This window comes from Sinomonas atrocyanea (assembly GCF_030812675.1).
Taxonomy (GTDB): Bacteria; Actinomycetota; Actinomycetes; order Actinomycetales; family Micrococcaceae; genus Sinomonas; species Sinomonas atrocyanea_B.
Genome location: NZ_JAUSTE010000001.1, coordinates 455,255 through 511,195, shown reverse-complemented (window position 1 = coordinate 511,195; position 55,941 = coordinate 455,255). Strand labels below are relative to the sequence as shown.

The 55,941-nt window shown below is 73.2% G+C and carries 55 protein-coding genes and 1 tRNA gene (2 of these 56 only partly in view); 37 read left to right on the top strand and 19 right to left on the bottom strand.

The window, feature by feature from the left end; genetic code table 11:
- Positions 1–112: the 3' end of an inositol-3-phosphate synthase gene (locus tag J2W20_RS02330; protein ID WP_307004203.1), read on the top strand. The gene continues 974 nt to the left of window position 1, outside the view; 112 of the gene's 1,086 nt are visible here — the last part of the coding sequence; its start codon lies beyond the left edge, outside the window; its stop codon occupies positions 110–112.
- 51 nt (positions 113–163) lie between these two features.
- On the opposite strand, the gene J2W20_RS02325 is transcribed toward J2W20_RS02330, so the two are convergent.
- Positions 164–820: a hypothetical protein gene (locus J2W20_RS02325; protein ID WP_307004201.1), complete on the bottom strand. Its 657-nt coding sequence runs from the start codon at positions 818–820 to the stop codon at positions 164–166.
- 411 nt (positions 821–1,231) lie between these two features.
- Complete coding sequence (locus J2W20_RS02320) at positions 1,232–1,936, bottom strand: MerR family transcriptional regulator (protein WP_307004200.1); 705 nt, start codon at positions 1,934–1,936, stop codon at positions 1,232–1,234.
- Positions 1,937–2,171: 235 nt separating this feature from the next.
- Between J2W20_RS02320 and J2W20_RS02315 the strand changes: the two genes are divergently transcribed.
- Positions 2,172–2,465, top strand: coding sequence for a helicase associated domain-containing protein (locus J2W20_RS02315; protein WP_307004198.1), 294 nt, complete (start codon positions 2,172–2,174; stop codon positions 2,463–2,465).
- A 77-nt stretch (positions 2,466–2,542) separates the two neighbouring features.
- On the opposite strand, the gene J2W20_RS02310 is transcribed toward J2W20_RS02315, so the two are convergent.
- Positions 2,543–4,258, bottom strand: a complete 1,716-nt coding sequence (locus J2W20_RS02310; protein WP_307004196.1) for a formate--tetrahydrofolate ligase — start codon at positions 4,256–4,258, stop codon at positions 2,543–2,545.
- Between the two features lie 110 nt (positions 4,259–4,368).
- A complete protein-coding gene (mshA, locus tag J2W20_RS02305) occupies positions 4,369–5,601 on the bottom strand; it encodes a D-inositol-3-phosphate glycosyltransferase (RefSeq protein WP_307004716.1) in 1,233 nt (410 codons plus the stop codon).
- 134 nt (positions 5,602–5,735) lie between these two features.
- Between mshA and alr the strand changes: the two genes are divergently transcribed.
- The 7 genes from alr to J2W20_RS02270 all read left to right on the top strand — a co-directional run bounded on the left by alr (position 5,736) and on the right by J2W20_RS02270 (position 10,917).
- The gene (alr, locus tag J2W20_RS02300; RefSeq protein ID WP_307004714.1) at positions 5,736–6,881 is read left to right on the top strand and encodes an alanine racemase; all 1,146 of its coding nucleotides are present in this window, start codon (positions 5,736–5,738) and stop codon (positions 6,879–6,881) included.
- Positions 6,878–7,540, top strand: coding sequence for a tRNA (adenosine(37)-N6)-threonylcarbamoyltransferase complex ATPase subunit type 1 TsaE (tsaE, locus tag J2W20_RS02295; protein ID WP_307004194.1), 663 nt, complete (start codon positions 6,878–6,880; stop codon positions 7,538–7,540). The genes alr and tsaE overlap by 4 nt, the downstream gene beginning before the upstream one ends.
- Positions 7,537–8,232, top strand: a complete 696-nt coding sequence (tsaB, locus tag J2W20_RS02290; protein ID WP_307004193.1) for a tRNA (adenosine(37)-N6)-threonylcarbamoyltransferase complex dimerization subunit type 1 TsaB — start codon at positions 7,537–7,539, stop codon at positions 8,230–8,232. The genes tsaE and tsaB overlap by 4 nt, the downstream gene beginning before the upstream one ends.
- 47 nt (positions 8,233–8,279) lie before the next feature.
- A complete protein-coding gene (gene rimI, locus J2W20_RS02285) occupies positions 8,280–8,756 on the top strand; it encodes a ribosomal protein S18-alanine N-acetyltransferase (protein WP_307004712.1) in 477 nt (158 codons plus the stop codon).
- Entirely contained in the window at positions 8,753–9,835 is a 1,083-nt protein-coding gene (tsaD, locus tag J2W20_RS02280; protein WP_307004191.1) for a tRNA (adenosine(37)-N6)-threonylcarbamoyltransferase complex transferase subunit TsaD, read from the top strand. The genes rimI and tsaD overlap by 4 nt, the downstream gene beginning before the upstream one ends.
- 175 nt (positions 9,836–10,010) lie before the next feature.
- Complete coding sequence (locus J2W20_RS02275; RefSeq protein ID WP_307004189.1) at positions 10,011–10,346, top strand: hypothetical protein; 336 nt, start codon at positions 10,011–10,013, stop codon at positions 10,344–10,346.
- Positions 10,347–10,365: 19 nt separating this feature from the next.
- Complete coding sequence (locus J2W20_RS02270) at positions 10,366–10,917, top strand: hypothetical protein (protein WP_307004188.1); 552 nt, start codon at positions 10,366–10,368, stop codon at positions 10,915–10,917.
- Between the two features lie 27 nt (positions 10,918–10,944).
- Here J2W20_RS02270 and J2W20_RS02265 read toward each other — a convergent pair whose 3' ends face one another.
- From J2W20_RS02265 to J2W20_RS02255, 3 genes are all read right to left on the bottom strand, one after another.
- Positions 10,945–11,115 carry a hypothetical protein gene (locus J2W20_RS02265; RefSeq protein WP_307004187.1) on the bottom strand — a complete coding sequence of 57 codons (171 nt, stop codon included), beginning with the start codon at positions 11,113–11,115 and terminating at the stop codon, positions 10,945–10,947.
- A complete protein-coding gene (locus J2W20_RS02260; RefSeq protein WP_307004710.1) occupies positions 11,112–12,254 on the bottom strand; it encodes a glutamate--cysteine ligase in 1,143 nt (380 codons plus the stop codon). Before J2W20_RS02260 ends, J2W20_RS02265 begins: the two co-directional genes overlap by 4 nt.
- 70 nt (positions 12,255–12,324) lie before the next feature.
- The gene (locus J2W20_RS02255) at positions 12,325–14,034 is read right to left on the bottom strand and encodes an acyl-CoA dehydrogenase family protein (RefSeq protein ID WP_307004186.1); all 1,710 of its coding nucleotides are present in this window, start codon (positions 14,032–14,034) and stop codon (positions 12,325–12,327) included.
- Between the two features lie 83 nt (positions 14,035–14,117).
- Between J2W20_RS02255 and ykgO the strand changes: the two genes are divergently transcribed.
- Positions 14,118–14,240 (top strand): type B 50S ribosomal protein L36, encoded by a 123-nt coding sequence (gene ykgO / locus J2W20_RS02250; protein ID WP_307004708.1) that lies wholly within the window; start codon positions 14,118–14,120, stop codon positions 14,238–14,240.
- A 51-nt stretch (positions 14,241–14,291) separates the two neighbouring features.
- A complete protein-coding gene (locus J2W20_RS02245; protein ID WP_307004184.1) occupies positions 14,292–15,110 on the top strand; it encodes a shikimate 5-dehydrogenase in 819 nt (272 codons plus the stop codon).
- A gap of 165 nt (positions 15,111–15,275) precedes the next feature.
- On the opposite strand, the gene J2W20_RS02240 is transcribed toward J2W20_RS02245, so the two are convergent.
- On the bottom strand, positions 15,276–16,499 hold the full coding sequence (locus tag J2W20_RS02240) for a class I SAM-dependent methyltransferase (RefSeq protein ID WP_307004182.1): 1,224 nt from the start codon (positions 16,497–16,499) through the stop codon (positions 15,276–15,278).
- Positions 16,500–16,553: 54 nt separating this feature from the next.
- Between J2W20_RS02240 and J2W20_RS02235 the strand changes: the two genes are divergently transcribed.
- The 16 genes from J2W20_RS02235 (at position 16,554) to J2W20_RS02160 (ending at position 38,928) form a co-directional block, all read left to right on the top strand.
- Positions 16,554–16,937 carry a hypothetical protein gene (locus J2W20_RS02235; RefSeq protein ID WP_307004180.1) on the top strand — a complete coding sequence of 128 codons (384 nt, stop codon included), beginning with the start codon at positions 16,554–16,556 and terminating at the stop codon, positions 16,935–16,937.
- A 218-nt stretch (positions 16,938–17,155) separates the two neighbouring features.
- The gene (gene groES / locus J2W20_RS02230; protein ID WP_043120020.1) at positions 17,156–17,452 is read left to right on the top strand and encodes a co-chaperone GroES; all 297 of its coding nucleotides are present in this window, start codon (positions 17,156–17,158) and stop codon (positions 17,450–17,452) included.
- A 74-nt stretch (positions 17,453–17,526) separates the two neighbouring features.
- Complete coding sequence (gene groL / locus J2W20_RS02225) at positions 17,527–19,140, top strand: chaperonin GroEL (protein WP_307004178.1); 1,614 nt, start codon at positions 17,527–17,529, stop codon at positions 19,138–19,140.
- 160 nt (positions 19,141–19,300) lie between these two features.
- Positions 19,301–21,373, top strand: coding sequence for an acyltransferase family protein (locus J2W20_RS02220; RefSeq protein WP_307004176.1), 2,073 nt, complete (start codon positions 19,301–19,303; stop codon positions 21,371–21,373).
- A gap of 25 nt (positions 21,374–21,398) precedes the next feature.
- A complete protein-coding gene (locus tag J2W20_RS02215) occupies positions 21,399–23,498 on the top strand; it encodes an acyltransferase family protein (RefSeq protein ID WP_307004174.1) in 2,100 nt (699 codons plus the stop codon).
- Positions 23,499–23,672: 174 nt separating this feature from the next.
- Entirely contained in the window at positions 23,673–25,187 is a 1,515-nt protein-coding gene (gene guaB, locus J2W20_RS02210) for an IMP dehydrogenase (RefSeq protein WP_307004173.1), read from the top strand.
- A 183-nt stretch (positions 25,188–25,370) separates the two neighbouring features.
- Positions 25,371–26,315, top strand: a complete 945-nt coding sequence (locus tag J2W20_RS02205) for a WXG100 family type VII secretion target (RefSeq protein ID WP_307004171.1) — start codon at positions 25,371–25,373, stop codon at positions 26,313–26,315.
- A 61-nt stretch (positions 26,316–26,376) separates the two neighbouring features.
- Complete coding sequence (locus J2W20_RS02200) at positions 26,377–27,042, top strand: hypothetical protein (RefSeq protein ID WP_307004169.1); 666 nt, start codon at positions 26,377–26,379, stop codon at positions 27,040–27,042.
- A complete protein-coding gene (locus J2W20_RS02195; RefSeq protein WP_307004167.1) occupies positions 27,039–27,665 on the top strand; it encodes a hypothetical protein in 627 nt (208 codons plus the stop codon). The genes J2W20_RS02200 and J2W20_RS02195 overlap by 4 nt, the downstream gene beginning before the upstream one ends.
- Positions 27,666–27,708: 43 nt before the next feature.
- The gene (locus J2W20_RS02190) at positions 27,709–28,839 is read left to right on the top strand and encodes a GuaB3 family IMP dehydrogenase-related protein (RefSeq protein WP_307004166.1); all 1,131 of its coding nucleotides are present in this window, start codon (positions 27,709–27,711) and stop codon (positions 28,837–28,839) included.
- A 137-nt stretch (positions 28,840–28,976) separates the two neighbouring features.
- Positions 28,977–30,695, top strand: a complete 1,719-nt coding sequence (locus tag J2W20_RS02185; RefSeq protein ID WP_307004165.1) for a glycerol-3-phosphate dehydrogenase/oxidase — start codon at positions 28,977–28,979, stop codon at positions 30,693–30,695.
- Between the two features lie 5 nt (positions 30,696–30,700).
- On the top strand, positions 30,701–31,195 hold the full coding sequence (locus J2W20_RS02180) for a PTS sugar transporter subunit IIA (protein WP_307004164.1): 495 nt from the start codon (positions 30,701–30,703) through the stop codon (positions 31,193–31,195).
- 72 nt (positions 31,196–31,267) lie between these two features.
- Positions 31,268–32,137, top strand: coding sequence for an SURF1 family cytochrome oxidase biogenesis protein (locus J2W20_RS02175; RefSeq protein ID WP_307004163.1), 870 nt, complete (start codon positions 31,268–31,270; stop codon positions 32,135–32,137).
- Positions 32,130–32,615 carry a DUF3817 domain-containing protein gene (locus J2W20_RS02170; RefSeq protein ID WP_307004162.1) on the top strand — a complete coding sequence of 162 codons (486 nt, stop codon included), beginning with the start codon at positions 32,130–32,132 and terminating at the stop codon, positions 32,613–32,615. The genes J2W20_RS02175 and J2W20_RS02170 overlap by 8 nt, the downstream gene beginning before the upstream one ends.
- 158 nt (positions 32,616–32,773) lie before the next feature.
- Positions 32,774–34,324, top strand: coding sequence for a glutamine-hydrolyzing GMP synthase (guaA, locus tag J2W20_RS02165; RefSeq protein WP_307004706.1), 1,551 nt, complete (start codon positions 32,774–32,776; stop codon positions 34,322–34,324).
- A gap of 122 nt (positions 34,325–34,446) precedes the next feature.
- Complete coding sequence (locus tag J2W20_RS02160; RefSeq protein WP_307004160.1) at positions 34,447–38,928, top strand: DUF4011 domain-containing protein; 4,482 nt, start codon at positions 34,447–34,449, stop codon at positions 38,926–38,928.
- 23 nt (positions 38,929–38,951) lie between these two features.
- On the opposite strand, the gene cpaB is transcribed toward J2W20_RS02160, so the two are convergent.
- From cpaB to J2W20_RS02145, 3 genes are all read right to left on the bottom strand, one after another.
- The gene (gene cpaB, locus J2W20_RS02155) at positions 38,952–39,662 is read right to left on the bottom strand and encodes a Flp pilus assembly protein CpaB (RefSeq protein ID WP_307004158.1); all 711 of its coding nucleotides are present in this window, start codon (positions 39,660–39,662) and stop codon (positions 38,952–38,954) included.
- A 95-nt stretch (positions 39,663–39,757) separates the two neighbouring features.
- Positions 39,758–40,024, bottom strand: a complete 267-nt coding sequence (locus J2W20_RS02150; protein WP_307004156.1) for an FmdB family zinc ribbon protein — start codon at positions 40,022–40,024, stop codon at positions 39,758–39,760.
- 126 nt (positions 40,025–40,150) lie between these two features.
- Complete coding sequence (locus tag J2W20_RS02145; RefSeq protein ID WP_307004154.1) at positions 40,151–40,795, bottom strand: 5-formyltetrahydrofolate cyclo-ligase; 645 nt, start codon at positions 40,793–40,795, stop codon at positions 40,151–40,153.
- Between the two features lie 48 nt (positions 40,796–40,843).
- On the opposite strand from J2W20_RS02145, the gene galU reads away from it, so the two are divergent.
- The 4 genes from galU (at position 40,844) to J2W20_RS02125 (ending at position 43,547) form a co-directional block, all read left to right on the top strand.
- The gene (gene galU, locus J2W20_RS02140; RefSeq protein WP_307004153.1) at positions 40,844–41,764 is read left to right on the top strand and encodes a UTP--glucose-1-phosphate uridylyltransferase GalU; all 921 of its coding nucleotides are present in this window, start codon (positions 40,844–40,846) and stop codon (positions 41,762–41,764) included.
- Positions 41,765–41,772: 8 nt separating this feature from the next.
- On the top strand, positions 41,773–42,393 hold the full coding sequence (locus J2W20_RS02135; protein WP_307004151.1) for a GNAT family N-acetyltransferase: 621 nt from the start codon (positions 41,773–41,775) through the stop codon (positions 42,391–42,393).
- A 117-nt stretch (positions 42,394–42,510) separates the two neighbouring features.
- Complete coding sequence (locus J2W20_RS02130; protein WP_307004149.1) at positions 42,511–43,386, top strand: hypothetical protein; 876 nt, start codon at positions 42,511–42,513, stop codon at positions 43,384–43,386.
- An 88-nt stretch (positions 43,387–43,474) separates the two neighbouring features.
- Positions 43,475–43,547 (top strand) — tRNA-Ala (locus J2W20_RS02125).
- 121 nt (positions 43,548–43,668) lie between these two features.
- Here the strand turns inward: J2W20_RS02125 and J2W20_RS02120 are convergent.
- The 4 genes from J2W20_RS02120 to J2W20_RS02105 all read right to left on the bottom strand — a co-directional run bounded on the left by J2W20_RS02120 (position 43,669) and on the right by J2W20_RS02105 (position 47,004).
- Positions 43,669–44,355: a DUF805 domain-containing protein gene (locus J2W20_RS02120; protein ID WP_307004148.1), complete on the bottom strand. Its 687-nt coding sequence runs from the start codon at positions 44,353–44,355 to the stop codon at positions 43,669–43,671.
- A gap of 89 nt (positions 44,356–44,444) precedes the next feature.
- Positions 44,445–45,434: a malate dehydrogenase gene (locus J2W20_RS02115; protein WP_307004147.1), complete on the bottom strand. Its 990-nt coding sequence runs from the start codon at positions 45,432–45,434 to the stop codon at positions 44,445–44,447.
- Between the two features lie 38 nt (positions 45,435–45,472).
- The gene (locus tag J2W20_RS02110) at positions 45,473–46,471 is read right to left on the bottom strand and encodes a magnesium and cobalt transport protein CorA (RefSeq protein ID WP_307004145.1); all 999 of its coding nucleotides are present in this window, start codon (positions 46,469–46,471) and stop codon (positions 45,473–45,475) included.
- Positions 46,468–47,004 (bottom strand): Lrp/AsnC family transcriptional regulator, encoded by a 537-nt coding sequence (locus J2W20_RS02105; RefSeq protein ID WP_307004143.1) that lies wholly within the window; start codon positions 47,002–47,004, stop codon positions 46,468–46,470. Before J2W20_RS02105 ends, J2W20_RS02110 begins: the two co-directional genes overlap by 4 nt.
- Positions 47,005–47,104: 100 nt before the next feature.
- Between J2W20_RS02105 and J2W20_RS02100 the strand changes: the two genes are divergently transcribed.
- From J2W20_RS02100 to J2W20_RS02090, 3 genes are all read left to right on the top strand, one after another.
- Positions 47,105–48,361, top strand: a complete 1,257-nt coding sequence (locus J2W20_RS02100; protein ID WP_307004141.1) for an MFS transporter — start codon at positions 47,105–47,107, stop codon at positions 48,359–48,361.
- Positions 48,362–48,457: 96 nt separating this feature from the next.
- Positions 48,458–49,099 (top strand): ArsR/SmtB family transcription factor, encoded by a 642-nt coding sequence (locus J2W20_RS02095; RefSeq protein ID WP_307004140.1) that lies wholly within the window; start codon positions 48,458–48,460, stop codon positions 49,097–49,099.
- Positions 49,096–49,308 (top strand): hypothetical protein, encoded by a 213-nt coding sequence (locus J2W20_RS02090; protein ID WP_307004138.1) that lies wholly within the window; start codon positions 49,096–49,098, stop codon positions 49,306–49,308. The genes J2W20_RS02095 and J2W20_RS02090 overlap by 4 nt, the downstream gene beginning before the upstream one ends.
- Positions 49,309–49,326: 18 nt before the next feature.
- Here J2W20_RS02090 and J2W20_RS02085 read toward each other — a convergent pair whose 3' ends face one another.
- Together J2W20_RS02085 and J2W20_RS02080 are read right to left on the bottom strand one after the other, a co-directional pair.
- Positions 49,327–49,845, bottom strand: coding sequence for an Lrp/AsnC family transcriptional regulator (locus tag J2W20_RS02085; protein WP_307004137.1), 519 nt, complete (start codon positions 49,843–49,845; stop codon positions 49,327–49,329).
- A 46-nt stretch (positions 49,846–49,891) separates the two neighbouring features.
- A complete protein-coding gene (locus J2W20_RS02080; RefSeq protein ID WP_307004135.1) occupies positions 49,892–51,133 on the bottom strand; it encodes an MFS transporter in 1,242 nt (413 codons plus the stop codon).
- A gap of 85 nt (positions 51,134–51,218) precedes the next feature.
- Here J2W20_RS02080 and J2W20_RS02075 point away from each other — a divergent pair, with 85 nt between their 5' ends.
- Positions 51,219–52,202, top strand: coding sequence for a LysR substrate-binding domain-containing protein (locus J2W20_RS02075; protein WP_307004134.1), 984 nt, complete (start codon positions 51,219–51,221; stop codon positions 52,200–52,202).
- A 44-nt stretch (positions 52,203–52,246) separates the two neighbouring features.
- Here J2W20_RS02075 and J2W20_RS02070 read toward each other — a convergent pair whose 3' ends face one another.
- Positions 52,247–53,077, bottom strand: a complete 831-nt coding sequence (locus J2W20_RS02070; protein ID WP_307004133.1) for an aldo/keto reductase — start codon at positions 53,075–53,077, stop codon at positions 52,247–52,249.
- Positions 53,078–53,141: 64 nt separating this feature from the next.
- Positions 53,142–54,170: a nitronate monooxygenase gene (locus J2W20_RS02065; protein WP_307004131.1), complete on the bottom strand. Its 1,029-nt coding sequence runs from the start codon at positions 54,168–54,170 to the stop codon at positions 53,142–53,144.
- Positions 54,171–54,233: 63 nt separating this feature from the next.
- Between J2W20_RS02065 and J2W20_RS02060 the strand changes: the two genes are divergently transcribed.
- On the top strand, positions 54,234–55,130 hold the full coding sequence (locus tag J2W20_RS02060) for an N-acetylglucosamine kinase (RefSeq protein WP_307004705.1): 897 nt from the start codon (positions 54,234–54,236) through the stop codon (positions 55,128–55,130).
- A gap of 112 nt (positions 55,131–55,242) precedes the next feature.
- Positions 55,243–55,941, top strand: partial view of an ABC transporter ATP-binding protein gene (locus tag J2W20_RS02055; RefSeq protein WP_307004129.1) — the 5' portion only. 411 nt of this gene lie beyond the right edge of the window; the window shows 699 of its 1,110 coding nt (coding positions 1–699); it begins with the start codon at positions 55,243–55,245; its stop codon lies beyond the right edge, outside the window.

The window sequence follows — 55,941 nt, the reverse complement described above, 5'->3', positions numbered from 1 at the left end:
CCCGCTCACCTCCCCGAGCGCCTACTTCATGAAGTCCCCGCCCGTGCAGAAGGCCGACGACCTGGCCCGCGCCGACGTCGAGGCGTTCATCCGCGGCGAGCTCGAGCGCTAGGCGCTGCCCCCCTCAAACGCCGCATCAGAACATGCCGCTATTCGGCGTTCTTTACGGCATGTCCTGATGCGGCGTTTCGTTTGCGGGACGCACGACGCCGATTCCCGGCATTGCGCCCCGCCTCACCAAGGCGTTGCGAACCCGCGAGACGGTGCGGGCGAATCTGTTCCTGAGATCGTGCCGGTTGGCCTTGATGAGGATCCAGCCGGCCTCGGAGTACTGGGCGTCCCGCTCCATGTCCGTGGACTGCTGCCACGGCGTGAGGTGATGCTCGCCCTCGTAGAGCACACCCACGCGGGATGCTGGATAGGCGGCGTCCGCGCTCGGCGAATACCGGTCCCAGGGGCGCAGCGGGATCTGCAGCTGCGGTTCCGGCAGCCCCGCGGCGACCAGCGCGAGCCGCAGCTTCGTCTCCGGCACTGAGTCGGCCCCCACGCGCATGAGGTCGAGGGACAGCCTGGCCTTCCGGATCCCCTGGAGATTGCTGTGGCGCGCCAGCAGCGCCCGGAGCGCTGGGAGGGTCGTCAGGGGAGCAGAACGACCCTCGAGCTCGGGCCGAGGCAGCCGGATGAGGTGGTCGCCCAGCGCCACGAGGTCTTCGAGGGAGAGTTTCCGAGCAAGGTCCAAGAACGTCCGCTGCGCCGTCGCGACCGGCACACCGTGCACCAGGGTGATCTCCTCGGGGAAGGACGTCACGTTGTGTGCCACGACGCCCTTGCGCCGGGCCTGCGGAAGTGAACGGGGCTTGCTGATATGCAGTGGGAGTCCGGTCCCCAGATGCGGTGGGACCGGAAGGCCCAGAAGTGCGGCCGCTGACTCGTGCGAAACCCAGGCGCCAGGGCTCGCCGCACAGACGGCACGTGCCAGCGCGAGGAGACGGCCGCCGTCGTCCGTTCCGCCCTCCTGCACCGCGTACAGCCCTCGGCCCACGCGGTCCAGGTCCGCTGCGCGCAGACGCCTGTAGGCCAGTCCGGCATTGCGGCCCTCATCGACCGTGAAGGGTCCGCTGGGCAGGCCCTCGGGGAGCGGGCGTGGCGTGCGCATGGGGCCATCGTGCCCGAGATCCAGGGAAGGCGTCCGAAGTTATCCACAGCCTCGGAGTCCCTGCCGAACGCCGCATCAGGACATGCCGTGATGCGGGCGTCTTTGCGGCATGTCCTGATGCGGGGTTGAGGCGTGGCCGGGCTCGGGCGGGGATAGGCGGCTGGGGCCGGACATAGTCGGCCCGTAGTACAGGATCGAGCGGCTCGCCTGCGCAAGCGCGACGAGGCGCAGCATGAGCTGGCGGTTCATGTGCATCCCGACTGCGGCGCGGGACACGAGGTCCTCGAGGTCTCCGGCCCCGTCCACGTCGGCGACGTCTGCCGCGGCGATGAGGTCCGCGGCCTCGGCGTAGGCGCTGAGCACGTTCTCCGCCACGGGCACGCCGAGCCGCTCCATGGCCTCCAGATGGTCGTCCAGGGCTGCGCGCGCCCCTGTCGGCAGGTCCGGCCAGCCGCGCTCGCGGACGATGCGGGTGCCTGCTTCGGTGCGCCCCGGCTGCGGCGACCCGTGCCCCAGGACCACGGACCGGAGGGCCTTCATCACCTCGATGCGGTCCTCGCCGCCATCGATGAGGTCCACGATCGCGCGCACGGTCGCGACGCTGAGCCCCAGGCCCTTCCGGAGCACCCGGATCGTGCCGAGCCTGCGCACATGCGGGTCCCCGTAGTCGGCCAGGGTGGCGTTGACGGCCCTGCCAGCGGGCAGCAGCCCTTCGCGGAGGTAGAACTTGATCGTCGCGGCCGGCGTCCCGGTCCGCGCGGCGAGTTCGGCCAGCTTCATCGGGCCTCCTTCCTGGGCGCCCAGGGAGAGTGGATTGGATAGCTGCGTGCCCTGCCACTCTCTTGGTGGCGCGTGCGAACATTACCCCACTAGTTTGAGTAATTGAGCCCGCGGGTCCGAGGGAGCGTTTATGGAACATGGGGGGCGCTCCCTCGGACCCGGGTGCTCAGCAACAATTCATGGCCAACTCTCGTATTTTACATGTAAAATGAGTCTATACGGGAAGCACAGCGTCATGGGGGGCGAAGTGGACAACGCGATGTGGCGGAGCCTTTCGAGGCAGATCGCAGGGATTGACGAGCCGAAGCAGCCGGATGACGGCGAATTCGCCGCTCTGCTCGGGCGGCTCGAGGCCTTCGTGGGGGAGCGCGGCCGGGTCCCGGAACGCACGGCAAAGGAACCCGACGAGGCGCGCCTCGGCTCGTGGATCGAGGCGCAGCGCCGCGCCGACCACGGCGGCCGGCTCTGCGACGAGCGCCGCACCCGGCTTGTCGACCTCCTCGGCCCGCGCTGGTTCTCGCGGAGCTGACCCGCCGCCCGACGGGGCCCGGCGGCGCTGGTCTCGGATTGGCCCGGGGCGGCCGCGCTGGGTTGCGCCGGGCCGCGTCAGAACAGCCCGGTGACCTGGCCCTCGTCGTCGAGGTCCATGCGCAGCGCAGCAGGCTGCTTCGGAAGCCCCGGCATGGTCATGAGGGAGCCCGTCACCGCGACGATGAACCCGGCACCAGTGCGCGGCCACAGCTCGCGCACGTGCACCGTGAAGCCCTCGGGCGCGCCCAGCAGCGACGGGTCGTCGGAGAACGAGTACTGCGTCTTCGCCATGCACACGGGCAGGCTCTCCCAGCCGTTCTCGCGGATCTGCTGCAGCGTCCGCCTGGCCTGGTCCGAGAACTCGACCCCGACGCCGCGGTAGACCTCGCGCACCACCGTGGCGATCTTCTCCTCGACGCCCATCTCGAGCGGGTAGAGGTGCTTGAGCGTCCCCGGCGCCTCGAGCGCGGCGAGCACCTCGCGCGCGAGGTCGTCGCCGCCGTCGCCCCCGCCGCCGCGGCCCCACACGTCCGCCACCGCGACGCGGACGCCGGCCCCGCGGCACAGGCGCACGACGGCGTCGAGCTCCTCGGGCGCGTCCGTCCCGAACCGATTCACCGCCACCACCGGCTCGAGGCCGAACTTCCGCACGTTCTCCACGTGCCGGGCGAGGTTGACGAAGCCGCGCTCGAGGGCCTCCACGTCCGGCGCGGTGAGCGCGTCCTTGGGCACGCCGCCGTGCATCTTGAGCGCCCGCACCGTCGCGACCACCACGACCGCGGAGGGCGCCACGTCCGCGTACCGGGCCTTGATGTCCATGAACTTCTCGGCCCCCAGGTCCGCCCCGAACCCGGCCTCGGTGACCACCACGTCGGCGAGGCGGCGCGCCGTCGTGGTCGCGAGGGCCGAGTTGCAGCCGTGGGCGATGTTCGCGAACGGGCCGCCGTGGACCAGCGCGGGGGTGCCCGCGATCGTCTGGACGAGGTTGGGCTTGATCGCGTCCTTCAGGAGCATGGCCATGACCCCGGCCGCGCCGAGGTCCGCGACCGTGAGCGGCGTCCGGCCGTAGGTGTAGCCGAAGGTGATGCGGCCCAGCCGCTCCTTGAGGTCCGCCGCCGAGGACGCGAGGCAGAACACGGCCATGACCTCGGACGCGACGGTGATGTCGAAGCCGGCCTCGCGCGGCACGCCCTGCGCCGGGCCGCCGAGGCCGATCACGATGCCGCGCAGTGCCCGGTCATTCATGTCCATGACGCGCTTGAATGTGACCCGGCGCGGATCGATGTCGAGGGCGTTGCCCTGGAAGATGTGGTTGTCGATCAGCGCGCACAGGGCGTTGTTCGCGGCGGTGATGGCGTGGAAGTCGCCGGTGAAGTGGAGGTTGATGTCCTCCATGGGCAGCACCTGCGAGAGGCCGCCGCCCGTCGCGCCGCCCTTCATGCCGAGGATCGGGCCCAGGCTGGGCTCGCGGATGGCGATCATGGTCCGCTTCCCTGCGCGGGCGAGGGCGTCCGCGAGGCCCACCGTGAGCGTGGACTTGCCCTCGCCGGCCGGGGTGGGGGAAATCGCCGTGACCAGGACGACCCGCCCGTGCCGGTCGCCGGCGCCCAGTCGGGAGAGGTCGACCTTGGCCTTGTGGCGCCCGTAGAGCTCGAGGGCGTCCTCGGGGATGCCCGCCTGAGCGGCGACCTCGACGATGGGCCTGAGCGTCGCGGCCCGCGCGATCTCGAGGTCGGAACGGACGTGGGGGCCCTGGGCGCTGGCGCTGGGCGACGGTGCCGTGGCGGTCATGGCGACACCCTACCCCGCAGGCGCGGCGGCCGAGCGGAGCTGGCCTTGGCACCGACGAGTGTGCGGCTCCTGCGGGGTGACCTCCCGCTTCCGCGGGGTGACCTGGGCGGTCAGGGGAGGCGGAGCCCGGCCAGCTCGTGGAGCGCGGTGCGGTAGGCGGCGCGGGTGCCCTCGGCGGTCTGCTCCCAGCCGAAGCGCTCGGCGTAGATCGAGGCGGCGCGTCCGAGGTCGCCGCGGGTCTCCGGGTCGTCGTGCAGCTGCTCGAGGACCGCGGCCCACGCCGACGGCTCGTGGCCGTCCACGAGGAAGCCCGTCCGGCCGTCGCACACGGCCCGCGTGAGGCCGCCGACCCGCGCGGCGACCACCGGGGTGCCGCACGCCTGCGCCTCGAGCGCCACGAGCCCGAACGACTCCGAGAAGCTCGGCATCGCCACCGCGTCGGCGGAGCGGTACCACTCCGCGAGCTCGTCCGCGGGCACCGGGGGGAGGCGGTGGACCGCGGCCCCGACCCCCTCGCTGCGCGCGAGCAGGTCCAGGTCGAGCCCGGCCGAGCCGCTCGGCGCCCCGATGATCGTGACGCGCAGGGGGATGTCCGGCCGCCGACGCCGGAGCTCCGCCGCCGCCGCGACCAGGACCTGCGGGCCCTTGAGCCGCTGGATCCTGCCCGCGAAGAGCACGTGGAACTCCTCGGCGCCGATCCCGCGGCCGCGCCGGGACCGGCCCCGGAACGCCGGGCGGAACACGGCCAGGTCGACGCCGGGGGACACCACGTCGATGCGGTCGTCGTCCACGTCGTAGTGCCTCACCAGCTCGTCCCGCTCGGCGGGCGTGTTGGCGGTGAAGCGGGCCGCCTCCTCGGCCAGGCGCTGCTCCCCGCGCTCGCGGTTGCTCGGCTCGGGGACGTCGCCGGCGGCCAGATGCTGGTTCTTGACCCGCGCCATCGTGTGCATGGTGTGCACGAGCGGCACGCCGAGCGCGCCGGCCACCTCCAGCCCCGCGAGGCCCGAGACCCAGTAGTGGCTGTGCACGATCCGGGGCAGCTGCTCCCCGGCGGCGGCCGCGTCCATGATCCTCGCGAGCATTGCCGCGGCGAACTCCTCCACGAGCGGGGGCATCTGCTCCTTGGCCAGGCGCCGTACGGGCCCGGCGGCCAGGTGGTGCACCCGCACGCCCGGCACGAGGTCCACCGCGGCGGGCTGCCCCGGTGCGGTGGCCCGGGTGTAGATGTCCACGCCCACGCCGCCGGCCGCGAGGGCACGCGCGAGCTGGGCGACATAGACGTTCATCCCGCCCGCGTCCCCGGCACCCGGCTGCTCCAGGGGGGACGTGTGGAGGGAGATCATCGCCACGCGGTCACGGTGCTGCACGTCCCCTAGGCTACGTGGCCGGGCCGGAGCGCCCGAGCCGGCCCGGCGCCGTCGTGCGCCCCGAGTAGACTCGGGTGGTGACCTCCGAGCCCGACACCGTCCCTTCCGCCATGCCCAGCACCCGCCTCCCGGAGCGCGCCGCCGTGATCGACCTCGACGCGATCCGACACAACGTGGGGGTCATCCGCAAGGTCGCGGAGCCGGCCCGGGTCATGGCCGTGGTGAAGGCGGACGGCTACGGGCACGGGGCCGTCCCCGTGGCCCGCGCGGCGCTCGAAGCCGGGGCCTCGTGGCTCGGCGTCGCGCACATCAGCGAGGCCCTCGCGCTGCGGGCGGCGGGCATCGACGCACCGATCCTCGCCTGGCTGCACACCCCGGACTCGAACTTCTCCGCCGCCGTCGCCGCCGGGATCGACCTCGGCTGCTCGGGCTGGGAGCTCGAGGCCATCGTGGCCGCCGCCCGCGAGCAGGAGCGCCCCGCCCGCGTGCACCTCAAGATCGACACGGGCCTGGGCCGCAACGGCGTCACCGCGGACCGGTGGGAGGCCGTGGTCGGCGAGGCCGTGGAGTACCAGGACGAGGGCCTGCTGCGCGTGGCCGGGGTCTTCAGCCACCTCGCCGTCGCGGACGAGCCCGAGCGCCCCGAGACCGACGCGCAGCTCGACGCGTTCCGCGAGGCCGTGGCCCTGGCCGAGGACGCCGGCTGCGACCTCGACGTCCGCCACATCGCCAACTCGCCCGCGATCTTCTCCCGCCCGGACGCCCACTTCGATCTCGTCCGCGCCGGCATCTCGATCTACGGGCTCTCCCCGTTCGCCGAGCAGACCTCCGCGGACCTGCGCCTCCGCCCGGCCATGACCCTGCGCGCCACCCTCTCCCAGGCCAAGCGCGTCCCCGCCGAGCAGGGCGTGAGCTACGGGCTGACGTACCGCACCGCGTCCGCCGGCGCGCTCGGCCTCGTCCCCCTCGGCTATGCCGACGGCGTCCCGCGCACCTCCGACCGCGGGCCGGTCCGGATCGCCGGGCGCACCTACCCCGTGGCCGGCCGCGTGGCGATGGACCAGATCGTCGTGGACCTGGGCCCCTCCGCCGACCCGGCCGAGCTCGCCGGCGCGGAGGCAGTCCTGTTCGGCTCCGGCGCCGACGGCGGCCCCACCGCCGACGACTGGGCCCGCGCCGCCGGAACCATCAACTACGAGATCGTCACGCGCATCAGCCAGCGCGTCCCGCGGGTCTACGTGGGGGAGGGCGCATGAGCGGCGCTCCGGAGTGGGAGGCCGCGTTCGCGCCGGCCTCCGCGGAGGAGACCCAGGCCCTCGGGGCGGCCCTCGGCGGCGTGCTCGGCGCGGGCGACCTCGTGGTGCTCACCGGCGAGCTGGGCGCCGGCAAGACGACCTTCACCCAGGGGCTCGGCGAGGGCCTCGGCGTCCGGCCGGGCATCATCTCCCCGACGTTCGTTCTGGTCCGGATCCACCCGAACCTGATCCACGGCCCCCGCCCGGGAGGCCCCGACCTCGTGCACGTCGACGCCTACCGGCTCAGCGGCCATGGCGAGGTCACCGACCTGGACCTCGAGAACTGGGCCGACTCCGCCGTGACCGTCGTCGAGTGGGGCCGCGGGCTCGTCGAGGACCTCTCCGACAGCCGCCTCGACATCGAGCTGCGCCGGCCGCACGCCGCGCCCGGTGCGGCCGCCGCGGGTGCCGCGCGCACCCTCGACTTCGACGCCGAGGACGACGACGAGCCCCGCCTCGTCGTGATCCGAGCCTACGGCCCCCGGTGGTCACAGCCCCCCGGCGTGCACTGGCCCGCCGTCGAGCGCGTGGACCCCGCCGCCTTCGACGCCGCCGAGTTCGGCGCCGGCTTCGGTGCCGCCGGCCAGGCAGGGACCGACACGACGGAGGGGGACCGGTGATCATCCTCGCCATCGACACCTCGGCGGTCGCCTCCGCCGCGCTCATCCGCTGCCACGAGCCCCTCGCCCCCGAGGCCGCCGGCGCCGCGGTGCTGGCCTCCTTCGCCACCGAGGACACCCGCTCCCACGCCGAGGTCCTCGCCCCCGGCGTCCGCGCGCTGCTGGCCGAGCAGGAGCTCGCCGGGGCGGACATCGCCCGGATCGTGGTGGGGGTCGGGCCCGGACCGTTCACCGGGCTCCGCTCGGGCATCGCGACGGCCCGCGCGCTCGCGTTCGCCTGGGACGTGCCGCTGGACGGGGTCATGAGCCTGGACGCCCTCGCTTGGGACGCCGTCCAGGCGGGCGCCCCGGCGGACGGGTTCACGGTAGCGATCGACGCCCGGCGCCGCGAGCTCTACTGGGCCCGGTACGCCTCCGACGGCACCCTCGTGGACGGCCCGCACGTCACCGCGCCCCAGCAGCTTCCCAGCCTCCCCGCGTACGGCGCCGGAGCCGGCCTCTACCGGTGGCAGCTCGAGGATGCCGGGGCATCCGTCGACGAGGCCTTCGACCAGGCCCAGCCCACTGCGGCCTCGCTCGGGCTCGTCGCGGCCGCCCGCCTCGCCGCCGGCGCGCCCCTGCTGGACACCACGCCGCTGTACCTGCGCGAGTCCGACGCCCAGGTCCCCGGCCCCCGGAAGCGAGCCCTGTGAACGGCGAGGTGCCCGCCCGGCTGCCTGCCGGCGTCGTGCTCCGCGACATGACGGACGCCGACGTGCCCGCCGTCCACGCCCTCGAGCGGGCCCTGTTCCCGGTCGACGCGTGGCCCGAGCAGATGTTCCGCGACGAGCTCAGCCAGCCCGAGACCCGCCGCTACTACGTCGCCGAGGAAGCCGGGCCCGAGGGGAACCGGATCGTCGCCTACGCCGGGCTCCTGTGCGTCCAGCCGATCGCGGACGTCCAGACCATCGCCGTGGTGCCCGAGCGGGAGGGCCGCGGGATCGGGTCCGCCGTCCTCGCCGAGCTCATCGCCGAGGCCCGGCGGCGAGGCGCGGAGGACGTGCTGCTCGAGGTCCGCGCGGACAACCCCCGCGCGCAGGCCCTCTACCGCCGCTTCGGCTTCGCCCAGATCCACCTGCGCCGACGCTACTACCGCGACGGCGCCGACGCGCTCATCATGCAGCTGCCGCTGCGGGCCGGCGAACCGGCCGCACCGGCGGGAGGGGAGACGGAATGAACCGCCAGGAGCCACTCGTCCTGGGCATCGAGTCCTCGTGCGACGAGACCGGGGTGGGGATCGTGCGCGGCACCACGCTGCTCGCCAACACCGTCTCCTCCTCGATGGACGAGCACGTCCGCTTCGGCGGGGTGATCCCCGAGATCGCCTCCCGCGCCCACCTCGATGCCCTGGTCCCCACCCTCCGCGAGGCCCTCGACACTGCCGGCGTGACCCTCCAGGACGTCGACGCGCTCGCCGTCACCACCGGCCCCGGCCTCGCCGGCGCGCTGATGGTGGGGGTCTGCGGCGCGAAGGCCCTCGCCGTCGCGACCGGCAAGCCCCTCTATGCCGTGAACCACCTCGTGGCGCACGTGGGCGTGGGGCTGCTCGACGACGGCGTCTACGAGGGTGAGCTGCCCCCGCACCTCGGCGCCCTGCTCGTCTCGGGCGGCCACACCGAGGTGCTGCGGGTGCGCAACATCGCGGGTGACGTGGAGCTGCTCGGCTCGACGATCGACGATGCCGCCGGCGAGGCCTACGACAAGGTCGCACGGCTGCTGGGCCTCGGCTACCCGGGCGGCCCCGTGATCGACAGGCTCGCGCGCGAGGGGAACCGCAAGGCCATCCGCTTCCCGCGCGGGCTCACGCAGCCCAAGTACATGGGCACCGCCGAGGAGCCGGGCCCCCACCGCTACGACTGGTCGTTCTCCGGGCTCAAGACCGCGGTGGCTCGGTGCGTCGAGCAGTTCGAGGCGGCCGGGGAGCCGGTGCCGGTCGCGGACATCGCGGCGTCGTTCCAGGAGGCCGTGGTGGACGTCATCACCTCCAAGGCGATCCTGGCCTGCCGCGAGCAGGGCATCCAGAACCTGCTGCTCGGCGGGGGCGTGGCCGCCAACTCGCGGCTGCGCGAGCTCACTCGGCAGCGGTGCGAGGCGGCCGGGATCTCCCTGGCCGTGCCCCGGTTCTCCCTGTGCACGGACAACGGCGCCATGGTCGCGGCCCTCGCGGCGCGGGTGATCATGGACGGCGGGGAGCCCAGCGGGCTCGAGGTCGCCCCCGAGTCCTCGCTGCCGGTCACCACGGTCGTCGCGCGCTAGGCCGCGGGCCGGCGTCCGAAACTGCATCAGTCCGGAGTGGAAGAGCCGCTCTGGGGCCCTGCTGGCGTCCCGGTGATGGAGTTTCGGTCGCTCCGGGCCCGGCGCGAGGGCTCAGGTTTTCCACGAACAGCCGGCACCGCGTCCCCGGCGCGCCCTCCGTCGGGAGGATGCCTGCATGGATCGACTTGCAGAGTTCTTGGCAGCCATGGGAGGCAGCGCACGCGCGGCCCAACTCCAGGAGCACTTCTCGACCCGCCAGCTGCGCTCAGCGGTCCAGGCCGGGAGCGTCGTGCGGCCGTCTCAGGGGCTCTATGCCCTCGGCCTGCTCGGGGCATCCGAGAAGAAGGCCCTCGAGGCGAGAGGGGCCCTGTTCGGGCGGACGGCCGCACTGGCCCATGGCCTGGGAGTGCTCCACCGGCCAGCTCGGGTCGAGCTCGCGGTGGCGCGCGGGGCCCGGGGCGCGTCCTGCGACGGGCACTGCGGTGGTGACGCGCCACCTGCCAGCGGGTGACCTCGTGGGGAGGGGGGCGGTGCGGGCCACGTCGCTCGTCCGCACGGTGCTCGACTGCGCGGCCGCCCTGCCCTTCGCCGAGGCCCTTGCCATCGCCGACTCTGCGCTCCGCAGCGGGGGCGTCACGGAGCACGAGCTGCGCGATGCTTCCCGGCGGTGGGTGGGGCGAAACCGCGCGTCGCAGCAGCGGGTCCTCGACCACATGGACGCCCGGGCCGCGAACCCCTTCGAATCCGGGCTCCGGGCGGCCTGCCTCGAGGCCGGCGTCACGATGGAGCCCCAGGTCTGGATCAGGACCGCCGCGGGCATGTGCAGAGTGGACCTGGCCAAGAAGCTCAAACTCGTAGCGGAGGCGGACAGCTTCGAGTGGCACGGCGGCCGCGAGAGCCTGCACCGTGACTGCACGCGCTACAACGAACTGGTCCGGGCCGGCTGCACGGTGCTCAGATTCAGCTGGGAGCACGTCATGTACGCCCGGCCGTGGATCGGAGAGGTCGTCTCGGCGGTCGATGCGCGTCTCGAAGTGCACAACTCAGCTGCGAAAGGGCGCCGGCCAGCCCGCGCGGCCTGAGTGATGCAGTTTCGTCCCGGCTGCCCGCTACCGGCGCGCGCTCCAGGCCACCAGTCCCTCCACGAGCGCGTACACGGCAGCCGCCGCCGCGACCCACAGGGCCGCCTGCCCGTGCGAGGTCGCGGCCAGCACGCCGACGACGATCACGAGCAGGACGAGGATCCGCGCAGGGGAGCGGCGCTGCGGGCGGTCGCTCACGCGTAGCCCTCGCGCATGAGCCGGGCCTCCTCGAGCACCACGGCGCGCAGGTCCCCGCCGTGGGCCTCCGCCACCCGGCGCTGGCGCTGGTACCCGGCGCCCCGGGTGATGATGCCCTCGATCCCGCGCAGCTCCTTGGCGCAGCCGAGGTCCTCGGCGATGGGGCCGAGCCTGTCGAGGGTCTCGGCCAGATGCTCCGTCACGAGCCGCTCGTTGCCCTCGGCGTCGAGGATGATGATCGCGTCGAGCCCGTACCGCGCCGCGCGCCACTTGTTCTCCTGCACGTGCCACGGCGGCATCGTGGGGATCGGCTCGCCGGCGTCCAGCGCCCGGGAGGCCTCCTCGACCAGACACTGGGTGAGCGCCCCGATGGCGCCGATCTCCTCGAGGGTGGAGAGCCCGTCGCAGACCCGCATCTCGATCGTGCCGAGCCGCGGCACGGGGCGGATGTCCCAGCGGATCTCGCTGATCAGGTCGATCACGCCGGTCTTGAGCATGTCGTCGACGTAGTGCTCGAACCCCGCCCAGTCCGGGAACTGGAACGGCAGCCCCGCGGTGGGCAGCTGCTGGAACATGAGGGCGCGCTGCGACGCGTACCCGGTGTCCTCGCCGCTCCAGAAGGGGCTCGAGGCCGAGAGCGCCTGGAAGTGCGGGAAGTAGTTCACGAGCGCGTCGAGGACGGGCATGGCCTTGTCCCGCCGGTCCAGGCCCACGTGCACGTGGACCCCGTAGATCACCATCTGCCGCCCCCACCACTGCGTGCGGTCGATCAGCTTGGCGTAGCGCTCCTTGTCCGTGACCGGCTGGAGCCGCGGCTGGCTGAACGGGTGGCTCCCGGCGGAGAACAGCTCGACCCCGACCCGGTCCGTGATGCTCCGCACCGCCGCGAGCGACTCGCCCAGGTCCGCCACGGCGTCCCCGACCGTGCTGTGCACGCCGGTCACGAGCTCAACGGTGTTGAGCAGGAGCTCCTGGTGGATGCGCGGCGTGTCGCCGAACAGCTCGGGCCGCTCGGCCGTCAGCCGCTCGAGGACCTGGGGCGCGAGGGAGACCAGCTCGCCGCCGTGCTTGTCCACGAGGGCCATCTCCCATTCGAGTCCGATGGTGGACTGCTCGGACGGCGCGAAGTCGATCTCCAGTGTGGGACCCCCGGGGGTGAGGCCGGCGGCGCCGGCTGGCTGTGCACAAGTGGTCCAAGTCTACGGGGCGTCAGGCCCGGGCGAGGATGGCGTCCGTCCTTGCCGCATCGGGCAGGCAGCCGTATCCGAGTCCGCGTCCGGACCCCAGCCGCGCGGCGATGAAGGCCTCGGCCACGGCGGGCTCGCCGTCGAGCAGGAGGGTCGCCTGGAGGGCCAGCGCGAGCGTCTCGGCCAGCCGCCGCGCCCACGCCTCCGCCTCCGCGGGCTCGCGCGCGGCGTCGGCCATGAGGGCGAGGGCCTGCTCGAGGTGGGCGTCCAGGGCGGCGTGGGCGCCGCGGTGGAGCTCGAGCTCCTCGGCGAGCGCCTCGGCCGAGTCGGGCTCGCGCTGGAGGGCGCGCAGCACGTCGAGCGCCACGACGTTCCCCGATCCCTCCCAGATCGCCATGACCGGCTGCTCCCGGTACCGCATGGCCAGCGGGAAGTCCTCGGTGTACCCGTTGCCGCCGAGGCATTCGAGGGCCTCGGCGGCGTGTGCCGGCCCGCGCTGGCACACCCAGTACTTGCCGATCGCGGTCGCGATCCGGGCGAACGCCCGCTCGCGCCCCGCGCCTTCGGAGGCTGCCGGGCTCGGGACGGACGACGGCGCGTCCCCCGCGGCGGCGCCCGGCCGCGCCGGCGGCGACCACACGGCGTCGTCCGCGGCCGCGAGCCGCAGCCCCAGCGCCACCGCGGCCTCGTACTCGAGCGCGAGGTCGGCGAGGACGGCCGCCATCGCGGGCTGGTCGACGAGGCGGCGGCCGAACGCCCGCCGGTGCCGTGCGTGCCAGAGCGCCTCGGCGACGGCCTGCCGCATGCCCGCGGCCGTGCCGAGGATGCAGTCGAGGCGGGTCTCGTGGACCATCTCGAGGATGGTCCGCACGCCACGTCCGGGCTCGCCGACCCGCCAGCCGAGCGTGTCCTCGAGCTCGACCTCCGCAGAGGCGTTGGCCCGGTTGCCGAGCTTGGACTTCAGGCGCACGAGCCGGAACGGGTTCCGCGTGCCGTCCTCGAGCACGCGCGGGACGAGGTAGCAGGAGATGCCCTCGGGCTCCCGGGCGAGCACGACGAACGCGTCGCTCATGGGGGCGGAGCAGAACCACTTGGCCCCGGTGAGCAGCGCGGTGCCGTCACCGGCGTCGCGCGCCGCGGTGGTGATGGCGCGCACGTCCGAGCCTCCCTGCCGCTCCGTCATCGCCATCCCCACGAGCGCTCCCGGCTTGCGCCCGGCGGAGACCAGGCGCGGGTCGTAGCCGTCGCCGTAGAGGCGGGGGAGCCAGAGGCGGGCGACGTCGGCCTGCCGCGACAGGGCGGGCACGGCCGCGTGGGTCATCGAGACCGGGCAGGCATGGCCCGGCTCGACCTGGGCGAACAGCATGAACGCCGCGGCCCGGGCCACGTGGGCGCCGGGGCGCGGGTCGGCCCATGCGGCGGTGTGCGCTCCGTGGGCTACCGCGGCGGCGAGGACGTGGTGGTAGGCGGGGTGGTACTCGACCTCGTCCCGGCGCGCACCGTAGCGGTCGAGGGCGTGGAGCACGGGCGGGCACGCGTTGGCCAGGCGCGCGTTCTCGGCGAACTGCCCGGACCCGACGAGCCGCCCCACCGCGGCCAGCTCGCCCGAGGCCCAGCTCGCGCCGAAGCGGCGGACGCCGTCGACGAGCGCGGCATTGGCGGAGAACTCGTCGACCCCGACCCGCGGGGGCGGCTGGTTGGCGCCGTCCGCGCCCCCGTCGGTGTGCTCCATCCTCCCATTGCACACCGGGGAATGTCCGGGGACCAGAGTCCGTTATTGACAACGACTCTCATCAAATGATCGGAAGGAGCATCATGAAGGTCCGCAACTCGCTGCGTGCGCTGAAGAAGGTCCCCGGGGCGCAGGTGGTGCGCCGCCGCGGCAGGACGTACGTCATCAACAAGCGGAATCCCCGGCTCACGGCGCGCCAGGGCTGATCTGGCCGCGCACCGGGCGCGCGGGGGTCGGCACGGCACTAGCCTTGTGCCGTGCCGATCCTCAACAAAGACATGACGCTGTGCATCTCGCTCTCGGCCAGGCCGAGCAACAACGGGACGCGCTTCCACAACTACCTCTACGACGCGCTCGGGCTGAACTGGATCTACAAGGCGTTCGCGCCGACCGACCTCGCGCAGGCCATCGCGGGGGTGCGGGGGCTCGGCATCCGTGGCTGTGCCGTCTCGATGCCGTACAAGGAGGACGTGATCGCGCTCGTGGACCGGATGGACCCGTCCGCGGCAGCGATCGACTCGGTGAACACGATCGTCAACGACTCCGGGGTGCTCACGGCGTACAACACCGACTACACCGCGATTGCCCAGCTCATCGCGCGCAACGGGCTGGACCCGGCCTGGTCGGTCCTGCTGCGCGGCTCGGGCGGCATGGCGAAGGCGACCGCCGCGGCGTTCCGGGACGCCGGCTTCACGGACGTGACGATCGTGGCCCGCAACGAGGCCGCGGGCCGCGGGCTGGCCGAGCTGTACGGCTTCACCTGGGCCCCGGAGCTGGGGGAGCGCACCGCCGACGTCCTCGTCAACGTGACCCCCATCGGCATGGCCGGCGGCCCGGACGCCGAGGCGCTGGCTTTTCCGGAGCCGGCGGTCCACGCGGCCCGCGTCGTCTTCGACGTCGTGGCCCTCCCGGCGGAGACGCCGCTCATCAAGGCCGGTCGCGCCGCCGGGAAGATGGTCATCTCGGGGGCCGAGGTCATGACGATCCAGGCGCTCGAGCAGTTCGTCCTCTACACCGGAATGCGCCCCACCGACGAGCAGGTGCGCGCCGCCGAGGAGTTCATGCGCGCCCAGTAGCCACCGGCCCTCCCCGGCCCCTCCGCCCCGCCCCGACGTTGAGGGGTCATCTCCCAACGTTGCGGGGTCATCTCCCAACGTTGAGGGGTCATGTCCCAACGTTGTGGGGTCATCTCCCCCAGGGACATGACCCCTCAGTGCAGGGACATGACCCCTCAACGCGGATCAGGCGGGCTCGACGACGGCCGCCACGCGGTCGTCGCCGATGCGCGTGAGCACGAGCGTGGCCTTCGCCGTGGCACCCTTGCGCTGCCCCGCGAGGAGCACCCGGCGCAGCTCCTCGGGCGTCACGGAGGCGCCCCGCTTCTTGATGTCCAGGACACCGATGCCCTGCTCGCGCACCCATGCGCGCAGCGCCTTGACGTTGTACGGCCGCACCTCGAGGACCCGGTACGCCTTCGCGAACGGCGTCTGCACGAGCTGCGGCGCGCAGATGTAGGCGATGTGCGGGTCCACGAGCGTGCCGCCCAGCCGCTCGGCGAGCTCGGCGACCAGCCCCGCGCGGATCACGGCGCCGTCGGGCTCATAGAGGAAGCCCTCGAGCGGCCCGATCCGGGGCTCGGCCCCGGCACCGAAGTCCGTCTCGGCGACCAGCTCCGCCGCGCCACCGTCCCCCAGCACGAGGGCGGCCCTGCGCACGCTGGGCCGCTTGAGCGCATTGAAGTACAGGGCCACCTCCGCCACGTCGCCCTGCACGGAGACCCACTGGGCCTCGCAGCCCGCGGGCACCGACGCGTGGGGCAGCCCCGGGCCCAGCTTGACGCCCACGGGCAGGCCGCGGGCGGCGAGGCCCTCGACGAAGCTCAGCGGCGGCGAAAACTCCTCCGGGTCCCACAGGCGGGTGGTGCCGGAGGCCGACGTCGAGCGCCGGGCCGGATCGAGCCAGACGCCGTCCACCCCGGACAGGTCCACCGACTGCGCGTCGGCGTGCACCACCCGGGCGTGCGGGAAGGGCATGAGGTTCATCGTGGCGCACGCGGCGGTCGTCTCGTCGAGCTCCACCGCGGTGACCTCGAGGTCGAGGGATGCCATCGCCATCGCATCCGCGCCGAGGCCGCACCCGAGGTCCGCGACACGCCCGACGCCGGCGTCGACGAACCGCCGGGCGTGGCGCGCCGCGACCGAGAGGCGGGTGGCCTGCTCGAGCCCGGCGCGGGTGAAGAGCATGCTCGAGGCGAACTCGCCGAACTTCGCGGCGGCGCGGCCCCGCAGCCTGGCCTGGGAGAGGACGGCCGAGACGAGCTCGGGGGAGTGGCCCGCCTTGCGCAGCCGCCCGCTGATCGCGAGCGCATCCTCCTCGCGGTAGGGGCCGAGCGAGTTGAGCAGCGCCCAGCCCTCCGGCGTCAGCAGGGGTGCCAGCTGGTCCGGGGCGTGTCTGTCGTCGGGCATGCCATCCAGCGTAGTGCGCCGCGCGGCCGGAGCTCATTGGTTAGGCTGGTGGGCATGGAGACCAGCCGCAGCGTCGACCCTGTTCCAGCTCGACCGGATGCAGGCCCTCTCGCCCGGCTGCGGCCCTACGCGCGCCCCGTGCTCATCGCGGGCATCGTCATCACCGTGGTCGCCGCGGTGCTGCTCGTCGTCGTGATGGGCCTGGACGCCTTCAACGCCACCGTGTACTCGGTAGGCGGGAAGAACATCAGCGACGCCACGCCGGAGGCCCAGTCGCTGCGCGACCAGTTCCTCGGCGCGAAGGTCGGGTCCATCATCGGCCTCGTCGTCGGCGGCGTCGCCCTCGTCGCCTCGATCGCCGTCATGTACGCCACCCGCGGCCTCGACGGCGACGACGAGGACGACGACCTCGGCTACGACGAGCTCGCGGGCGAGTAGGTTCCGCAGCTCAAGTACCGGGTTCGGACTCCGCTCAACGCCCGGGTCACGACACCCGTTGGCACTCGCCTTGACCGAGTGCCAACGCGCTCACTAGAGTCGCCAGTAGCACTCGGCAGTGCCGAGTGCTAACCCTGTCAGGCACGCTCCCGGCACCCGCGACGACGGTTGCTTGCCCGGCTCACCATCCGTGACCCGTTGAAGTAAAGGAGAGATCCGTGTCGGTCTCCATCAAGCCCCTCGAGGATCGCATTGTCGTCAAGCCGCTCGAGGCCGAGCAGACCACCGCGTCCGGCCTCGTGATCCCGGACACCGCGAAGGAGAAGCCGCAGGAGGGCGAGGTCGTCGCTGTCGGCCCCGGCCGCGTCGATGACAACGGCAACCGCGTGCCCGTCGACGTCACCGTCGGCGACGTGGTCCTCTACTCCAAGTACGGCGGCACCGAGGTCAAGACGGGCGGCTCCGAGTACCTCGTGCTCTCGGCCCGCGACGTCCTGGCGATCGTCGTCAAGTAACGCTCCCGCGCTGCGCCCCGGCCGCTCCCTGCGGCCGGGGTGTCGTGCTTGATCCAGACACACAGGAGTAGCGAATGGCTAAGCAGCTCGCATTCAGCGACGCCGCGCGCAAGGCCCTCGAGACGGGCGTCGACAAGCTCGCCGACACCGTCAAGGTGACCCTCGGCCCGCGTGGCCGCAACGTGGTCCTCGACAAGAAGTGGGGCGCCCCCACCATCACGAACGACGGCGTGACGATCGCCCGTGAGGTCGAGCTCGACGACCCGTACGAGAACCTCGGCGCCCAGCTCGCCAAGGAGGTCGCCACCAAGACCAACGACGTCGCCGGCGACGGCACGACGACGGCGACCGTCCTCGCCCAGGCCCTCGTCAAGGAGGGCCTGCGCAACGTGGCCGCCGGCGCGGCCCCGGGCGAGGTCAAGCGCGGCATCGAGGTGGCCGTCGAGGCCGTCGCCGCGCGCCTGAAGGAGAACGCCCGCGAGGTCTCCGGCCGCCACGTCGCCAACGTCGCGGCGATCTCGGCCCAGTCGGAGGAGATCGGCGACCTGCTCGCCGAGGCTTTCGACAAGGTCGGCCAGGACGGCGTCATCACCATCGAGGAAGCCTCCACGACCCAGACCGAGCTCGTGCTCACCGAGGGCATGCAGTTCGACAAGGGCTACCTCTCGCCGTACTTCGTCACGGACGCGGAGCGCCAGGAGGCCGTCCTCGAGGACGCGCTCATCCTCATCCACCAGGGCAAGATCTCCTCGCTGCAGGACTTCCTGCCGCTGCTCGAGAAGGTCCTCTCCGCCTCGAAGCCGCTGTTCGTCATCGCCGAGGACGTGGACGGCGAGGCCCTCTCGACGCTGATCGTCAACCGCCTCCGCGGCACGCTGAGCGTCGTGGCCGTCAAGGCCCCGGGCTTCGGCGACCGCCGCAAGGCCATGCTCCAGGACATCGCGACCCTCACGGGCGCGCAGGTCGTCTCCCCGGAGGTCGGCCTGTCCCTGGACCAGGTGGGCCTCGAGCAGCTCGGCACGGCGCGCCGCATCACCGTCACGAAGGACAACACGACCATCGTCGACGGCGCCGGCACCACCGAGGATGTGCAGGGCCGGGTCGCGCAGCTGCGCGCCGAGCTCTCCCGCACCGACTCCGACTGGGACCGCGAGAAGCTCCAGGAGCGCCTCGCCAAGCTCGCCGGCGGCATCGGCGTGATCAAGGTCGGCGCTGCCACCGAGGTCGAGCTGAAGGAGAAGAAGCACCGCATCGAGGACGCGGTGTCCTCGACCCGCGCCGCCCTCGAGGAGGGCATCGTGGCCGGCGGCGGCTCCGCCCTCGTGCACGCCGTGCGCGCCCTCGACGAGGACGCGGCCGTCACGGCGCTCGACGGCGACGCCGCGGTGGGCATCGGGATCGTGCGCCGCGCGCTCGTCCAGCCGCTGCGCTGGATCGCCCAGAACGCCGGGCACGACGGCTACGTCGTCGCCGCGCGCGTGGCCGAGGCCGAGGTGAACCACGGCTTCAACGCCAAGACGGGCGAGTACGAGGACCTTCTCGCGGCCGGCGTCATCGACCCGGTCAAGGTGACCCGCTCCGCGCTGCGGAACGCCGCCTCGATCGCGGCCCTCGTCCTGACCACCGAGACCCTCGTGGCGGACAAGCCGGCCGAGGACGAGGACGCCCACGCGGGCCACAGCCACTGAGGCTGGCCCTCCCGCCCGGGCGAGCACGACGGCGGCCGCGCCCCTCCCGCACGAGGGGCGCGGCCGCCGTCGTCCGTGCGTAGGGTCCCCCGCGCGGGGGTGTGCTTTCATATGGAGCGGCAACGCCTCTCACAGCGAACGCACAGGTTGGCGGGGCGCAATGGAGGGGCAGGAAAATCGGCTGACGAGAAGGAGTGGGGCTGGCGTGGTGGCCGAAGGACACAGGCAAGCAAGTGGGGGGCGTGTCTTCCGACCCGAGATCCAGGGCCTGAGGGCGGTCGCCGTGGCGCTCGTGGTGCTCTACCACGTGTGGCTCGGGCGCGTCTCCGGGGGCGTCGACGTGTTCCTCATGGTCTCCGCGTTCCTCATGACGGGCCAGTTCGTGGCCCGGCACCGCCGCGGCGAGCGCACCCACCTGCTCAAGCACTGGCTCCACGTCTTCCGGCGCCTGCTGCCCGCGGCGGCCGTGACCATCGCCGGCACCGTGGTCGCCGCCGTCATCTTCCTCCCCGCGACGCGGTGGGGGGACGTGCTGCGCGAGGGCGCGGCGTCCCTCGGCTATGTGGAGAACTGGCTCCTGCAGAGCGACGCCGTGGACTACTACGCCCAGGACCACTCCCTCGCGAGCCCCTTCCAGCACTTCTGGTCGCTGTCGATCCAGGGGCAGATCTTCATCCTCTTCCCGCTCGTCTTCGTGGCGCTCGGCGCCTTCGCACGACGCCGGGGCCTCGCCTACGAGAAGGTCCTCACCGTGGGCTTCGCGGCCGTCTTCGCCGCCTCGTTCGCCTTCTCCGTCTGGTTCACGGTCGCCGACCAGGTGCAGGCGTACTTCTCCCTGCCGGCCCGCATCTGGGAGTTCGCGCTCGGGAGCCTGCTCGCCCTCGCGATCGACCGCGTGCGCGTGGGGCGGCGCGCCGCGCTCGTGATGGGCTGGGGCGGCGTCGCCTCGATCGTGGCCTGCGGGCTCGTGCTGGACGTCCAGGGCCTCTTCCCCGGCGCCATCGCGCTCTGGCCCACGCTCTCGGCCGCCGCGGTGATCCTCGCGGCCCAGAACGGCGGACGCTTCGGCGTGCACCAGGTCCTCGCCTCGAAGCCGCTGCGCAAGCTCGGCGACATCTCCTACGGCCTGTACCTGTGGCACTGGCCCGTGCTCGTGATCGCCCTGACCTGGCGCCAGCGCGAGGAGGCCGGCTGGCTCCTCGGCACGCTCGCGGTCCTCGTCTCGGTGGTGCTCGCGTGGGCCACGATCCGGTTCGTGGACACGCCGTGGCGTGCGTGGCGCTGGCCGGAGCAGCGGCTGCGCAACGGGTTCGCCGGGGTGGCCGCATGCGTGCTCGTCGGCGTCGCGCCCATCGCTGCGGTGCAGGGCAGCGTCCAGACCACCACGAAGCAGGTCGAGGCGCGGGCCGCCGTCGACAACCCGGGGGCCGAGGCCCTCGACCCCGATTACGACGACAAGGCCTCGTCCACCGCGAGCCTGATCCCGGTGGCCCAGAAGGTGCCCACCGACTGGTACGGGCTGCCCCAGAAGTGCTCGCCCGACCTCAAGGTCCCCGAGTCGCTCGCGTCCGTCTGCGGGATGAACGCCGTCACGGCCAGCGAGGCCAAGACCATCGTGGTGGTGGGTGACTCGCACGCCGAGCAGTGGATGGCCGCCCTCGAGCCGGTGGCCGCCAAGCGTGGGGAACGGGTGGTCTCCCTGCTCAAGGGCGGCTGCGTCTACGCCCCGACCACGAAGTCGGGCAACACCGACTGCGACGCGTTCAACGCCTCGGTGGCCGCCTACCTCGCGGCGAACCCCCCGGGAACCGTCTTCATGGTCGGGACGGTGGCGGCGGCGTCGTCGCCGGCGGAGACGCTCTCGCCGGGACTCGATGCGGTCGTCTCGGCCCTGACCGCGAAGGGCTCGACCGTGGTCGCGCTCCGCGACAACCCGCGGTTCTCGTTCAACATGGCCGACTGCGTGGCCCAGAACGGCGCGTCCTCGCCCAAGTGCAACCTGCCCCAGTCGTCGCTGCTCGCCCCGAAGAACCCGCTCGTCGCCTTCGCGGCCGCCCACCCGCAGCACTTCGTGCAGATCGACATGACGGACCTGCTCTGCCCGAGCGGAATGTGCCACGGGGTCATCGGCAACACGTACGTCTACCTCGACGACAACCATGTGACGAGGACCTATTCGGCGTCGATGGCCACGATCCTCGGGCAGCGTCTTTCTGCGGCGGGTCTTTCGTGATAAGTGAGGGCCTCGTCTAGACTGGGTGCTTCCGCCCAGCCCTGAGGAGGCCCTCGACGTGACGCCCGCGCGCCCTGAGACCCTGGACCCGGTCCGTCAGCCAGAGCGGTCCCCGGGGACCGCGCGGTCGGCGAGGCGCGGGTTCCGGCCGGAGATCCAGGGCCTGAGGGCCGTCGCGCTCGGCCTCGTCGTCGCCTACCACGTCTGGCTCGGGCGCGTCTCCGGGGGAGTGGACGTGTTCCTGCTCGTCTCCGCCTTCCTCATGACCGGCCAGTTCCTCGACCGGCACCGCCGCGGCGTCCGGGTGGGGCTCGTCAAGCGCTGGATCCACACGTTCCGCCGGCTGCTGCCTCCCGCCGTGGTGACCATCATCGGCACAGTGGTGGCCGTGATCGCGTTCCTGCCGCCCACGCGGCTCGGGCCCGTGCTCGAGCAGGCCTGGGCGTCCCTGGGCTACGTGGAGAACTTCGTCCTGCAGCGGGACGCGGTGGACTACTACGCCGGCGACCATGCCCTCGCGAGCCCGTTCCAGCACTTCTGGTCGCTCTCGATCCAGGGCCAGGTCTTCATCGTCTTCCCGGTGATCTTCGTGGCGGTCTCGGCCCTGTGCCGGGCCCGCTCCCTGGACTACTGGGGCGTGCTCCTGAAGGTGTTCGGGGCCGTCTTCGTCCTCTCGCTGGCCTACTCGGTCTACTTCACCGCCGTGTCCCAGTCGGAGGCGTACTTCGACACGTTCGCCCGCCTGTGGGAGTTCGCCCTGGGCGCCCTCGTGGCGCTCGTCGCCCAGCGGGTCGACCTGCCGGCCCGCGTGGCCGCCATCGCCGGCTGGGTGGGCCTCGCCGGGATCGTCACCTGCGGGCTCATCCTGCGGGTCGACGGCATGTTCCCCGGCGCCGCGGCCCTGTGGCCCACCCTCTCGGCCTCCGCCGTGATCCTCGCCGCCGATTCCGGCGGCCGCGCCGGCGTCCACCGGCTCCTGGACACACCACCGCTGCGCAAGCTCGGCGATATCTCCTACAGCCTCTACCTGTGGCACTGGCCGGTCCTCGTCATCGCCCTCGCCGTCACCGGCAAGGAGCGCATGGGCTGGCTCTCGGGCAGCGTGGCGATTGCCGGCTCGCTCGTCCTGGCCTACCTCACCACCCGCTTCATCGACCGCCCGTGGCGCGCCTGGGCCTGGCCGGAGAAGAACCGCCGCCGGGGGCTGCTCTCGCTCGCGGCGTGCGGCGCCGCGGTCGCCGTGCTCGTGGGCAGCGTGCAGATCTCCCTCGACGCGGCGAACCACCGCGCCCTCGCCAACGCCTCCCGGGACAACCCCGGCGCCGCCGTGCTGGTGCCCGGCTACAACGGCCACCCCGATCCGAAGGCCGAGCTCCTGCCGGCGGCGGACCAGCTCCCCTCGGACTGGGCGGGCCTGCCCGATCCGTGCGACGACGACCTCGGCCTCTCCGACACGCTCCGGGACCACGGCTGCACCCAGATCGGCGCGTCCGGGGCGTCCAAGACCGTGCTCGTGGTGGGGAACTCGCACGCCCAGCAGTGGCTCGGTGCCCTCGCGCCCATCGCCCAGCAGCGCAACTGGCGCCTCTACCAGCTCCTCAAGGGCGGCTGCCAGTTCCAGCCGCCGCGCGGGGACGGCGCGGACGAGTGCGACCAGTTCAACGGCGCGGTCCTCCAGCAGATCGCGGACCACAAGCCGGACGCCGTGGTCCTCGTCGGGACGGCCGCGGCGCCCTCGAGCCCGAAGGAGACCACCACGCCGGGCCTCGAGGACCTCGTGAAGACGTTCGAGTCCGAGGACGTCGACGTCATCGCGCTGCGCGACAACCCGCGCTTCACGTTCAACATGGCCGACTGCGTGACCGGCTCCGACCCTGAGTCCTGCCGGGTGCCGGTCTCCCAGGCCCTCGCGGCCGAGGATCCGCTCGCCCCGCTCGCGAAGACGTACCCCAAGACCCTCCACCCGATCGACATGACCGACATGCTGTGCCCGCAGGGCCAGTGCGAGGGGGTCATCGGGAACGTGTACGTGTATCTGGACGACAACCACGTCAGCGCGACGTACTCCGCCTCAATGTCCTCCATCCTGGAGCAGCGCATCTCCCGCGCGACGGGGTGGACCTAGGCCCCCACGGGCGGCCACGGTGTGCGATTCCTCACCCTGACCGCCCCGCGGAATACGCGCTGGCGCGGGGGAAGTTTACGATAGAACCCACCGCAGCAGACCAGTCCCGTAAGCACTGGCTGGTCATCAGCGCACCCCTGCAATGCCCACCCGGCACACGGCCAAGGAGCACTCATGACCACGCCCACCCCAGCACACGATCCGTTCGGCTTCCTCGGCCTCACCTACGACGACGTCCTGCTCCTGCCCGGCCCCACGGACGTCATCCCGTCCGAGGCGGACACCTCGACCCGTCTGACCCGGCGCATCCGCCTCGGCATGCCCATCCTCTCCGCCGCGATGGACACCGTCACGGAGTCGCGCATGGCCATCAGCCTGGCGCGCCAGGGCGGCATCGGCATCCTGCACCGCAACCTCTCGATCCAGGACCAGGCCGACCAGGTGGACCAGGTCAAGCGCAGCGAGTCCGGCATGATCACCCGGCCCGTCACCGTGGGCCCCGAGGCGACCCTGCGGGAGCTCGACGACCTCTGCGCGCACTACCGCGTCTCGGGCCTGCCGGTGGTCGATGAGCACCGCAAGCTGCTCGGCATCATCACCAACCGCGACACCCGCTTCATCCCGCAGGACCAGTTCGCCACGCGCAAGGTGCACGAGGTCATGACCCCGATGCCGCTCATCACGGCCAAGGTCGGCGTGGCCCGCGACGAGGTGATCGGCCTCCTCGGCAAGCACCGCATCGAGAAGCTCCCGCTCGTGGACGAGATGGGCATCCTGCAGGGCCTCATCACCGTCAAGGACTTCGAGAAGGCCGACCAGTACCCGAACGCCACCAAGGACGACGCCGGCCGCCTCCGCGTCGGCGCGGCCGTCGGCTTCTTCGGGGACGGCTACGAGCGCGCCATGGCCCTCGTCGAGGCCGGCGTCGACGTCCTCGTGGTGGACACGGCCAACGGCCACTCGCAGGGCGTGCTCGACATGATCTCCCGGCTCAAGAAGGACCCGGCCGCCGCCCACGTGGACGTGATCGGCGGCCAGGCCGCCACCCGCGAGGGCGCCCAGGCGCTCATCGACGCGGGCGCGGACGCGATCAAGGTCGGCGTCGGCCCGGGCTCGATCTGCACCACTCGCGTGGTCGCCGGCGTCGGCGTGCCCCAGATCACCGCCATCTACGAGTCCTCGAAGGCCGCCATCCCCGCCGGGGTGCCGCTCATCGCCGACGGAGGCCTCCAGCACTCGGGCGACATCGGCAAGGCCATCGTCGCCGGCGCCGACTCGGTCATGCTCGGCTCCCTCCTGGCCGGCACCGCCGAGGCCCCCGGAGACCTCGTGTTCATGAACGGCAAGCAGTTCAAGGCCTACCGCGGCATGGGCTCCCTCGGTGCGATGCAGACGCGCGGGAAGAACACCTCCTACTCGAAGGACCGCTACTTCCAGGCCGACGTCCCCAGCGACGAGAAGCTCATCCCGGAGGGCATCGAGGGCCAGGTCCCGTACCGCGGCCCGCTCTCGGCCGTGGCCCACCAGCTCATCGGCGGCCTGCGCCAGACCATGTTCTACGTCGGCGCGCACACCATCGAGGAGCTCAAGGCCAAGGGCAAGTTCGTCCGCATCACCTCGGCGGGCCTCAAGGAGAGCCACCCGCACGACATCATGATGACCGTCGAGGCGCCCAACTACCGCCGGTAGCCCGCAGGGCGCCCGAGCCGACCGCAGACGACGGCGGCCCTCCCCAGCCGCGGGAGGGCCGCCGTCGTGCGTCGCGGCGCCGCGGGACGCGCGGGGGAGTTGTCCCCATCGAGGGCCGGCCCGGGCGGCGCTAGTGTGGGGCGGGCGGGGGCCGCACGGCCGCCGGCGGGAGGGGGAACGCAGGTGGCGATCACACAGGGGGCGAACCCCGAGCAGCTGCGCACGCTGGCACAGCGCTTCAGCAGGGCCGGCCAGCAGCTGGCCGGGATCGGGAACGCGGTGCAGGGGCTGTCCCGGACGGAGGCCTGGAAGGGCAGCGACGCCGACGAATTCCGGACCGCGTGGAACCGCGCCACCAGGCCGCAGCTCACCGCCGTGGGCCGGCTTCTCGAGGAGGCAGCGCGGACGCTGCGGGAGAACGCCGCCGCGCAGGAGTCCGCGAGCGAGGCCGGCACCGGGTCGATGCACGCCCGGGGCACCGGGCCCGGCATGCCCGGGGGCCCGGGAGGGCCCGGCGGCTCCGGTACGGGGCCGGGTACCGGCCCCGACGGCCGCACCTGGGCCGACGGGGCGATCGCCGACGCCGCCGCTGCGCAGGCCTGGCCGCCGTACGGGGCGGTCTCCACGGCCGTCTCGGGCGCCGGGTTCGCCGGCGACCTGCTCGTGTCGAGGATGGCCGACGCCGGCCTCGTCACCTCCAAGGGCGGCCAGCTCGCCGAGGTCGGCTACATCAAGGGCATGCAGGCGGTGAACGGCGTCCGCCTCGCGGGCCAGGGCGCGAGCGTGCTCGGCATCATCGGCGGCGGCGCCCAGTTCTACGAGGGCATCACGGACCACAACACCTACGAGGCGGTCGACGGCGGGATCACTGCGGTCCTCTCGACCGGCGCCCTCGTGGGCGGCCCCGCGGCGCCGGCGTTCGCCGCGGCGGGGCTCGTCTGGGCCGGGTCGGGGCTGCTCGCGAGCTATCTGGGCTACTCGAGCACCTCCGCGATGTTCACGGACGCCGGCAAGGCGGTCTACAACGCCGGGAAGGACGCCGTGGAGGGCGTCGTGGACGCCGGCTCCAAGGCCGTGGACGCCGTTGCGGACGGGGCGAAGAAGGTCTGGGGATGGCTCGGCGGATAGCCGCCGCCGGCGGGGCGGATAGGCTGCGGTGGGGAGCATGGACAAGGCAAGGGGACGCATCATGAACGAGACGACGACCGCGGGCCGGGCGCCCGCGTCCGGCACCGCGGGGCAGGACGCCTCGGTGCTGCTGACCGACCACGAGATCCTCGCGCTCCTCTCCTTCGGGAACGGGCCCGGCACGGCCATGTCACGGCGGATCTTCCGCCTCGAGGCCTTCGCGGACAACGCGCTCCTCACCCAGGCCGGCACCACGACGCTCGTGGTGCGCGGGCTGGCCGAGGTGGACGGCGAGGACCTCGTCCTCAAGGAGCCCGTCGCGACCATCGGCGCCATCCTGCTGGCGGCCGACGAATGGCTCGAGATCGCGCTCGTGACCCCCGCCGCCGAGAGCGTGGTGTTCGGGGTCGGCGCCCCCGGCGGGGCGCTCATGGTCAATCTGGACCGGCGCGGCACCCAGCGGTTCTACCCGGCGGAGCCGGGCGGAGGCCTGCTCCGCGGCGCGCTGGCCGTCGCCGGGGACTACCTCCAGACCGCCCCGGACGGGCTTCCCGCCGCCGTCTCGGTCACCCGCCACGTGGCCGGTGCCGAGCCGCGGGCCGCGCACCTCAAGGCCGCCGAGGACGGCACGTTCGAGCTCGCCGTCGGCCGCCAGGAGCGGCCGCCCGCCCGCACGGTCGCAGCCCCCGGGTGCTTCGACGAGTTCGCCGCGGCCCTCGGCGCGTGAGCTCCGTGGACCGCGGCCGCCAGCCGCTCGACTACTGGCTCGACCCGCAGCTCGGGTCCGCGAACCCCGAGTCGCCGACGGCGCTGCGCATCATGGCCGCGAACCACGGCCAGCGGCAGGGCACCCTCGGCGTCCTGTGGGTCCTGGCAGCGGCGGGCGTCCTCGGCGGCGCCGTGCTCCTCGCCGCGGGCGCCACCGCGGGCGGCGCCGGCGTCCTCGTCGCCGGCCTGGCCCTCGCCGTGCTGGCCGGCGGGCTCCGCGCGCGCTGGGCACGGCACGCGCTGCGCACCAAGCTGCCCGCCGTGACCCGGGCTCCGCAGACCATGGCGGCAGCCTGGGCCCTGTGGGGAGGCGCCGGGGTGCTGATCGCGGTGCTCGTGCTCGTGGCCGTCCTGCGGCAGCCCGGCCTCGAGCCCACCCCCGGATCCGTGACGGGGCTTGCCGCGGCGGTCATCGTCCCGCTCGCGGTGCTCGCCGCCGTCCTGTTCATCCCCGCGTACCGGAACGAGCACGCCCGCGAGGAGTTCCGGGCGCTCCTGGCGCGCCGGGCGGACCTGCGGACCACCCTGGAGCAGATGGCGGCCGAGTGGGCCGATCCGCGCTGGCCGTTCGGCCCGCTGTAGGGGGCCGGGGGACGGTCCGCCGCGGTCCAGTAGGCTTGGAGCCGTGACTTACGAGATCGAAATCGGCCGTGGCAAGCGCGGGCGCCGCGCCTACTCCCTCGACGACATCGCCATCGTGGCGAACCGCCGGACCCGTGACCCCGAGGACGTCTCGGTCTCGTGGCAGATCGACGCCTACCAGTTCGAGATGCCAGTCATCGCCGCCCCGATGGACTCGGTGATGTCGCCGTCCTCGGCCATCACCCTCGGCCGGCTCGGCGGCCTCGGCGTCCTGGACCTCGAGGGCCTCTGGACCCGGTACGAGGACCCCCAGCCGGTTCTGGCGGAGATCGCCGGCCTCGAGGGGGAGCCCTCCAGCCCCGCCGTCACCCGCCGGCTGCAGGAGCTCTACGCCGTGCCCGTCCAGCCCGAGCTGATCACGGCCCGGCTCGCGCAGATCCGCGACTCCGGTGTGACGGTCGCCGGGTCGCTGACGCCGTCGGGCACGCTCGAGCACTACAAGACGGTCCTCGCCGCCGGCGTCGACCTCTTCGTGATCCGCGGCACCACGGTCTCCGCCGAGCACGTCTCCAAGAACCAGGAGCCGCTCAACCTCAAGAAGTTCATCTACGAGCTCGACGTGCCCGTGATCGTCGGCGGCGCCGCCGGCTACACGCCCGCGCTGCACCTCATGCGCACCGGCGCGGCCGGCGTCCTCGTGGGCTTCGGGGGAGGGGCGACGACGACCACCCGCCGCGCGCTGGGCATCCACTCCCCGCTCGCCTCCGCGATCAGCGATGTCGCGGCCGCGCGCCGCGACTACATGGACGAGTCCGGCGGCCGCTACGTGCACGTGATCGCCGACGGCGGCATGGGCACCTCGGGCGACATCGTCAAGGCCATCGCCATGGGCGCGGACGCCGTCATGCTCGGCTCCGCCCTGGCCCGCGCCGAGGAGGCGCCCGGGCGCGGCTGGCACTGGGGCGCCGAGGCCCACCACCCCGAGACACCGCGCGGCGAGCGCGTCAACGTCGGCACGGTCGGGCCCATGGCGGAGGTCCTCTTCGGCCCGGGCCACCACGCTGACGGCACGAGCAACCTCGTCGGCATGCTGCGCCGCTCGATGGCCACCTCCGGCTACTCGGACCTGAAGGAGTTCCAGCGCGTCGACGTGGTGGTGGCACCCCAGCGCTGAGGTGCGTCCTCTGTCCCGTGAGGGGCCCGCTCGGCCCCTGACGATCCGTGGCGGGCGGCCCTAGACTCGGAACCAGGCAGGTTCCGCAGAGGCGTCCTGGCGGCAGGACGGCCTCGCCGAGGCAAAGGGGCACGAAGATGACCGCACAGCTCAGCCCGGAATACCGGGAGGCCTCCCTCTCCCGGCTCAAGGACTCGGCCCAGCCGGGGCGCGAGCTCGACATCCTCGTGGTCGGCGGCGGAGTGGTCGGCGCGGGCTCGGCGCTCGACGCGGCGACCCGCGGGCTCGAGGTCGGGATCGTCGAGACCCGGGACTGGGCCTCCGGGACCTCCTCCCGTTCGTCGAAGCTCATCCACGGCGGCCTGCGGTACCTCGAGATGCTGGACTTCCGCCTCGTCCAGGAGGCCCTGCAGGAGCGGGGCCTCCTGCTCCAGCGGATCGCGCCCCACCTCGTGCATCCCGTTCCGTTCCTCTACCCGCTCACCCGGCGCTTCTGGGAGCGGCCATACGTGGGCGCGGGCATGATCCTCTACGACACGCTGGGGCTCACACGGCACGGCACCGGGCTGCCCATCCACAAGCACCTGTTCCGGCGCGGCACGCTCCGGGCCGCCCCGAGCCTGCGCGAGGACGCCATGGTCGGCTCCGTCCGCTACTACGACGCGCAGGTCGACGATGCCCGCATGGTGGCCGGCCTCGTGCGGACCGCAGCGCAGTACGGGGCGCACGCGGCCAACCGCGTGGCCGTGGTGGACTTCGTGCGGGAGGGCGAGCGGGTCGTCGGGGCGCGCATGAGGGACCAGGAGACCGGCACCGAGTTCGAGGCCCGCGCCAAGCAGGTCATCAACGCCACCGGGGTATGGACCGACGAGACCCAGGGCATGGTCACCGACAGGGGCCAGCTCAAGGTGCGCGCGTCCAAGGGGGTCCACCTCGTGGTGCCCCGGGACCGGTTCCAGTCCACGGTCGGGCTCATCCTGCGCACCGAGAAGTCGGTCCTCTTCGTCATCCCCTGGGGCCGGCACTGGATCATCGGCACCACGGACACGGACTGGAAGCTGGAGAAGGCCCACCCCGCCGCGTCCAGCAGCGACATCGACTACATCCTCGAGCACGTGAACCGGGTCCTGAAGCGCCCCCTCACGCGGGAGGACGTCGAGGGCGTCTACGCGGGGCTCCGGCCGCTGCTGGCGGGGGAGAGCGAGTCCACGACCAAGCTCAGCCGGGAACACGTCGTCGCCCATCCAGTGCCCGGGCTCGTGGTCGTGGCGGGCGGGAAGTACACGACCTACCGGGTCATGGCCAAGGACGCCGTGGACGAGGCGACCCGCGCGATGGACGAGCGCATCGCCCCCTCGTGCACCGACCGGGTCCCGCTCCTGGGGGCGGAGGGGTACCGGGCGGTCTGGAACCGGCGCCACCGCCTCGCCGACAGGTCCGGCGTCCACGTGGCCCGGGTCGAGCACCTGCTGCGCCGCTTCGGCTCGCTCACCGAGGAGGTCCTCGCCCTCGTCAAGGAGCATCCCGAGCTCGCCGAGCCCATGCCCGGCGCCGACGACTACCTCCGTGCGGAGGCCGTGTACGCGACGACCCACGAGGGGGCCCGGCACGTCGAGGACGTCCTGACGCGCCGTACCCGCATCTCCATCGAGGCGTGGGACCGCGGCGTGTCCGCGGCGCCCGTCGTCGCGGACCTCATGGCCCCGATCCTCGGCTGGAGCCAGACCCAGCGGGACAACGAGGTGGCGCACTACCTCGCCCGCGTCGAGGCCGAGCGGCTGAGCCAGCAGCAGCCGGACGACGAGTCCGCGGAGGCCGCGAGGATGGGTGCCGAGGACATCGTCCCGGTAAAGTAGCGCGCATGCCCCTGCCCGGTTCGTTCGACCGCTACGACGCCCAGCTGACCACCCCGGGCCTGGTGATCCTGGAGATGGTCGCCGACAGCCGGGCTGACGCCACCCGCCAGCTCGCCCGCCGCCTCGCGGCCGAGGGCAGGATCGACGACCTCGAGGGCTTCCTCGCCGACGTCGCCGCCCGCGAGCACCAGCTCGCCACCGGCCTGCCCGGCGGCATCGGGCTGCCGCACGCGCGCAGCGAGCACGTCCGCCAGCCCTCGATCGCGGTGGGCATCACCAAGTACGGGCACGCCCTCGACTTCGGCGCGATGGACGGCCCCGCGTACGTGGTCCTGCTGATCGCGACGCCGGCGGCCTCCTTCTCCGAGCACCTCGAGGTCCTCGCCACGATGGCCCGTTCGCTGTCCAAGGAGGGCTTCCGCGACTCCCTGCGCCGCGCGAACGATCCCGACATCATCGCCGAGCTCGTCAACTCCGCGCTCCTCTTCGCCGATCCCTGAGCCCTCTGGCCCCGGCCAGTGGCGCCTGAGGGCGTTTACGTTTTCTACAGCTTGTCGGAGTACCGTTAACGGGTGCTCCGAACTGCCCTCAAGCCCCAGTGGATCGCGGCGCTCGTGGGAGCGCTCGTCGTGTCCTGGGTCTTCGTGCTCCTGAGCCAGTGGCAGTTCTCCCGCTCCGTCTCCGAGGCGCCGCCCGCGCCGCGCACCATCGAGGACGTCAAGCCGCTCAGCGGCGTCCTGCGCCCGGGCGAGGTCTTCCCGGCCCCTGCCGCCGACCAGATGGTCACCCTCCGAGGCGCCTACGACGCGCGCCGGCAGGTGCTCGTGCGGGACCGGTTGCAGAACGGACAGAAGGGCTGGTGGGTGGTCACCGCCTTCACGGTCGACGGCGCGCCCGCCGTGGGCGGGGAACACGGCGCCGTGATCCCGGTGGCCCGCGGCTGGATCGCCTCGCCGCAGGATGCGGCCCCGCCGCCCCCGGGCCCGCTGACCCTCACGGGGCGCCTCGAGCCGTCCGAGGCTCCGCAGGCCGCCCAGGACGTCGCGGCGGGCCAGATTGCCACCCTCTCGGTGGCCCAGCTCATCAACATCTGGGACGTGCCCAGCTACACGGGGTTCGTCGGCGTGACCAAGGAGGCCACGCCGTCGGGCGCCGGCGCGGCCGCGACCCCCGGGCTCGAACCGCTGAGCATCACGGCGCAGCCGGTGGAGCAGCCCGTGAACTGGCTGAACATCTTCTATGCCGTCGAGTGGGTCGTCTTCGCCGGGTTCTCCATCTTCCTGTGGTGGAGGCTCGTGCGGGACGACTACGAGCGCACCCAGGACGCCCTCGCCGACGCAGCGGCCGCCGAGGCCGCCGCCGGTGGCGCCGCGGCCCCTGTTGAGAAGCCCACCCCGGGCGCCGAGAAGGCGCCCTCCGAGACCGGAGGAAACCGTGATTGACCCCAAGCCCGCTCTGGGCCGCGCTGCCGGGCAGCGGAGGTTCGGAGGCACCGTCGCGCAGATCCGCTCTGCCCTGAAGTTCTACCGGGTCGCGGCGTACATCACCGGCACGATGCTCCTGCTGCTGTGCGCCGAGATGATCGCCCGCTACGCCTTCGGCCAGTTCCTCTACGCCGGCGGCTCCGACGCGTTCACGGGGAAGCCGTTCGGTTTCGGCTTCGCCGATGCCGAGCCCGCCGGGGTCGTGGGCGGGGTGAACCTCTCCATCACCATCCTGATCGTGCACGGCTGGATGTACGTGATCTACCTCATCTCGAACTTCCGCCTGTGGTCGCTCATGCGGTGGCCCTTCCCGCGGTTCATCCTCATGGCCCTCGGCGGCGTGGTGCCGTTCCTGAGCTTCATCGTCGAGCGCCGCATGCATGCCGAGGCCGAGCGCGACCTCGAATCGCACCCCGACGCCGGCCAGCGCTACTGACCCGGCGCGGCCGGCAGCGTCCGGTGGCGTTGCTGCAGGAGTGAGGCGGGGGCCACAGGGCCCCGGGACCGGAGCCTGTGGTCCGGTACCCTTGATGGGTGACTACAGCTTCCCAGACCTCGGCGGAGGAGCACGGCGCCCAGACCGCCCACAGGCCGGTGCTGGTGGTGGACTACGGGGCACAGTACGCGCAGCTGATCGCGCGCCGCGTCCGCGAGGCGAACGTGTACTCCGAGATCGTCCCGCACACCTTCACCACCGAGCAGATCCTGGCCAAGAATCCTGCCGCCATCATCCTCTCCGGCGGTCCCTCGAGCGTGTACGCCGAGGGGGCGCCGAGCGTCGGAGCAGACCTGTTCGAGGCCGGGGTCCCGGCGTTCGGCATCTGCTACGGGTTCCAGGCCATGGCCAACGCCCTCGGCGGGGTCGTGGCCCGCACCGGCCTGCGCGAGTACGGCGCCACGGTGACCACCTCGGTCGGCGAGCCGCACTCCCTCCTCAGCGGGGTGCCCGCCACGCAGAACACGTGGATGAGCCACGGCGACTCCGTCCAGAGCGCACCGGAGGGCTTCGAGGTGCTCGCGACCACGGCCGGCGCCCCCGTCGCGGCGTTCGTCAACCCTGAGAAGGCCCTCGGCGGCGTCCAGTGGCACCCGGAGGTCAAGCACTCCGACTTCGGCCAGAAGGTCCTCGAGAACTTCCTGTTCGAGGTCGCCGGACTCGAGCCGAACTGGACCACCGGCAACATCGTCGAGGAGCAGGTCGAGCGGATCCGCGCCCAGGTGGGCGACGCCCGCGTGATCTGCGGCCTCTCCGGAGGGGTCGACTCCGCCGTCGCCGCCGCCCTCGTCCAGCGCGCGGTCGGGGACCAGCTCACGTGCGTGTTCGTGGACCACGGCCTGCTCCGCGAGGGCGAGGCCGAGCAGGTCGAGCGCGACTTCGTCGCGGCGACCGGCGTCAAGCTCTACGTCGCCAACGAGCAGGAGCGGTTCCTCAGCGCGCTCGCCGGCGTCACCGACCCCGAGCAGAAGCGCAAGATCATCGGCCGCGAGTTCATCCGGGCGTTCGAGGAGGCAGAGCGCGCCATCGTCAACGAGGCGCAGGCCGCCGGCGAGCAGATCAAGTTCTTGGTCCAGGGCACCCTCTACCCGGACGTCGTCGAGTCCGGCGGCGGCGAGGGCGCGGCGAACATCAAGAGCCACCACAACGTGGGCGGCCTCCCCGAGGACCTCCGCTTCGAGCTCGTCGAGCCGCTGCGGACCCTGTTCAAGGACGAGGTCCGCGCGGTCGGGCGCCAGCTCGGGCTCCCCGAGGAGATCGTCGGCCGCCAGCCGTTCCCCGGACCCGGCCTCGGCATCCGCATCGTCGGAGAGGTCACCGCGGAACGCCTCGAGCTCCTGCGCAAGGCCGACGCGATCGGCCGCGCGGAGCTGACCGCCGCCGGCCTCGACGACGAGGTGTGGCAGATGCCTGTGGTGCTCCTCGCCGACGTCCGCAGCGTGGGCGTCCAGGGCGACGGCCGCACGTACGGGCATCCGATCGTGCTGCGGCCGGTCTCGAGCGAGGACGCCATGACGGCCGACTGGTCGCGCCTGCCGTTCGAGCTGCTCGCCAAGATCTCCAACCGCATCACCAACGAGGTCGACGGCGTCAACCGCGTCGTCCTCGACGTCACCAGCAAGCCGCCGGGCACCATCGAGTGGGAGTAGGCGTCGCCGCCTACTCCAGCACGTCGCCGGCCGGCACCCCTGAGGGTGCCGGCCGGCGCCGATTTGGGCTCCGACAGCGTTGCACCCATAGGTGGACGGGTTGACAGGCTAACCTCGAAGCTATGCCGAGATGGTCCACAGGCAAACGAGCCAGCGCACTTGCAGCTGCTGCCGACGAGCGCGAAGAGAGCGAAGACGTGCCCGAGACGACGTCCCCCGAGGAGGAAGCGCGTCTTGAGGCGTGGCTCTCCGCGCTGCCCGGCGTCACCGGACCGGACACGATGCTCGGGTACTACCCGGGGACCGACGGCAGCATCGACCTCACCCGCGCCCATGCCTCCGGGCTCGCGCAGCTCCTCGCCGGCCGCCGGACGCGCCTCTCGACGCTCCTGCGGGAGCGGCACGACTACACCCGGGCCGCGCGGGCGGCCCGCAACCTGCGCGCGAAGTCCCACGAGCTCGCGAACGAGCGCGGCGTCGACGCCGGCCACCTCGCCGCCGGGCTCGCCACCTGGACCTCGGCCGTCGGCGGCAAGCCGCGGCGGGTCAGCGCACCGGTACTGCTCGCGGCGGTGGCCCTCACCGTCCGGCCCGAGCAGGACGACTTCGAGCTCAAGCTCACGGAGCAGGCCCGGATCAACCCGGCCCTCGTGCGGCACCTGCGCTCGATCCACCGCATCGACGTCGACGCCGCCGCCATCGAGAAGCTCGCGTACAGCACGGCCCGCCTCGACCCCCAGCCGGTCCTCGACCGCGTCCGCACCCTCATCGCGCCCATCGCGGGCGCGCAGGTGGAGTCCCGGCTCCTCGTCTCGACGTTCGCGGACCTGGAGGAATCCCTCGAGGATCCGTCGATCACCGCCGCGCACCCCGTCCTCGCGGCCCTGGCCTCCACGTCCGGGTCCGTGCACCCGGCGCCCGAGCCGCTCGACGACTCGCGGTTCAAGCCCCTCGACGAGCGCGATCCCGAGGAGGAGTTCCTCGTCCTCGATGCCGACGCGGACCAGCAACTCGTCGTCGACGCCGTGCGCGCCGGCGACTCGCTCGTGGTCGAGGCCCCGCCGGGCACCGGCCAGACCCAGACCGCCGTCAACGCGCTCGCGACGCTCGTCGACGCTGGCCGCTCCGTCCTGGTCATCGCCGAGCGTCGCGCCAGCCTCGCCGAGCTGCACCGCCGCTGCGAGGAACTCGGACTCGGCTCCCTCGCCCTGCAGCTGGGCGCCACCGTCACCCCGGGCCAGCTGCGCCAGCAGGTGGTGCGATCGATCGTCCGCAATGAGAAGTCGCAGGAGCCCCGCCTCCAAGGCGTCTACCGGGTCCTGCGGGAGCGCCGCCACCAGCTCATGGACCACGTGGCCTCCCTCCACAACGTGCGCGAGCGCTGGGGCTGCTCCCCGTACGAGGCGATGCAGTCCCTTGCCGCGCTCACCTCGCTCCACCCGGCGCCCGCCACCACGGTGCGGCTCAAGCGCAGTGTGCTGGACAGCATCAGAGACCGGGCGGGCCTCAGCGAACGGCTCCGCCGGGCGGCCGAGCTGGGCAGCTTCAGCCGCGCGGCGGCCGAGAGCCCCTGGCATGGGGCCCGGCTCGTCACCCGGCGCGAGACCGAAGAGGCCCGCGAACTGGCGGCCAGACTGGCCACCGAGGTCCCCGCGCTCGAGGAGCGCATGAACGCCGTGGCCGCGCACGCGGAGATCCGCCTCGAGCGGACCGTGGGCGGATGGGGCCGCCAGCTCGAGCTCCTTGTCGCCGTCCGCGAGAGCCTGGACAAGTTCACCCCGGACATCTTCGACCGCCCCGTCATGGACCTCATCGCCGCCACCGCGCCCGCCGCGTGGCGGCGTGAGCGCGGGATCGAGATCACCGCACTGCAGCGTTCCCGCCTGCGCCGGGTCGCCAAGGAATACGTGCGCCCCGGGGTGCACCTGGCGGACCTGCACAGCTCTCTGGTGCTGGTCCAGTCCCAGCGCGAGGCCTGGTCCGCCTGCGCCGCGTCGCAGCGGCACCCCTCGGTCCCCTCCGGGCTCGCGGAGCTCCGTGAGGCCTACGTGGATGCCGAACGCGGGCTGCGGCGGCTCGGAGCCATCGTGGCGCCCACCAGACTGGGCGGACGCCTGCTCGACACGGACATCGCCCAGCTGCGCGCCCGGCTGGACGAGCTGGCCGAAGACTCTCCGATCCTGCGCTCCCTCCCGGAGCGGACACTGCTCGAGGACGAGCTCCGCGAGCACGGGCTCACGGACCTCCTGGCCGACCTCACTGAGCGCGAGGTCGCGCCCGTCGTCGTCGCCGCCGAGCTCGAGCTCGCGTGGTGGCAGTCCGTGCTCGAGGCCATGATCAGCGGCGACGACTACCTCGCGATGTCCGACGGCGAGCAGCTGCGCCGGGCCGAGTCGGAGTTCGTCCGGGCCGACCGGGCGCACATCGCCAGCGGTGCCGCGCGGCTGCGCTGGCGCCTGGCCCGCGAGTGGGCCGAATCGATCGAGCGGCACCCCCGGGAGGCGGAGTCGCTGCGAGCGATCCTCAAGGACGGCCGGATCAGCCTGGCCGCGCTCGAGCGCCAGTCGCCCCGGCTCATCCGGCCGCTCGTCCCGGTGTGGATGTGCAGCCCCTACGCCCTCGCTGCGGCCCTGCCGCGGGACCGCCGGTTTGACGCCGTCCTCCTGCTCGACGCCGACTCGATGCCGCTGCGGGCCGCCCTGCCCGGCATCGGCCGCGGGCGGCAGATCATCGCGTTCGGCGATCCGCAGGTCGCCAACCCCCGGCCCTTCTCGGTGTCGGTCGAGCAGCAGGCCGGGCAGCCGCTCGCCCTCTCGGTGGACAGCGCGCTGACGGCGCTGTCCCGCGTCCTGCCATCCGTGCGCCTGCGCACTGCCTACAGGTCCGTGGACGAGGACCTGGACCTCCAGCTGAGCCGCCGCTTCTACTCCGGCCGTCTCCGGCGCCTGCCCGACGGACCGAGCGTGACCGGACTGGACCGGCCGTTCCTGCTCGAGTACCTGCCGGACGGCACGGGACTCCCGAGCGGGGAGGACGGCGGCGTCGAGTCCGTCGCCGCCGAGGTCAACAGGGTGGTCGACCTCGTCTTCGACCACGCCAGGCACCGGCCCGGCGTGTCCTTGGCCGTCGTGACCGCCAGCGCCCACCATGCCGCCCGCGTCGGCGAGGCGATCAGGCTCCAGATGGCGAACCATCCCGACCTCGTGGCCTTCTTCAGCGGCGGGACCGAACCGTTCCGTGTGGTCCACATCGACCGGGCCGGGGGCCTGGTCCGGGACCACGTCATCTTCTCCCTGGGCTTCGGCAGGACGCCCCACGGGCGCGCCATGCACCACTTCGGGCCGCTGAGCGAGCCCGGCGGCCGGCGGCGCTTCGCCCTGGCCATGAGCCGGGCGCGGCACAGCCTGCATGTGCTCAGCTGCTTCCAGCCGTCCGAGCTCGACGTGACGCGCCTGAGCGAGGGCGCCTCGGACTTCTACGAGCTCCTCGACCGCGAGCTCGGCGGCAACACCCAGCTCGGGACCCCGGCCACCCGTGCCGCGGCCAGTGCCGAGGCGCTGGGGGCCGACCCCCTCGTCACGGACCTGGGGGACCGCCTGAGCTCGCGCGGGGCCCGCGTCTGGCACCACTACGACGGTGCGGTGGACATGGCCGCCGCGATCGACCCCGTGCTGACGATCGGCCGCGAGGACCACGAGACGAGCATCCCCGTGGCCGTCGAGTCCGACGGCACCGACCGCTACCGCTCGATGAGCGTGCGCGAGCGGACGCGCCAGCGGCCCGAGCTGCTGGGGCGCCTCGGCTGGAAGCACTTCACGCTCTGGACCATCGAGGTCTTCACCGACCCGAGTGGCTGCGCCGAGATGATCGCCGGTGAACTCGGCCTCGCGACCGACGCGGACGAGAACGGCACTGCCGGGTTCCTCGAAGATGCCTGGGCCGGCGGACGCGAGGGACGCCACGGCACCGCTGCCTCCGGCCCCGGGACCGCCTGGAGTTCCGCCGGCGGGAGCCGCAGCCACAGGGAGAACGAGGGGAGTGCCGCTATGACGGAGCCTGACGGGGCCCACGGCTCCGACCGCGGAGACCGCCAGGAGACCGCGGGCGGCGACGGGACCGCGATCCCGTCCGCAGCCGTCCCGTACACGTCCAACCCTGAGCCCCCGCTTGGGGAGGCCGCGCCGCCCGAGACCGTCGGCGGGTGGTTCCCTGAGGGTGGCACCGCCGACTCGCACGAGGGACCCCACGGCGCCCCGGTGCCCAGCCGCGCCGCCCATGAGGCGGGGCGCCAGGATGGCGGCGCTCCCGGCGAGGAGGACTCCCCGGACGTGGCCCCGGCCGCCGGGGAGACTGCCGGTGGCGCAGAGGCCACCGATGCCGCGGAGCCCGGCGACCCCACCGAAACGGGCGATCCCGCCGACGCCGGAGAGCTCCGCCGTCCGCGCGGGGCCCGTCGAGTGACCGTGCCCGGGACCGGCCCAGCGGAGGCGGACGAGCCGGAACAGCCGGCGCCCCAGCGGCCCTACGAGCCGGTGACGCGCCGCAGCGCCGAGCGGGCGCGCGAGCGGTGGCTCAAGGAGCAGCGGCCGCCGCACTGGGGCTGAGCGGGCGGTCGGGGCGGCGCGCATCAGCGGGGCCCGGCGTCGACGAGCGTGAAGAACACCTTCCCGCGCGCGGACGCGCCGGCAACCTTGGCCGCCTGATCCGGCCGAGCGGCGACCACGAGGAGGCCCTCGGCGTCCTGGGATCCTAGCCACGCCCCAGCTGCACCAGCGCCGCCCGGGGCTCCGGCCCACAGGACGGGCACCCGGGCCGCGAGGACCGTCCCGGCGCCCGGCCCGCCGCCGGCGTCGGTGCTCAGCATCACGTCGACGAGCTGGCCCGGCCGCAGGAGCTGGAGCGAGGGCGGGTCCGCGACCCGGACCGGGACTGCTGCGGTATCCGCGGCGGTCCCCGCGAGGAGCCCCGGCCCGACGAGGCCTGCGTCCGTGATGGCCTCCCCGCTGCGCACCGGGCCCGCGAGCCGCTGCCCCACGAGCCGGGAGGGATCCGAGGAGGCGCCCTGCGGCACCGCGTCGGCCGGAAGCCGGGCCACGCGCAGCTCGCCTCCGGAGAGGGTCGCCCCGCCGGCGAGGTCCCGCGCGGCAACGGCCACGGGCGCCATGGCGGCAGTGGGCGGCGTCAGCTCGTGCACGGCGGCGCCGGCTGCGACGCACAGCAGCGCCGCCGCGAGGGTGCGGCGGCGCCGGTCGAGGAAGCGGCGCAGCGGGCTGCGCGGAACGGACGCCCAGGGACGGGCTGAGGCGGGCGTGCGCTTCGGCGCGGGGCTGCGGGTCATGCCGCCACGCTAGGGCGGCGGCGCCGGCCCTGCGTCAGGCGAGGTCGCCTATGTGCACGGCACGCGAGCTGCGCCGCCTGTGGAGGGGAAGAAGGTCAGTTGGCGGCGGCTGCAGCGGCCGGCTTGGTGTCCTTCGACCCGGACTCCTTGGCCGGAGAGGCGGCCGGGGTGCTGCTGGAGCTGCCCCCACGCGAATCCGTGCGGTAGAAGCCAGAGCCCTTGAAGACGACGCCTACCGTGTTGAACTTCTTGCGCAGCGTGCCGCCGCACTCGGGGCAGACCGTGAGCGAGGCGTCGCTGAACGACTGGACCGTCTCGAAGGCGTGGTCGCAGTCTTTGCAGGCGTAGGCGTAGGTAGGCACAGGAACTCCTTCTGAACAGGGCAGAGGCCGCCGCACCGCCCGGCGCGGCGTCCCCGCTCCGGGAGCGTCGGTCCGGTTGGCAGTCACGGGCCTCGAGTGCTAATGCTAACAGGCCCGCGCGCGCGGCTATTCCGTTCGCGCCCCGGCGCCGCCCAGGCCGATGATCCCGCCTGGGGTGACGGCGGCGTCCACGCGGCGGTCCAGCGCATCCGCCGGGACGGCACCCGAGGCGAGCACCTCGCCGTCGTACACCACGGCCGCGGTGGGAAGGCGCGTCCCGAGCGCCGCCGCGAGGGCGAGGAAGCGGTCGTAGTACCCGCCGCCCTGGCCGAGGCGGCGGCCGTCCGCGTCCAGGGCCGTGGCCGGGAGGAGGATCCCCGAGACCGGGGGACGCCCGGGACCGCCGGCGAGGACCTCATCGGCGGCCGCCACCGTGCCCACCGGCTCCTGCACCGGGGCATAGCGGCTCCGCGCGAACTCGATCCCCGGGTGCCACTCGACCCAGCCGAGCTGCCGCGCGGGCAGGCAGATCGGGAGCATGACCCGGAACCCGTCCGCGTGCAGGCTCCCGAGGAGGTCCGCCGTGGGGGGCTCAACGCCCACACCCAGATAGGCGGTCACCACGGACCCGGCAGGCAGAGTCCGGCGCGCCCACGCCAGGCCGTGCCCGGCGATGAGGGGCGCGGCGGCGGCCACATCGGCGGGCGCGAGGGCGCGGCGCGCCGACCAGATCCGGGCGCGCAGGGAGGACTTGAGCTCGGCGGTCTCCATGGCGTGACTCTATCCGTGCATGTCCCGTACTCGTATAGAGTGTGCCTCGTGTCTACCTCCAGAGCTGTCAGGAAAGCCGTCATCCCTGTCGCCGGTCTCGGGACTCGGTTCCTGCCGGTGACCAAGGCCATGCCCAAGGAGATGCTCCCCGTCGTCGACAAGCCCGCGATCCAGTACGTGGTCGAGGAAGCGGTGTCGGTGGGCCTCGAGGACATCCTGATGATCACGGGCCGCAACAAGCGCGCGCTCGAGGACCACTTCGACCGCGTCCCCTCGCTCGAGTCCGCGCTCGAGGCCAAGGGCGACCGCAAGAAGCTCGCCGCCATCCAGGAGTCCAACAACCTCGGCGACATCCACTACGTCCGCCAGGGCGACCCGAAGGGCCTCGGTCACGCCGTCCTGTGCGCCGAGCGCCACGTGGGCAACGAGCCCTTCGCCGTGCTCCTCGGCGACGACCTCATTGACGAGCGGGACGAGCTCCTCGGCGAGATGATCCGGGTGCAGCAGGCCACCGGCGGCTCGGTCGTGGCCCTCATGGAGGTCCCGCACGAGACGATCTCCTCCTACGGCTGCGCCGACGTCACCGAGGTCGCTGGCGAGAGCTACGTGCAGGTGCACGGGCTTGTCGAGAAGCCGGCTCCCGAGGACGCCCCGTCGAACCTCGCCATCATCGGCCGCTACGTGCTCCACCCCGCCGTCTTCGACGTGCTGCGCAGCACCGAGCCGGGACGCGGCGACGAGATCCAGCTCACCGACGCCCTGCAGACCCTCGCCCGGCGCGAGGGCGAGGGCGGCGGGGTGTACGGCGTGGTCTTCCGGGGCCGCCGCTACGACACCGGGGACAAGCTCTCCTACCTCAAGGCCGTCGTGACCCTCGCGTGCGACCGCGACGAGTTCGGCGCCGACCTGCGCTCGTGGCTCGCGGACTTCGTGGCCGAGGGCGCGGACGCGGCGTCGGCCCGCGGCTGACGCGGAGCATGTCGGCATCGGGCCTCTGGCCCGTCACGCTGCGCGCCGGAGACCTGGCTCTCCGGCCGCTGCGGATGGGGGACCGCGCGGAGTGGATGGCGGTGCGGTCCCGCAACAGGGCCTGGCTCGCCCCGTGGGAGGCCTCCAACCCGCAGCCCGGCGGCTCCCTGCCCACCTTCCGGGACATGGTCCGCTCCCTCACCCGGCAGGCCCGGGAGGGGTCCTCGCTGCCGTTCGTCATCACCCTCGATGACCCCCGTGCCCGCAAGGCGCCGATCGTCGGGCAGCTCACGGTGTCCTCCATCGTGTGGGGCTCGGCGCTCATGGCCACCCTCGGCTACTGGGTGGACCGCGAGCACGCGGGCCGGGGGATTGCGCCGACGGCGGTCGCCCTCGTGACGGACCACTGCTTCCGCGAGATGGGCCTGCACCGGATGGAGATCAACATCCGCCCGGAGAACGCCCCGAGCCTGCGGGTGGTCGAGAAGCTCGGCTTCCGGCACGAGGGCCTCCGCCCCCGCTACCTGCACATCAACGGGGCGTGGGCGGACCATGAGTCCTTCGCCCTCACCGCCGAGGAAGTCCCCGAGGGAGGCCTGCTGGGCCGCTGGCTCGCCTCCCGCCGCTGAGGCGACGGACGACGGCGGGCCCCGCCGCTGCCGGCAGTCCCTCCTTCCGCCGAGGTTCTCGCGACACACCGGCGCTAATACGGGCGGCGCCCCGGCGATCCTCCTACGGTTCTGAGTATGGATCTCGCCCTCAGCAGCTCGACGGTGCTCGGCGCCGCCGTGATCGTGTGGCTGCTGTGGGTTGCCCCGTACTTCCTGCGTCGGCGCGCCGAGCAGCCGGCCGGCGAGGCTGCCCTGCTCATGGAGTCCCTGGAGCCCGGTCGGCGCGATGCCGCATCCGCCATGTCCTCCTCGGCCCGGGGCGGCACACCCGCTCCGGCGGCCCCCGTGGCCGGGACGCCGCGGCTGCGCATCCGGTGGGGCCGGCTCGCTGTTGCCCTGATGGGGCTGGGCGCCCTCGTGGCCGCCGTCGTCACCCTCGTCCTCATGATCGTGGGCGTCCCGGCCTGGGTGCCGCTCGCCTGCCTGGCCACGGCAGTGGGCGCCGTGGCGGTGCTCCGCTCCCTGGCCGTGCGCGACCGGAAGCGGCGGCTGAGCACGGCCTTCAGCGCGGCCATGGCCACGCCCGCTCCGAAGCCCGGACCGCCGGCGCGGACGCAGAGCGAGGTGTTCGACGCCGGCCGAGAGCCGGCGCCCGCTCCGCGCACCGTGAGCAAGGAGGAACTGAGGTCCATCGCCCTCGAAGTCGCCAAGGCCTCCCAGGCCAGCGCGGAGGCGGCGGCACGGGCCAGTGGCGAGCAGGACCCCGAGTGGGCCCCCACGGAGGTCCCCAGGCCCGCCTACCTTGAGGCGGCGAAGGCCGAGCGGCCCGATCCCGAGCCGATCCCGGTGGCCGCCGCGCCCGCCCCCGAGGGGCGCCCCCTCAAGCCCGCTGCGGAGGCGCCCGAACCCGGCTCGGTGCCGGACGTGCCCGCCCTCGGCGCGGCCAAGGGGGCCGCCCGTGGCGGAGCCCTGGGGAACCTCGACGAGGTCCTCCAGCGGCGGCGCGCCTAGCGTCTCCGAAGGCCGGCAGGCGACCGCTCCGAGGCCCGTTCCGATTTGGATTTTGGCGGCCGCACCAGTAACGTAGTTCCCGCACCGAGGGGTCTTAGCTCAGTTGGTAGAGCGCTTCGTTCGCATCGAAGAGGTCAGGGGTTCAAATCCCCTAGGCTCCACGTTGTCCCTCGTCAGGGGGAACTTTCAGGGTCCCAGCCAGTCAGGCTGGGACCCTGTCTGTGTTCGGAGTGGACGTGCTCCGGGCTGCCCCGCTTCGAGCCCCGGCTAGGGCTAGGCCCGCTAGGGCCGCCCGTCGCCGGGGCCTGGGCCGGGGCTGGCTCCGGGGGTGGCGTCCGGGCCGCTGCCGGGTGCCGGCGGGTAGGGCGGCCGCTGGGCCGGGTACTGGGGCTGCTGCTGTGACCCGTAAGGCTGCTGCTGGGACCCGTAAAGCTGCTGCTGGGACCCGAAGGGCTGCTGCTGCGGGGGGTACTGGGGCTGCTGCTGGGATGGGTACTGGGGCTGCTGCGCACCGGAGCGCCGCTGGAGGTAGCCGGCGCCGGGATACCTGTCGAAGCGCTGGCCCAGGGGGTTTTCCCGCTGCACGAGCATCACGATCAGCGCAATCCAGCCGAGCACGGGGATCAGGACGAGCAGGAGGAACCACGCGCTGAGGTTCGCGTCGTGGAGCCGACGCGCCGCGACCGCGAGGCCGGGCACTACCGTGGCGAAGAACCACAGCCCGCCGAGGGGGCTCGTGCCTGTGGACTGGCCGTTGATGACGGTGGGGCCGATCGAGTTGAGGATCCCGGACGCGATCGCCGAGGCGAGCGCCCACCACCAGTACTCGCTGCGGCTCGCGCGGCCTGTGAAGACCGCGTACTTCTGGAAGACGCGCTTGACCGCCTCGATGGGGGGAGCGCCGTAGTAGGGGAGTTCGAGCGGGGGGACTGCACCGCCGGCCGCGTAGGGAGGCTGCTGGATGGTCATCGGAGACGTTCCTTTTGCCGGATGGAAGGCGATGCCATCGTGCTAGGAACGCCCCAACGGGCCGGGGAAGGGTACGAAGGCCCGGGGAGTCAGCCGAGCAGGCCCAGGCCGCGCACGGCCTCCCGCTCTGCCTCGAGTTCGGCGACGGACGCGTCGATGCGCGTGCGGGAGAACTCCGGGATGTCGAGGCCATGCACGATCGAGAACCGGCCGCCTTCGCTGCGTACGGGGAACGAGCTCACGAGCCCCTCCGGAACTCCGTAGGAGCCGTCCGAGACCACACCGGAGGAGGTCCACCGCCCGGGTGTCCCGTGCACCCAGTCCCGCACATGGTCGATCGCCGCGCTCGCTGCGGATGCGGCGGAGGACGCCCCGCGCGCCTCGATGATCTCGGCTCCGCGCCGGGCCACCCGCGGGATGAACTCGGTCTCGAGCCAGGCCTGGTCCACGAGGGAGGGCACGGGCTGGCCGCCCGCCGTCGCATGGGTGACATCCGGGTACTGGGTGGCGGAATGGTTGCCCCAGATGGACACTCCGTCCACGTCCGGCGTGCGGCAGCCGAGCTTGGCCGCGAGCTGCGCCACCGCACGGTTGTGGTCGAGCCTCGTCATGGCGGTGAAGCGCTCACGCGGCACGTCCGGGGCGTTCGTCGCCGCGATCAGCGCATTGGTGTTGGCCGGGTTGCCGACGACGAGGACGCGCACGCCGCTGGCCGCGTGGTCGTTGATGGCCCTGCCCTGGGGCCCGAAGATGCCGGCGTTGGCCTCGAGGAGGTCCGAGCGCTCCATGCCCGCCGTCCGTGGCCGTGACCCCACGAGCAGGGCGACGTCCGCGCCGTCGAACGCCTCCGCCGGGCTGTCCGTGACGTCGACCGAGACGAGGGGGCCGAAGGCGCAGTCGGCGAGCTCGAGGGCCGTGCCCTCCGCGGCGCGCACGGCGGCGGGGACCTCGAGGAGCTTGAGCCGGACCGACGTGTCCGCACCGAGCATGGCGCCGCTCGCGATCCGGAAGAGGAGCGCGTAGCCGATCTGGCCTGCGGCTCCGGTGACGGTGACGGTGACGGGCTGCTGGGCGGTCATCCGGCCAGCCTAGCTGCCCCCGCCGTGCCGGGCACGGCTCAGAGCCACTGCTTCCACTTGAACACCAGCCACAGGGCGAAGCCGGCCACGACCATGAGCACGAGCGCGTACGGGTACCCGAGGTCCCACTCGAGCTCGGGCATCGTCTTGAAGTTCATGCCGTAGATGCCGGTGACCAGGGCCGGGGCGAAGAAGATGGCCGCCCACGAGGAGATCCGCTTGACCTGCTCGTTCTGGGCCAGGCTCGTCTCGTTCTGCCGGTTGGCCGTGAGGGTGCCGTCGAGGACCAGCGCGTTCTGCAGGAGGTCGCGGAACGCGTCGGCGCGGGAGACGATCTGCTCGAGGTGGTCGTGCACGTCCCGCAGGCTGCGCTGGAGCTCGATCTCGACCCTGTACTTCCCGAAGCCTCCCTCCAGGCCCTCCACCATGCGCTTGAGGGGGTGGACCGCGCGCTGGAACTGGATGACCTCGCGGGTGAGCTCGTAGATGCGGCGCGAGACGCCGGGGTCGTTGGCGAAGAGCTGGTCCTCGATCTCGTCGATGTCGTTCTCGAGGCCGGCGACGACCGGCTTGTAGTCGTCCACGACCCGGTCCAGCAGGGCGTAGAGCACCGCCTCGGGCCCATGGCGCAGGAGGCCGGGGTCCGCCTCGAGGCGCTTCCTGACAAGCCCCACGCCGGCGGTCTCGGCGTGCCGGACCGTGACGACGTAGTTCGGGCCGGTGAAGACGTGCAGCTCGCCGAACTCCACCGTCTCCGTCGCATCGATGTATCGCGCGGGGCGCAGCACCGTGAACAGCATCTCGTCGTAGCGCTCCATCTTGGGCCGCTGGTGGGCGTTGATCGCGTCCTCCACGGCCAGGTCATGCAGGTGGAACTCGTGGGCGACCTCGGCCATCTCCTCGGGGGAGGGGCGGTAGAGGCCGATCCACGCCATGCTGCCGCCGGTCGCCTCTAGCGTCTCGAAGGTCTGCTCGAGCGACTCGGGGTGGGCTGCCCTGCGGCCGTCGACATAGACGGCGTTGTCGATGATCGTCACTGGCCCATTATCGGCGGCCCGGCGTCCGACGCCGGTGCTGCCGCGGTCTCCGCGGCGCGGCGGGTGCGGTCCGCGGCGCGGCGCAGGAGCGAGTCGGCGCGGTAGTCGATGTGGGCGTGGAGCGCGAGGACGGTCTCGGAGCGGATGACCCCCCTGATGCGCAGCACCTGCCTCAGGGAGGCCTGGAGCTCATGGGTGTCCCCGGCGACGAGGCGGCACCAGATGTCGCCGCGGCCCGAGATCTCGTACGCCTCGAGGATGGTGGGGATGCGCCGCAGCCCCGCCACCACCGAGTCGAGCTCGCGGTGCACCACCTCGAGCGTGATGAAGGCGACCACGTCATAGCCCAGCGCCTCGAGGTCCACGTCCCGTCCGCTGCTGCGGAGCACCTCGGCGCGCTCGAGTCGGCGCAGCCGGCTCTGCACGGTGTTCCGCGCCACCCCGACGCGCGCGGCGAGCTCGGCGATCTGGGCCCGGGGCTCCTCGACGAGGGCCAGCACGAGCCGCAGATCGGTGGCGTCCAATGCGCTCATTGATCACTCCAAGGTCAGTGCGAGAACATCTTTTGGTCACGGAGCTCAATGCAGGGCGCTCCAGATGACCTTCACGGCCATTCTGCCCGACTCTGGGGGCATGACCCTGATTGCCGAGCTGCGCATGCGCGCGCCCGCGGCCCGGACCGGCTGGGATGCCACGCGCACCGTGCGGCTCGTGTTGTCCGGCTCCGTCCTCTTCCTGCTCCTGATCGGCGCGAACCTCGCCACCCCGCTCTATGCGGGCCTGCAGCAGCGACTCGGCTACGGGAGCCTGGGCACCGCGGTGGCGTTCGCGAGCTATGTCCTGGCCCTCGTCGGGGTCCTTGTCAGCGCCGGCCACTGGTCCGACCATGTGGGCCGCCGCGCCGCCATGGTCCTGGCCGTCCTGGTCGGGATGGCCGGCAGCGCCGTGTTCGCGTTCGCGGGGTCGCTCCTCCAGCTCTGCGCCGGCCGGGCGCTCCAGGGCATGGCCGTGGGCCTGGCCACTGGGGCCTGCGCGGCGGCGCTGCGCGAGCTCCTCCCGCACCGGCCCGAGTGGGCCTCGCGGTTCACGCTGCTCGCCTCCTCCGGCGGCGTGGCGCTGGGCCCGCTCCTCGGCGGCGCCCTGGCCCTCACGTCGGGCGGCCCGGCGGTCCCATTCCTCCTCCACACGGCCGCGCTCGGGGTGCTGCTCGTGCCGCTCGTGCTCGTGCGGGCCAGGCCCGCCCCGCAGCTCCCCGCGGGCGCCCGGCAGGGACGGGTGCTGGCCCCGCGCAGCCTCCGCGGCGCCGTCCCGGCTCCGCCGGCGCGGGCCTCGTTCTGGGTCGCGGCGGCCACCGGCTTCCTCAGCTTCGCCCTCTTCGGCTACCAGCTCGCCCTCTCCCCGGGCGTCTTCGCCCGCGCACTCGGGCACGGGTCGCCGCCGCTGCTCGGGGCGCTCGCGGGTCTGTCCCTCGCCTCCTCCGCGGTGAGCCAAGTGCTGGCGCCGGCCGGCCGGCGTCGTGGGCGAACCGACGGGGCCGGCGGCCTCGCCGTGCTCGCCGCCTCCCTCGCGGCCCTGGCCTGGGGCACCGCCGCCGAGAACCCTGCGGTCCTCATCGTGGCGAGCGCTGCCGCCGGGTTGGGGCAGGGGACCGCGTTCCGCGCAGGATTCGACGCGGTGGCGGCGTCCGTGCCGGCCACGGCGCACGCCCGCACGGTGAGCCTGCTCTATGTCGTGACCTATCTCGGGAGCGCCGTTCCGGTGGTGGGCCTCGGGGCGGCCGTCGGTGCGGTGGGCCTGACCGCCGCGGCGGTCGGGTTCCTCGGCGCGTGCGCCGGAGCCGCGGCCGCGCTCGCGGCGGCCGCCCTGGTGCTGGGGGCCCGCCGGCGCTGATCCGGGAGCCACGAACCGCCAGCAGAGAACCTTCTGCAAACAAATGACTGCAAAGAACCACTTGCAAAGAAACCTTTGCGTATTTATCCTTCAAGAGTGGAGACAACCCCAGGACGCGGCGCCCCGGAGCCCAAGCGCACCGTCGACGTCGCCTCGCTCAAGGCACTCGCCCACCCGCTGAGGGTGCAGATCCTCGACACCATCTCGCGGCTGGGCCCGCAGACCTCCGGGACCCTCGCCGAGCTCCTCGGGGAGTCCACCGGGGCCACGAGCTACCACCTCCGCCAGCTCGCCAGGCATGACTTCCTGCGCGAGGTCGAGGGCCGGGGCTCCGCCCGCGAGCGGTGGTGGGACCGCCCCAAGGGCAGCCTCCAGATCGTCACGCGCGAACTCGCCGACAACCCCGCGACCAGCGAGGCCGCGCATCTGGTGAGCCGCGAGTTCGAGCACCACCGGGCGGCCGCCCTCGCGGACTTCATGGAGCGCGGCTGGCTCGAGGAACCCTCCGACTGGTCGGACTCGGCCATGGTCAGCACCACCAACGTCCGGCTCACGGCCGCGCAGCTCGCCGACGTCTCGGCCCGGCTCGAGGCCTACGCCGAGGAGCTCCTCGCGCCGTACCGCGGACAGGGAGATGCCGAGGGCCTCCGCCCCGTCCAGATCCACATCAACGCCTTCCCCCTGGCCGTCGGCAGGCACGCCGCCGCGGCCCCGCACCCCCCTCAGGAGAAGCCATGAGCACCGCCGCCATCGGCCGTCCGGCCGCCCGCACCGCCCACCGCACCGCCGCCGAGGAGCTCGCGCTGCGGCTCGGCGAGGCCCTCGTCGCCTGGGCCGAGCGGCCCCGGGGCCGCGGGATCGACGTCGAGCGCCTGGCCCAGGCGGAGGACCGGCGCGCCGACGCCCGCTTCGCCGAGCCGCTCGGCCTTCACCACTGGCTGCGCTAGAGCCAACGGCCCGGGGGCTCAGTCCGGCAGCGGCCCCCGGCCGGGGATCTGCTCGAAGACGAGCGTCGTCTCGGTGTGCCCCACCACCGGATCGGTCGTCAGGTGGTCCAGCACCCAGTCGCGCAGTTCCTCGGTGCTGCCGACAGCGATGTGCAGCAGGTAGTCGACGGCGCCGGAGGTGTGGAACGTGGCCAGCACCCCGGGAAGCTGCGGCACCCGGGAGGTGAAGGCGTCGATCTGGTCGCGGTCGTGGGCGCGCAGGCGCACCGAGATGAGTGCCTGAACGCTGCGTCCCACCGCCGAGAGGTCCACCTTGGCCTCGTACCCGGTGATGATGCCGCGCTCTGAGAGCGAGCGGGTGCGCATGAGGGCGGTCGAGGGGGCGATCCCGACGATCTCGGCTAGCTGCTTGTTCGTGATCCGGGCATCCTCGACCAGTGCCGCCAGGATCCTGCGGTCCACCTCGTCGAGGGGCTCGCCGCCCGGAGGGTGGTGGCCGGCCGCGGGCTGCGGGCGGCCGGGGCTCGGCGTAGTCACGGGTTTCCTCCTCGGTTGCGGCCTGCCCATGATATGCGAGCGGAGCTCATCGCTCGGCGGGGTGCACCGCCCAGGAGGCGAGCGCCGTCGCGAGCGCCACGCCGGCGACGCCCAGCACGAGCGCGGCCCAGCCCCCGGTGTGGAAGACGAGCCCGCCGGCCCAGCCCAGCAGGCTTGAGCCGCCGTAGTAGCCGAGGTTGTACAGGGAGGCGGCCTGGGCCCGCCCCGCCGGGGCGAGGGCCCCGGTCCAGCCCGAGGCGATGCCGTGGGCGGCGAAGAAGCCCGCCGTGAACACGAGCAGGCCGGCGAGGACTGCCGGCAGCCATTCCGCGGCCAGCACGACGGCGCCCGCCGCCATCGCCACGGTGCTCGCCACGAGCACGGTGCGGCGCCCGTAGCGCTCGCTGAGGCGGGCGGCGAAGCCTGAGCTGAAGGTCCCCGAGAGGTAGGCGACGAACACGAGGCTCGCCAGGCTCGCCGGCAGCCAGAACGGCGCGGCCTCGAGGCGGAAGCCCAGATAGTTGTACACGGCCACGAAGGAGCCCATGAGCACGAACGCCTGCGCGTAGAGCATGAGCAGGCGCACGCTGCGCAGCTGTGCGGCGAGCTTGCGGGCCACCGCGGCCGCGGCGGCGCCGATCCCGCCCTGCGTCCGCGGTGCGGGGGAGAAGCCCCGGGACCGCGGGGCGAGGACAATGAACGCCACCGCCGCCACCGCCCCCAGGACCGACACCGCGATGATCCCCAGGCGCCACCCGATCAGGTCCGCGAGCGGGCCTGCGACGAGGCGCCCGGCGAGGCCGCCCACGGTGGTGCCGGCGATGTAGGTGCCCGCGGCCACCGCGGCGTGGGCCCTGCTGACCTCTTCGCTCAGGTAGGCGATCGCGATTGCCGGGACGGAACCGAGGGCAACGCCCTCGAGGAAGCGCAGGGCGAGGAGGGCCTCGAAGCTCGGGGCGAGCGGCCCGGCGAGCCCGAGCACCGTGGCGGCGAGGATGCCCCACCGCATGGCCCCGACGCGGCCGATCCTGTCCGCGACGAAGGACCACGGCAGGACTGCGACCGCCAGGCCCAGCGTCGCGAGCGAGACCGTGAGCGCCGCCCGGGCAGGGTCGATGCCGAGCTCGGCGGCGAGGCGGGGGAGGAGCGCCTGGGGCGAGTAGAGCTGGGCGAAGGTCGCGACCCCGGCGAACGCGAGGGCCAGGATGAGCCGCCGATAACCCCGGCTGCCCTTCGGGTGGCCCTGCCAACGGGCCGCTGCTGGTGCTGTCCCGGGGCCTGCGCTCATGTCCCCCACCCTAGGAAGCCGCCAATGCATGCGTCCAATACACTTATCGATGGAACACATGCCCGCAATGCATAGGTGGTGCCCGATGACCCCGGCCAGACCGCCGGCCCCGCTCCACGGCGAGCTCGCGAGGCTCCTGCCCCTCCTCCCCGTCCTCGACGCGGTCGGCCAGACCCGGCACGTCACCGCCGCCGCGGAGCTCCTGGGGGTGCCCCAGCCCACGGTGAGCCGTGCGCTCGCCCGGGCGGCCGGCGTCGTCGGTGCCGAGCTCGTGCGGAAGGAGGGCCGCGGCATCCGGCTCACCCCTGCGGCGGAACAGCTCCTGCCCGCCGTCCGCACGGCGCTCGAGGAACTCCAGCGCGGGCTCGATGCGCTCCACGAGCGCGCCCACCAGGCCCGCGGACTCGTGCGGCTCAGCTTCCAGATGACCTTCGGCGAGTCCGCCGTGCCGGTGTTCGTCAGCGGGTTCCGGGCCGACCACCCCGACGTCCGGTTCGAGCTCATCCAGGGCTCCCGCCAGCACTGCCTGGATACCCTCGCGGACGGCCGGGTGGACCTCGCCATCGTGTCCCCGCGGCCCGAGCCGACCCGGGACCTCGACAGCGCCACCCTCTACGTCCAGGGCGTGCGGCTGGCGGTCCCGGCCGGGCACCGGCTCGCAGGGAGGGAGTCCGTGCGGCTGGGCGAGGTCGCAGACGAGCCGTTCGTGGCGCTCGAGCGGGGGTTCGGGATGCGCAGCATCCTCGACCGGCTCGGCAGGGACGCCGGCTTCCGGCCGGACATCGCGTTCTCGGGCCAGGACTCGCGCACGCTGCTCGGGCTCGTCTCGGCGGGCCTCGGCGTGGCGCTCGTGCCGCCCTCGAGCGCGGCGCACGGCGCCGTGTACGGCTCGACGCGCCACGGCGAGGCGCTCGGCTGGGCCGAGCTCGCCCTCGAGGACGAGGGCGCGTTCCGCGAGATCGGCCTCGTATGGCCGCGGATCGTCGGCGAGCCTCCGCAGGTGCGCCTCTTCCGCGAGCACGTGCTGGCGCTCGACGCCGACCTGCTCGCGGACGCGTTCGGCCGGTAGGGCCGTCTCCGGCCCCGCTCCCGGGGCAAGGGTGCGCGCGGCGCTCAGTGGCCGAAGGTCTCCGGATCCGCGGCCTCGGGGCCCCGTCCGTCCAGCGCGTCCAGCGCCACAAGCTCCTCGTGGGTGAGGTCGAAGCCGAACACGTCGAGGTTCGACGCGAGCCGGTCGGGGTGGGCCGACTTCGGGATCGCCACGAGCCCCTGCTGGGTGTGCCAGCGCAGCACCGCCTGGGCCGGGGTCACGCCGTGCGCCCGGGCGGCGGAGAGAACGGCCTCCTCGGCGAGCAGCTCCTGCCCGCGCCCGATCGGCGTGTAGGCCTCGGTGACGGTGCCGTGGCCGAGGTTGAAGGCGCGCGCCTCGTGCTTGACCCAGTACGGGCTGATCTGGAGCTGGTCCACGTCCGGCGCGACCCCGGTCGCCTCGATGAGCCGCTGCAGGTGGGAGGGGAAGAAGTTGGACGCCCCGATCGAGCGGACCTTGCCCTCCGCCCGCAGCCTGATCAGCCCCTCCCACGCCTGCACGTAGGTGTCCTGGTCGGGGTTGGGCCAGTGGATGAGGAACAGGTCCAGGTACTCGACGCCCAGCTTGCGGACCGCGTTCTCCCAGGCCGTGCGGACGCCGTCGGCGCTGTGCCAGGCGCGGTTGAACTTCGTGGTGATGAACACGTCCCCCCGGTCGAGCCCGGAGCGGCGGATGCCCTCGCCGACCCCGGCCTCGTTGCCGTAGTTCTCCGCGGTGTCGACGTGCCGGTAGCCGAGCTCGAGGGCGGCCGCCACGACGTCGGCGGCCTGGGTGTCGTCGAGGGGCCACGTGCCGAGGCCGATCTGCGGGATGGAGTGTCCGGACGGAAGCGTGATGAACGGTGCCGTAGCCATGGCCCCAGCCTATGGCGCCGCTCCGGATGTGGGCAGGGCCCGCGCGGGATGTATGCCGGGCCGGTCAGCGGGCGAAGCGCGCCACCACGGCGGCCGCGTCCTCGTCCCGCCCCTCGCGCCAGCCGGTCCCGGCCCACAGGCTCGTGCGCTCGGGGCTGCCGGCCCGCACCGAGGCGGCCTTCATCGGCGCCGTGAGGTGGTGGAGCACCGGGTAGGCCGAGGGCGCATCGGCGAACCTGCGCATGAAGCCGTTCTCGAGTCCGCGGGCCCACTTGCCGGAGAAGGCGCGCGTGGGGGCCGTGCGCCCCGGGCCCGGGTCCGCGAGGGCGGCCCGGTGCACGGGGTTGGTCCCCGCCTCCGGCGTGCGCAGGAACGCGGTCCCGAGCTGGACGGCGGCGGCCCCGGCGTCCCTGGCGGCCGCGGCGGCGCCGGGCGTGCCGATCCCGCCGGCGGCGACGACCGGCAGATGGGCCCCCGCCGCAGAGAGGGCGGAGCCGACGGCGGCCACGAGCTCGGGGAGCGTGCCCGCGAACGGCCGCAGGCCGAGGAAGGACCCCGAATGGCCGCCCGCATCCGGGTGCTGGACGACGAGGGCGTCCATGCCGAGCTCGGCCGCGGCCAGCGCCTCGTCGGGGCACGTGACGGTCTGGAGGACGAACGCTCCGGCTGCCCTGAGCGCCACCACGGCGTCGCGGCCCGGCAGCGCGAACGTGAAGGAGACTGCCGCCGGGACCCGCCCGAGGAGGAGTTCGAGCTTGGCCGGGTACCCGTCGTCGTCGCTCCAGCGCGGCTCCGGGACGTCCGCTCCGACGGCGGCGGCCTCGGGCAGGAGCCGCTCCCGGTAGGCGAGCACGGCGTCCCGGTCCGCCTCCGCGGGCGCCGGGACGAAGAGGTTGACGCCGAACGGGAGCGCTCCGTCCATCGCGTCGAGATCCGCAGCGAGCGCCTCGGGCGCCTTGTAGCCGCCCGCGAGGAACCCGAACCCGCCGGCGGCGCCGACCGCCCGGACCAGATCGGGCCGGCTCGGGCCGCCCGCCATGGGCGCGGCGACCACGCCGCCTCCGAACAGGTCCACCGGCAGCGTCGCGTCCATGCGCCCACCCTACGCGGTCAGTAGGCTGTGCGGGTGAGCATCCAGAGCCTGCCGGCCGGACCCATGGTCGGCCTCGACATCGGCGGCACCAAGACCCGCGGCATCAAGGTGGTCGGCGGCAGGGTCGTCGCCGATCTCGAGGTCGGCAGCGCCAACGTCCAGAACGTGAGCCGCGAGACGGCCGCCGCGAACCTCGCCGAACTGTTCGCCCGGCTCGAGGCCCCGGACGCCGCCCTCGTCTTCGCGGGCGCCGGCGGGATCGATACGGCCGCCGACGCCGAGGCCCTCGCCTCCCTGATCCGCCCGCACGTGCCCGCCGCGAGGGTCGAGGTCGTCCACGACTCGCGCCTCCTGCTCGCCGCCGGCGGCGCCCGGACCGGGGTGGCAGTGATCGCGGGGACGGGCTCGGCGGCCTGGGGCACGAACGCCGACGGCGAGGAGGCCCGCGCCGGCGGCTGGGGCTACCTCCTCGGGGACGAGGGCAGCGGGTACTGGCTCGGCCGCGAGGCCGTCCGCTACAGCCTCCACCGCATGGACCTCGGCCACGACCCGGACGCGCTCACCCAGTCCCTGCTGGCAGCCACCGGCCTCGCCCAGCCCGGCGAGCTCATCGCGCACTTCCACTCGCCCGAGACCGGCAGGCGCTACTGGGCGCAGCAGTCCCGCGTCGTCACGGAGGCCGCCGACGCCGGCCACGCGGGCGCCGGCTTCCTCGTGGACCAGGCCGCCCACGACCTCGCCCGGATGGCAGCCCAGGTGGCCCGCCAGCTCGGGATTGACGGCCCGGTCATCCTCGGAAGCGGGCTCGGGATGAACGTGCCGCGGCTGCAGGAGGGGTTCCGGGCCGCGCTCGCCGAGCAGGGCATCACGGACGTGAGGGTGCTGGACCGGGACCCCATCTTCGGCACGATCGAGCTCGCGGGCGCCGCCGGCGGGACGGAACGCGGCCCCGGAGCCTGATCGCCGGGGCGGACGCCGCGGACCTCGGAAAGGCCCGGGTCCCGCGGCGCGCTGCGCTGATAGGCTCCCCTCAGCACGCCGAGACCGACCGTCAGCGACCATTGAGGTGTACGTGTCCGATCCCATGATCGAGTTCCACGAGGTGAGCAAGGTCTACGGCGGCCTCAGGGCCGTCGACCGCCTGAGCCTGAGCGTGCCCCGGGGCCAGATCACGGTCTTCGTGGGGCCTTCCGGGTGCGGGAAGACGACGTCGCTGCGCATGGTCAACCGCATGGTGGAGCCCACCGCCGGGACCATCACCGTGGACGGCAGAGACATCGCCTCGAAGCCCGCCCCGCTCCTGCGCCGCTCCATGGGCTACGTCATGCAGGCCGCCGGGCTCATGCCGCACCGCACGGTGGCGGACAACATCGCCACGGTCCCGCGGCTCAACGGGGTCTCCCGGGGCGCCGCGCGGGCCCGCGCCCGCGAGCTGCTCGACGTTGTCGGGCTTCCGCAGGACCTCGGCGGCCGGTATCCCGCGCAGCTCTCCGGCGGCCAGCAGCAGCGCGTCGGGGTGGCGCGGGCCCTCGCCGCCGACCCGCCCGTGCTGCTCATGGACGAGCCGTTCAGCGCGGTGGACCCGGTGGTGCGGCACGAGCTCCAGCAGGAACTCGTGCGGCTGCAGCGCGACCTCGGCAAGACGATTGTGTTCGTCACGCACGACATCGACGAGGCCGTGCTCCTGGGCGACAGGATCGCCGTGTTCGCCGTCGGGGGCAGGCTCGCCCAAGTCGCTGCCCCGGAGGAGCTCCTGCGCGCGCCGGCCGAC

Bases quoted from the DNA above. Each gene is read 5' to 3' on its own strand.
- J2W20_RS02320 (WP_307004200.1), bottom strand. From the start codon at position 1,936: ATGAAGCTGGCCGAACTCGCCGCGCGGACCGGGACGCCGGCCGCGACG.
- J2W20_RS02315 (WP_307004198.1), top strand. From the start codon at position 2,172: ATGGGGGGCGAAGTGGACAACGCGATGTGGCGGAGCCTTTCGAGGCAG.
- J2W20_RS02310 (WP_307004196.1), bottom strand. From the start codon at position 4,258: ATGACCGCCACGGCACCGTCGCCCAGCGCCAGCGCCCAGGGCCCCCAC.
- mshA (WP_307004716.1), bottom strand. From the start codon at position 5,601: ATGATCTCCCTCCACACGTCCCCCCTGGAGCAGCCGGGTGCCGGGGAC.
- alr (WP_307004714.1), top strand. From the start codon at position 5,736: ATGCCCAGCACCCGCCTCCCGGAGCGCGCCGCCGTGATCGACCTCGAC.
- tsaE (WP_307004194.1), top strand. From the start codon at position 6,878: ATGAGCGGCGCTCCGGAGTGGGAGGCCGCGTTCGCGCCGGCCTCCGCG.
- rimI (WP_307004712.1), top strand. From the start codon at position 8,280: ATGACGGACGCCGACGTGCCCGCCGTCCACGCCCTCGAGCGGGCCCTG.
- tsaD (WP_307004191.1), top strand. From the start codon at position 8,753: ATGAACCGCCAGGAGCCACTCGTCCTGGGCATCGAGTCCTCGTGCGAC.
- J2W20_RS02275 (WP_307004189.1), top strand. From the start codon at position 10,011: ATGGATCGACTTGCAGAGTTCTTGGCAGCCATGGGAGGCAGCGCACGC.
- J2W20_RS02255 (WP_307004186.1), bottom strand. From the start codon at position 14,034: ATGGAGCACACCGACGGGGGCGCGGACGGCGCCAACCAGCCGCCCCCG.
- ykgO (WP_307004708.1), top strand. From the start codon at position 14,118: ATGAAGGTCCGCAACTCGCTGCGTGCGCTGAAGAAGGTCCCCGGGGCG.
- J2W20_RS02240 (WP_307004182.1), bottom strand. From the start codon at position 16,499: ATGCCCGACGACAGACACGCCCCGGACCAGCTGGCACCCCTGCTGACG.
- J2W20_RS02235 (WP_307004180.1), top strand. From the start codon at position 16,554: ATGGAGACCAGCCGCAGCGTCGACCCTGTTCCAGCTCGACCGGATGCA.
- groL (WP_307004178.1), top strand. From the start codon at position 17,527: ATGGCTAAGCAGCTCGCATTCAGCGACGCCGCGCGCAAGGCCCTCGAG.
- J2W20_RS02220 (WP_307004176.1), top strand. From the start codon at position 19,301: ATGGAGGGGCAGGAAAATCGGCTGACGAGAAGGAGTGGGGCTGGCGTG.
- guaB (WP_307004173.1), top strand. From the start codon at position 23,673: ATGACCACGCCCACCCCAGCACACGATCCGTTCGGCTTCCTCGGCCTC.
- J2W20_RS02200 (WP_307004169.1), top strand. From the start codon at position 26,377: ATGAACGAGACGACGACCGCGGGCCGGGCGCCCGCGTCCGGCACCGCG.
- J2W20_RS02185 (WP_307004165.1), top strand. From the start codon at position 28,977: ATGACCGCACAGCTCAGCCCGGAATACCGGGAGGCCTCCCTCTCCCGG.
- J2W20_RS02180 (WP_307004164.1), top strand. From the start codon at position 30,701: ATGCCCCTGCCCGGTTCGTTCGACCGCTACGACGCCCAGCTGACCACC.
- J2W20_RS02160 (WP_307004160.1), top strand. From the start codon at position 34,447: ATGCCGAGATGGTCCACAGGCAAACGAGCCAGCGCACTTGCAGCTGCT.
- cpaB (WP_307004158.1), bottom strand. From the start codon at position 39,662: ATGACCCGCAGCCCCGCGCCGAAGCGCACGCCCGCCTCAGCCCGTCCC.
- J2W20_RS02145 (WP_307004154.1), bottom strand. From the start codon at position 40,795: ATGGAGACCGCCGAGCTCAAGTCCTCCCTGCGCGCCCGGATCTGGTCG.
- J2W20_RS02135 (WP_307004151.1), top strand. From the start codon at position 41,773: ATGTCGGCATCGGGCCTCTGGCCCGTCACGCTGCGCGCCGGAGACCTG.
- J2W20_RS02130 (WP_307004149.1), top strand. From the start codon at position 42,511: ATGGATCTCGCCCTCAGCAGCTCGACGGTGCTCGGCGCCGCCGTGATC.
- J2W20_RS02120 (WP_307004148.1), bottom strand. From the start codon at position 44,355: ATGACCATCCAGCAGCCTCCCTACGCGGCCGGCGGTGCAGTCCCCCCG.
- J2W20_RS02115 (WP_307004147.1), bottom strand. From the start codon at position 45,434: ATGACCGCCCAGCAGCCCGTCACCGTCACCGTCACCGGAGCCGCAGGC.
- J2W20_RS02105 (WP_307004143.1), bottom strand. From the start codon at position 47,004: ATGAGCGCATTGGACGCCACCGATCTGCGGCTCGTGCTGGCCCTCGTC.
- J2W20_RS02100 (WP_307004141.1), top strand. From the start codon at position 47,105: ATGACCCTGATTGCCGAGCTGCGCATGCGCGCGCCCGCGGCCCGGACC.
- J2W20_RS02090 (WP_307004138.1), top strand. From the start codon at position 49,096: ATGAGCACCGCCGCCATCGGCCGTCCGGCCGCCCGCACCGCCCACCGC.
- J2W20_RS02080 (WP_307004135.1), bottom strand. From the start codon at position 51,133: ATGAGCGCAGGCCCCGGGACAGCACCAGCAGCGGCCCGTTGGCAGGGC.
- J2W20_RS02075 (WP_307004134.1), top strand. From the start codon at position 51,219: ATGACCCCGGCCAGACCGCCGGCCCCGCTCCACGGCGAGCTCGCGAGG.
- J2W20_RS02070 (WP_307004133.1), bottom strand. From the start codon at position 53,077: ATGGCTACGGCACCGTTCATCACGCTTCCGTCCGGACACTCCATCCCG.
- J2W20_RS02065 (WP_307004131.1), bottom strand. From the start codon at position 54,170: ATGGACGCGACGCTGCCGGTGGACCTGTTCGGAGGCGGCGTGGTCGCC.
- J2W20_RS02060 (WP_307004705.1), top strand. From the start codon at position 54,234: ATGGTCGGCCTCGACATCGGCGGCACCAAGACCCGCGGCATCAAGGTG.